General features: G+C 47.1%; 54 protein-coding genes and 1 pseudogene (2 of these 55 running past the window's edge). 17 read left to right on the forward strand and 38 right to left on the reverse strand.

What is annotated here, in order from left to right; genetic code table 11:
- The 8 genes from LEUMU_RS26170 to LEUMU_RS26175 form a co-directional block, all read right to left on the reverse strand.
- Positions 1 to 311, reverse strand: the 5' portion of a protein-coding gene (locus tag LEUMU_RS26170) for a carboxymuconolactone decarboxylase family protein (protein WP_022953000.1). Its footprint begins 277 nt before the window's first position; the window shows 311 of its 588 coding nt (coding positions 1–311); it begins with the start codon at positions 309 to 311; the stop codon falls past the left edge of the window.
- Between the two features lie 48 nt (positions 312 to 359).
- The gene (gene egtD, locus LEUMU_RS0114475; RefSeq protein WP_022953001.1) at positions 360 to 1,307 is read right to left on the reverse strand and encodes an L-histidine N(alpha)-methyltransferase; all 948 of its coding nucleotides are present in this window, start codon (positions 1,305 to 1,307) and stop codon (positions 360 to 362) included.
- A complete protein-coding gene (gene egtB / locus LEUMU_RS0114480) occupies positions 1,304 to 2,458 on the reverse strand; it encodes an ergothioneine biosynthesis protein EgtB (protein WP_022953002.1) in 1,155 nt (384 codons plus the stop codon). Before egtB ends, egtD begins: the two co-directional genes overlap by 4 nt.
- Positions 2,459 to 2,567: 109 nt before the next feature.
- Positions 2,568 to 3,191, reverse strand: a complete 624-nt coding sequence (locus LEUMU_RS0114485) for a MarC family protein (RefSeq protein ID WP_022953003.1) — start codon at positions 3,189 to 3,191, stop codon at positions 2,568 to 2,570.
- Between the two features lie 313 nt (positions 3,192 to 3,504).
- On the reverse strand, positions 3,505 to 4,563 hold the full coding sequence (locus LEUMU_RS0114490; RefSeq protein ID WP_022953004.1) for a quaternary amine ABC transporter ATP-binding protein: 1,059 nt from the start codon (positions 4,561 to 4,563) through the stop codon (positions 3,505 to 3,507).
- On the reverse strand, positions 4,556 to 5,443 hold the full coding sequence (locus LEUMU_RS0114495) for an ABC transporter permease (protein ID WP_026744793.1): 888 nt from the start codon (positions 5,441 to 5,443) through the stop codon (positions 4,556 to 4,558). Before LEUMU_RS0114495 ends, LEUMU_RS0114490 begins: the two co-directional genes overlap by 8 nt.
- 127 nt (positions 5,444 to 5,570) lie before the next feature.
- Positions 5,571 to 6,560, reverse strand: a complete 990-nt coding sequence (locus LEUMU_RS0114500; RefSeq protein WP_022953006.1) for an ABC transporter substrate-binding protein — start codon at positions 6,558 to 6,560, stop codon at positions 5,571 to 5,573.
- Positions 6,561 to 6,825: 265 nt separating this feature from the next.
- A complete protein-coding gene (locus LEUMU_RS26175; protein ID WP_084708109.1) occupies positions 6,826 to 8,778 on the reverse strand; it encodes a B12-binding domain-containing radical SAM protein in 1,953 nt (650 codons plus the stop codon).
- Positions 8,779 to 9,007: 229 nt separating this feature from the next.
- On the opposite strand from LEUMU_RS26175, the gene LEUMU_RS26180 reads away from it, so the two are divergent.
- Positions 9,008 to 10,267, forward strand: coding sequence for a sensor domain-containing phosphodiesterase (locus LEUMU_RS26180; RefSeq protein ID WP_022953008.1), 1,260 nt, complete (start codon positions 9,008 to 9,010; stop codon positions 10,265 to 10,267).
- Positions 10,268 to 10,304: 37 nt separating this feature from the next.
- Here the strand turns inward: LEUMU_RS26180 and pyrC are convergent, their stop codons facing one another.
- The 8 genes from pyrC to bufB form a co-directional block, all read right to left on the reverse strand.
- Positions 10,305 to 11,351: a dihydroorotase gene (gene pyrC, locus LEUMU_RS0114515; RefSeq protein WP_022953009.1), complete on the reverse strand. Its 1,047-nt coding sequence runs from the start codon at positions 11,349 to 11,351 to the stop codon at positions 10,305 to 10,307.
- 96 nt (positions 11,352 to 11,447) lie between these two features.
- Positions 11,448 to 12,587: an HlyD family secretion protein gene (locus LEUMU_RS0114520; protein ID WP_022953010.1), complete on the reverse strand. Its 1,140-nt coding sequence runs from the start codon at positions 12,585 to 12,587 to the stop codon at positions 11,448 to 11,450.
- Between the two features lie 105 nt (positions 12,588 to 12,692).
- A complete protein-coding gene (locus tag LEUMU_RS0114525; RefSeq protein ID WP_022953011.1) occupies positions 12,693 to 12,974 on the reverse strand; it encodes a BufA1 family periplasmic bufferin-type metallophore in 282 nt (93 codons plus the stop codon).
- 35 nt (positions 12,975 to 13,009) lie between these two features.
- Positions 13,010 to 16,117 (reverse strand): efflux RND transporter permease subunit, encoded by a 3,108-nt coding sequence (locus LEUMU_RS0114530; protein ID WP_022953012.1) that lies wholly within the window; start codon positions 16,115 to 16,117, stop codon positions 13,010 to 13,012.
- 10 nt (positions 16,118 to 16,127) lie between these two features.
- Complete coding sequence (locus LEUMU_RS26185) at positions 16,128 to 17,381, reverse strand: efflux RND transporter periplasmic adaptor subunit (RefSeq protein ID WP_022953013.1); 1,254 nt, start codon at positions 17,379 to 17,381, stop codon at positions 16,128 to 16,130.
- Between the two features lie 39 nt (positions 17,382 to 17,420).
- Positions 17,421 to 17,804 carry a hypothetical protein gene (locus LEUMU_RS0114540; protein ID WP_157474352.1) on the reverse strand — a complete coding sequence of 128 codons (384 nt, stop codon included), beginning with the start codon at positions 17,802 to 17,804 and terminating at the stop codon, positions 17,421 to 17,423.
- Between the two features lie 60 nt (positions 17,805 to 17,864).
- Entirely contained in the window at positions 17,865 to 18,641 is a 777-nt protein-coding gene (locus tag LEUMU_RS0114545) for an HvfC/BufC family peptide modification chaperone (protein WP_022953015.1), read from the reverse strand.
- Positions 18,641 to 19,468, reverse strand: a complete 828-nt coding sequence (bufB, locus tag LEUMU_RS0114550) for an MNIO family bufferin maturase (protein WP_022953016.1) — start codon at positions 19,466 to 19,468, stop codon at positions 18,641 to 18,643. Before bufB ends, LEUMU_RS0114545 begins: the two co-directional genes overlap by 1 nt.
- A 192-nt stretch (positions 19,469 to 19,660) precedes the next feature.
- Here bufB and ggt point away from each other — a divergent pair, with 192 nt between their 5' ends.
- Positions 19,661 to 21,403, forward strand: a complete 1,743-nt coding sequence (ggt, locus tag LEUMU_RS0114555; protein WP_022953017.1) for a gamma-glutamyltransferase — start codon at positions 19,661 to 19,663, stop codon at positions 21,401 to 21,403.
- Between the two features lie 60 nt (positions 21,404 to 21,463).
- Here the strand turns inward: ggt and LEUMU_RS0114560 are convergent, their stop codons facing one another.
- A complete protein-coding gene (locus tag LEUMU_RS0114560) occupies positions 21,464 to 21,826 on the reverse strand; it encodes a DUF952 domain-containing protein (protein WP_022953018.1) in 363 nt (120 codons plus the stop codon).
- A gap of 89 nt (positions 21,827 to 21,915) precedes the next feature.
- On the opposite strand from LEUMU_RS0114560, the gene LEUMU_RS0114565 reads away from it, so the two are divergent.
- The gene (locus tag LEUMU_RS0114565) at positions 21,916 to 22,551 is read left to right on the forward strand and encodes an SDR family oxidoreductase (protein ID WP_022953019.1); all 636 of its coding nucleotides are present in this window, start codon (positions 21,916 to 21,918) and stop codon (positions 22,549 to 22,551) included.
- 277 nt (positions 22,552 to 22,828) lie between these two features.
- Here the strand turns inward: LEUMU_RS0114565 and LEUMU_RS0114575 are convergent, their stop codons facing one another.
- The 5 genes from LEUMU_RS0114575 to LEUMU_RS0114595 all read right to left on the reverse strand — a co-directional run bounded on the left by LEUMU_RS0114575 (position 22,829) and on the right by LEUMU_RS0114595 (position 28,086).
- Positions 22,829 to 24,292, reverse strand: coding sequence for a type I restriction-modification system subunit M (locus LEUMU_RS0114575; RefSeq protein WP_022953021.1), 1,464 nt, complete (start codon positions 24,290 to 24,292; stop codon positions 22,829 to 22,831).
- Positions 24,289 to 24,882: a restriction endonuclease subunit S domain-containing protein gene (locus LEUMU_RS0114580; RefSeq protein ID WP_211223028.1), complete on the reverse strand. Its 594-nt coding sequence runs from the start codon at positions 24,880 to 24,882 to the stop codon at positions 24,289 to 24,291. Before LEUMU_RS0114580 ends, LEUMU_RS0114575 begins: the two co-directional genes overlap by 4 nt.
- A 25-nt stretch (positions 24,883 to 24,907) precedes the next feature.
- Entirely contained in the window at positions 24,908 to 25,096 is a 189-nt protein-coding gene (locus LEUMU_RS0114585; protein WP_022953023.1) for a hypothetical protein, read from the reverse strand.
- 745 nt (positions 25,097 to 25,841) lie between these two features.
- Complete coding sequence (locus LEUMU_RS0114590; RefSeq protein WP_022953026.1) at positions 25,842 to 27,518, reverse strand: SulP family inorganic anion transporter; 1,677 nt, start codon at positions 27,516 to 27,518, stop codon at positions 25,842 to 25,844.
- Positions 27,519 to 27,678: 160 nt separating this feature from the next.
- Positions 27,679 to 28,086 (reverse strand): immunity 22 family protein, encoded by a 408-nt coding sequence (locus LEUMU_RS0114595; protein WP_022953027.1) that lies wholly within the window; start codon positions 28,084 to 28,086, stop codon positions 27,679 to 27,681.
- Between the two features lie 119 nt (positions 28,087 to 28,205).
- Here LEUMU_RS0114595 and LEUMU_RS0114600 point away from each other — a divergent pair, with 119 nt between their 5' ends.
- Positions 28,206 to 30,854: an MGH1-like glycoside hydrolase domain-containing protein gene (locus tag LEUMU_RS0114600; protein WP_022953028.1), complete on the forward strand. Its 2,649-nt coding sequence runs from the start codon at positions 28,206 to 28,208 to the stop codon at positions 30,852 to 30,854.
- Positions 30,855 to 30,940: 86 nt separating this feature from the next.
- Here LEUMU_RS0114600 and LEUMU_RS0114605 read toward each other — a convergent pair whose 3' ends face one another.
- The 3 genes from LEUMU_RS0114605 to LEUMU_RS0114615 form a co-directional block, all read right to left on the reverse strand.
- Positions 30,941 to 31,306 (reverse strand): GFA family protein, encoded by a 366-nt coding sequence (locus LEUMU_RS0114605; RefSeq protein WP_022953029.1) that lies wholly within the window; start codon positions 31,304 to 31,306, stop codon positions 30,941 to 30,943.
- A gap of 51 nt (positions 31,307 to 31,357) precedes the next feature.
- Complete coding sequence (locus tag LEUMU_RS0114610; RefSeq protein ID WP_022953030.1) at positions 31,358 to 32,077, reverse strand: rhomboid family intramembrane serine protease; 720 nt, start codon at positions 32,075 to 32,077, stop codon at positions 31,358 to 31,360.
- Between the two features lie 143 nt (positions 32,078 to 32,220).
- Positions 32,221 to 32,454 carry an AbrB/MazE/SpoVT family DNA-binding domain-containing protein gene (locus LEUMU_RS0114615; protein ID WP_022953031.1) on the reverse strand — a complete coding sequence of 78 codons (234 nt, stop codon included), beginning with the start codon at positions 32,452 to 32,454 and terminating at the stop codon, positions 32,221 to 32,223.
- Positions 32,455 to 32,503: 49 nt separating this feature from the next.
- On the opposite strand from LEUMU_RS0114615, the gene LEUMU_RS0114620 reads away from it, so the two are divergent.
- Positions 32,504 to 32,683 (forward strand): hypothetical protein, encoded by a 180-nt coding sequence (locus LEUMU_RS0114620; protein ID WP_022953032.1) that lies wholly within the window; start codon positions 32,504 to 32,506, stop codon positions 32,681 to 32,683.
- A gap of 41 nt (positions 32,684 to 32,724) precedes the next feature.
- On the opposite strand, the gene LEUMU_RS0114625 is transcribed toward LEUMU_RS0114620, so the two are convergent.
- The 5 genes from LEUMU_RS0114625 to LEUMU_RS26195 form a co-directional block, all read right to left on the reverse strand.
- The gene (locus tag LEUMU_RS0114625) at positions 32,725 to 33,363 is read right to left on the reverse strand and encodes a glutathione S-transferase family protein (RefSeq protein WP_022953033.1); all 639 of its coding nucleotides are present in this window, start codon (positions 33,361 to 33,363) and stop codon (positions 32,725 to 32,727) included.
- A gap of 76 nt (positions 33,364 to 33,439) precedes the next feature.
- Entirely contained in the window at positions 33,440 to 34,219 is a 780-nt protein-coding gene (map, locus tag LEUMU_RS0114630) for a type I methionyl aminopeptidase (RefSeq protein ID WP_022953034.1), read from the reverse strand.
- On the reverse strand, positions 34,212 to 34,430 hold the full coding sequence (locus LEUMU_RS0114635; RefSeq protein ID WP_342664669.1) for a ParD-like family protein: 219 nt from the start codon (positions 34,428 to 34,430) through the stop codon (positions 34,212 to 34,214). Before LEUMU_RS0114635 ends, map begins: the two co-directional genes overlap by 8 nt.
- Positions 34,431 to 34,476: 46 nt before the next feature.
- Entirely contained in the window at positions 34,477 to 34,896 is a 420-nt protein-coding gene (locus tag LEUMU_RS0114640) for a GFA family protein (protein WP_022953036.1), read from the reverse strand.
- A 56-nt stretch (positions 34,897 to 34,952) separates the two neighbouring features.
- On the reverse strand, positions 34,953 to 35,282 hold the full coding sequence (locus tag LEUMU_RS26195; protein WP_051156046.1) for a hypothetical protein: 330 nt from the start codon (positions 35,280 to 35,282) through the stop codon (positions 34,953 to 34,955).
- A gap of 140 nt (positions 35,283 to 35,422) precedes the next feature.
- Between LEUMU_RS26195 and LEUMU_RS29200 the strand changes: the two are divergent.
- Positions 35,423 to 35,578 (forward strand): annotated as a pseudogene (locus tag LEUMU_RS29200) (IS256 family transposase); the annotation flags it as partial.
- Here LEUMU_RS29200 and LEUMU_RS29035 read toward each other — a convergent pair.
- The 4 genes from LEUMU_RS29035 to avs2 form a co-directional block, all read right to left on the reverse strand.
- Positions 35,573 to 35,911 carry a hypothetical protein gene (locus tag LEUMU_RS29035; RefSeq protein WP_211223029.1) on the reverse strand — a complete coding sequence of 113 codons (339 nt, stop codon included), beginning with the start codon at positions 35,909 to 35,911 and terminating at the stop codon, positions 35,573 to 35,575. The pseudogene LEUMU_RS29200 and the gene LEUMU_RS29035 overlap by 6 nt on opposite strands.
- A 225-nt stretch (positions 35,912 to 36,136) precedes the next feature.
- The gene (gene tnpC / locus LEUMU_RS26200) at positions 36,137 to 37,603 is read right to left on the reverse strand and encodes an IS66 family transposase (protein WP_022953039.1); all 1,467 of its coding nucleotides are present in this window, start codon (positions 37,601 to 37,603) and stop codon (positions 36,137 to 36,139) included.
- A 46-nt stretch (positions 37,604 to 37,649) separates the two neighbouring features.
- On the reverse strand, positions 37,650 to 37,985 hold the full coding sequence (locus LEUMU_RS29040; RefSeq protein WP_211223030.1) for a hypothetical protein: 336 nt from the start codon (positions 37,983 to 37,985) through the stop codon (positions 37,650 to 37,652).
- 69 nt (positions 37,986 to 38,054) lie between these two features.
- Positions 38,055 to 41,609 (reverse strand): AVAST type 2 anti-phage system protein Avs2, encoded by a 3,555-nt coding sequence (gene avs2 / locus LEUMU_RS26205; protein ID WP_211223031.1) that lies wholly within the window; start codon positions 41,607 to 41,609, stop codon positions 38,055 to 38,057.
- 702 nt (positions 41,610 to 42,311) lie between these two features.
- Here avs2 and LEUMU_RS0114670 point away from each other — a divergent pair.
- The gene (locus LEUMU_RS0114670; RefSeq protein ID WP_022953040.1) at positions 42,312 to 43,559 is read left to right on the forward strand and encodes a threonine/serine exporter family protein; all 1,248 of its coding nucleotides are present in this window, start codon (positions 42,312 to 42,314) and stop codon (positions 43,557 to 43,559) included.
- 92 nt (positions 43,560 to 43,651) lie between these two features.
- Positions 43,652 to 44,323 (forward strand): Tll0287-like domain-containing protein, encoded by a 672-nt coding sequence (locus LEUMU_RS0114675; RefSeq protein WP_022953041.1) that lies wholly within the window; start codon positions 43,652 to 43,654, stop codon positions 44,321 to 44,323.
- A 64-nt stretch (positions 44,324 to 44,387) separates the two neighbouring features.
- Here LEUMU_RS0114675 and leuA read toward each other — a convergent pair whose 3' ends face one another.
- Positions 44,388 to 46,049 (reverse strand): 2-isopropylmalate synthase, encoded by a 1,662-nt coding sequence (leuA, locus tag LEUMU_RS0114680; RefSeq protein WP_022953042.1) that lies wholly within the window; start codon positions 46,047 to 46,049, stop codon positions 44,388 to 44,390.
- A 159-nt stretch (positions 46,050 to 46,208) separates the two neighbouring features.
- Here leuA and LEUMU_RS0114685 point away from each other — a divergent pair, with 159 nt between their 5' ends.
- Positions 46,209 to 46,700, forward strand: coding sequence for an Lrp/AsnC family transcriptional regulator (locus LEUMU_RS0114685; RefSeq protein WP_022953043.1), 492 nt, complete (start codon positions 46,209 to 46,211; stop codon positions 46,698 to 46,700).
- A gap of 78 nt (positions 46,701 to 46,778) precedes the next feature.
- Here LEUMU_RS0114685 and LEUMU_RS28125 read toward each other — a convergent pair whose 3' ends face one another.
- A complete protein-coding gene (locus LEUMU_RS28125; RefSeq protein WP_022953044.1) occupies positions 46,779 to 47,147 on the reverse strand; it encodes a DUF5665 domain-containing protein in 369 nt (122 codons plus the stop codon).
- Positions 47,148 to 47,340: 193 nt separating this feature from the next.
- Between LEUMU_RS28125 and LEUMU_RS0114695 the strand changes: the two genes are divergently transcribed.
- The 4 genes from LEUMU_RS0114695 to LEUMU_RS0114710 all read left to right on the forward strand — a co-directional run bounded on the left by LEUMU_RS0114695 (position 47,341) and on the right by LEUMU_RS0114710 (position 52,053).
- Entirely contained in the window at positions 47,341 to 48,435 is a 1,095-nt protein-coding gene (locus tag LEUMU_RS0114695) for an ABC transporter ATP-binding protein (protein WP_022953045.1), read from the forward strand.
- An 85-nt stretch (positions 48,436 to 48,520) separates the two neighbouring features.
- Positions 48,521 to 49,612: an ABC transporter substrate-binding protein gene (locus LEUMU_RS0114700; protein ID WP_022953046.1), complete on the forward strand. Its 1,092-nt coding sequence runs from the start codon at positions 48,521 to 48,523 to the stop codon at positions 49,610 to 49,612.
- Positions 49,613 to 49,707: 95 nt separating this feature from the next.
- The gene (locus LEUMU_RS0114705; protein WP_022953047.1) at positions 49,708 to 50,973 is read left to right on the forward strand and encodes an ABC transporter permease; all 1,266 of its coding nucleotides are present in this window, start codon (positions 49,708 to 49,710) and stop codon (positions 50,971 to 50,973) included.
- A 9-nt stretch (positions 50,974 to 50,982) separates the two neighbouring features.
- The gene (locus LEUMU_RS0114710; protein WP_022953048.1) at positions 50,983 to 52,053 is read left to right on the forward strand and encodes an ABC transporter permease; all 1,071 of its coding nucleotides are present in this window, start codon (positions 50,983 to 50,985) and stop codon (positions 52,051 to 52,053) included.
- Here LEUMU_RS0114710 and LEUMU_RS26215 read toward each other — a convergent pair.
- Together LEUMU_RS26215 and LEUMU_RS0114720 are read right to left on the reverse strand one after the other, a co-directional pair.
- Positions 52,050 to 52,754 (reverse strand): DsbA family protein, encoded by a 705-nt coding sequence (locus LEUMU_RS26215; protein ID WP_022953049.1) that lies wholly within the window; start codon positions 52,752 to 52,754, stop codon positions 52,050 to 52,052. The genes LEUMU_RS0114710 and LEUMU_RS26215 overlap by 4 nt on opposite strands.
- Before the next feature lie 76 nt (positions 52,755 to 52,830).
- Positions 52,831 to 53,667, reverse strand: a complete 837-nt coding sequence (locus LEUMU_RS0114720; RefSeq protein WP_022953050.1) for a 2OG-Fe(II) oxygenase family protein — start codon at positions 53,665 to 53,667, stop codon at positions 52,831 to 52,833.
- Positions 53,668 to 53,753: 86 nt separating this feature from the next.
- Here LEUMU_RS0114720 and LEUMU_RS0114725 point away from each other — a divergent pair, with 86 nt between their 5' ends.
- The 4 genes in view from LEUMU_RS0114725 to cbiE are tightly spaced (at most 26 nt apart) and all read left to right on the forward strand, a layout consistent with a single transcriptional unit that may run on beyond the window.
- A complete protein-coding gene (locus LEUMU_RS0114725) occupies positions 53,754 to 54,662 on the forward strand; it encodes a ribokinase (RefSeq protein ID WP_022953051.1) in 909 nt (302 codons plus the stop codon).
- A complete protein-coding gene (locus tag LEUMU_RS0114730) occupies positions 54,655 to 55,602 on the forward strand; it encodes a nucleoside hydrolase (RefSeq protein ID WP_022953052.1) in 948 nt (315 codons plus the stop codon). Before LEUMU_RS0114725 ends, LEUMU_RS0114730 begins: the two co-directional genes overlap by 8 nt.
- A gap of 6 nt (positions 55,603 to 55,608) precedes the next feature.
- A complete protein-coding gene (locus LEUMU_RS0114735; RefSeq protein WP_022953053.1) occupies positions 55,609 to 56,250 on the forward strand; it encodes a precorrin-8X methylmutase in 642 nt (213 codons plus the stop codon).
- A 26-nt stretch (positions 56,251 to 56,276) separates the two neighbouring features.
- On the forward strand, positions 56,277 to 57,671 hold the 5' portion of the coding sequence (gene cbiE, locus LEUMU_RS29045; RefSeq protein WP_211223032.1) for a precorrin-6y C5,15-methyltransferase (decarboxylating) subunit CbiE. Its footprint extends 132 nt past the window's final position; the window shows 1,395 of its 1,527 coding nt (coding positions 1–1,395); the start codon lies at positions 56,277 to 56,279; its stop codon lies beyond the right edge, outside the window.

The following is a 57,671-nucleotide window of genomic DNA, read 5'->3' on the forward strand; positions in this document are numbered from 1 at the left end:
AGTTTAACTCGCTCAATTTCTCTGCGACTTAAACCGCAAGCCAAGCCACGCTCCACATGAGAGCCCCACTCGTACCAAGCTTTCATATGAACGGCGACTCGCAAGATAACCAACTCGCCTTTGCGCTTACCCAGCTCACCACCTTGTACCGAGTAGTTTCTAAAATTCCACCAAGCTTTTAATAGCTCAGGATGATGAGCCATTAGGCGATGCACATTAATAGGCCGCCCATTCATATCCTCTTTAACAAAGGAAAGTGACTCATCCCATTGATCAGGGGCTAGCGGGCTCACTGCAAGTTGGTCGGTCATGCGGGGATCCTTAGTTGATTATGATTACCCACAAATAATGGATAAACCTTAGTTTCGATGCAATACAAAATCCGCGAAGTAGCCCTGCCTGTCTGTTAGCAGCCGGCTAATTGTGAAGTCGGTTTTTTCTAAGATCAACTCCAACACCTGTCGACTGTATTTACGCGACACCTCAACATGGATTTTTTCACCCGCAGCGAAGTCATACGTTTTGTTAGTCGCAGCAATATGCACCTGCTGCGCGGTCTGACTAACAATAAAACTTTTGGCAATACCTTCCGCTTCAGTGTACTCAGCCAGATGATCGAACTGCTCAATCACAAAGTTTGCCCCCAGCTCATTATTCATTCGGTGCAGAAGATTCATATTGAATGCTTTTGTCACACCCTGCGCATCATCATAAGCAGGCAACACAATATCGGCAGACTTAATTAAATCGGCACCCAATAACATTTTATCGCCAGCGGCTAGGTTGGCTCCTAAGTCATAGATAAAATTTGCTGCCTCTGCATCGGTCATATTGCCAATATTTGACCCCAAAAACAGCATCACCTTTGGCGCACGGCTCTGCTTCAGGTTCTGCAGTATTTCAAAATAATCACCCTGCTGAGCTTTCAGCGATAAGGTCGGTAGTTCCGCTAACAAGTTACTTGCCAGCAACTCCAACACATACCCTGAAATATCGATCGGCAGATAATCAAACTGATAACCTTGCTCCAGCAATGCTTTTAACAAGTGTTTTGTTTTACTACCATCACCTGCGCCCAACTCAATCAGCTCGAAGTGCTGTTTGGGGCTAACACCCAAAGCATCAATCAATTCCTGAGTTTGCTCAGTGAAAATTTCATGCTCCGCACGCGTCAGGTAGTACTCTGGTAGTTCCATGATCTGCATAAATAGCTCGTCGCCTTTCTGATCATAGAAATATTTAGAAGGTAGCGTTTTATTTTGCTGACTCAGCCCAGCATCGACATCGATCGCGAATTGTTTATTCATTTTGCTAACCTGATTCCAGAGAATTGCCATTGCAGCGGCGGATGAAAGAAGTTGCGATAGGTCAATCGACTATGCCCTGCTGCCGTAACCGTCGCGCCACCTCGCAAGACAATTTGATTCACCATGAATTTCCCGTTGTACTCACCAACTGCGCCGTCACTAATTTCAAACCCGGGATATGGTTGATAAGCAGAGCTAGTCCACTCCCAACGCTTCCCCCATTCCAATGAAGGCGCGGCAACTTCCCATTCAAACTCAGTAGGTAAGCGCGCGCCCTTCCAACAAGCATAGGCATTCGCTTCATAATAAGAGACGTGACACAACATGGCGTCTGGGTCGAGCTTTTGCAATCCGGCTAAGGTGTAGTAAAACCACTCTCCATCAATCTGCTGCCAGTACAGTGGGCTAGCGACTTCATTATTGCTAACCCACGACCAGCCCTCATCCAACCAATAGCCGAAGTTCTGATAACCACCCGCTTCGATAAACTTTAGGTACTCGCCATTGGTCACCAGTGCTTTAGCGATTTCAAAGCGATGCAAATAGACTTTGTGTGGCGAACGCTCGTTATCAAAACAAAAGCCATCACCTCGATAACCAATCGGATAAACATCCTCTTCAACCGTTAGCCAACCCGCTTGTGGATTGTGATCTGCCACCAGACTACTTTCAGGATGATAGACAGGATGTAAAGGATTCAGCGAAAACACGTACTTCAGGTCCATCAGTAATAATTCCTGATGCTGCTGCTCGTGGTTTAGGCCCAGCGTAAGCAGATCTGCAACGTCGGGCGCTAAGGGCTCGGCTAATAATGTTGCCATGTGTTTATCAACATGCTGACGATATTGATAAACTTCATCCACCGTGGGGCGCGTCATAATTCCACGCTGCCCACGAATGGCTCGCGCACCGGCTGCTTGATAATAGCTATTGAATAGAAAGTTAAAGTCTTTATGAAAGACTTCATAGCCGGGCAAGTATTTTTGCAGGATCATGGTTTCAAAGAACCACGTCACATGAGCCAAGTGCCATTTCGGCGGACTGGCAAACTCGACAGCCTGAGGAATGTAATCTTCCGTACAAAGTGGCTCGCACAATTGCTCGGTGCGCCTGCGTGTGCGGAGATACTGTTCTGCTAAAGAGTCGGTCATAAAGTGCCTGCTTAAAATGCGCGTTTTAGGTATTTTAGTAATACGACGCATTTTATCAGGCAGATGCTGAGATGATATTTACCCTGCCATTTGCTTGGTTAAAGCTAACTCACCCAGCCACCGGTATTACCAAAGAGAAGTATTCCTTAGCACCACCCAGCACACTATTGACCGCAACCGAAGCCAGTATTAAACCCATGACACGGCTAATAATACTCGCCCCACTATTTCCAATTAATCGATGTATCCAGCTTGCACCAATTAATAACAACAAGACGATGGCAAGCACCGCAAACATTGATAACGCGGTGAGCCCTTGCTCCATAATATTGTATTCACCATTTTCAGTGAGCAACACCGCCGCCAACATCGCCCCAGGGCTCGCAATGGAAGGCACTGCTAATGGGAAAATCGCCGTATCGGTGGCACTGACCATTTTCAGCTCCTGATCCGGCTTGCTATCCCCAAAAATCATGCTCAAAGCAAACAGGAACAACACAATCCCGCCTGCAATCTGGAAGGCCGATAACGGTACTTTAATTGCATCCAGAATGACTTCGCCCGCGACCAAGAAAAATAGCAGAATGGCCCCGGAAATGAGCACTGCTTTAATTGCGATCTGTCTTTTCACATGCTCTTCGTAAGCACGGGTTACAGCGAGAAAAACAGGCACCGTTCCGATGGGATCAATCACTGCAAAAAAGAAGATAAAGGTAGCAAGGAAGTCGCTCATAACCGTTTTAAAGCTCCATAAAATTGAACAATCAAAATGTGTGGAGCGTCTTGCACCGGTAGGTTAATGCACTCCAAGCATAGGTATGGACAAGCGCTGGCGGTAAACTATCCTCAACTCACACTAAAAAAGACAAATACTAGGCACTTATCCAAATACTACTACAATACGCAAGACTAATGCGCCAAATCAAATCGCTTAATATGAAAAGCCACCCACCAAAACAAACCTGCATCGCGCAAATACAAAAACGCCCATCGTGAGCAACTCACAACGGGCGTTTTTGATTCGAACAATAACTTAGAAAAGCGCGTTAAGCCGCAGCGGTATTCTCAGCATCATGTTCAACCGGTGTTACCATCGACGCGATAACATCATGGATGTCCAGCATACCAACAGCCTTCCCGGTGGCATCAACCACCAAAGCCATCTGCTCATCGGCATCGGTCATCATTTTAGCTGCTTCTTCCAGCAATGCACTGCGACGGACTTTCACCGCGTTATCGCTAAGCTCAGCAGTCACAGGCTTCATGACTGTACGCACTTTGATAACACGACCACGATTCACTTCTTTAACGAAGCTGGCAATATATTCATCCGCAGGCTGCAGTACAATATCTTGTCCTGTTCCCTGCTGAATCACCGCGCCATCACGCAAGATAGCGATCTGATCACCTAAGCGCAAAGCCTCATCCAAGTCATGTGTGATAAACACAATCGTCTTTTCCAGCTCATCCTGAATATCCAACAGTACTGTCTGCATATCCATACGAATAAGTGGATCGAGTGCAGAAAATGCCTCATCCATCAACAAGATATCCGCATCGTTAGCCAGCGCACGCGCCAAACCAACACGCTGCTGCATACCACCAGACAACTGATTCGGATAGTTATCCTCAAAGCCAGCCAAACCAACACGGTCTAACCAACGCTGAGCGCGACGCTTGCTCTCACCCTCTGGAACACCCTGAATCTCCAAACCGAAGACCGTGTTTTCCATGACAGTGCGGTGTGGTAGTAGAGCAAACTTCTGAAACACCATCGCTGTTTTATGACGACGGAATTCACGCAGTGCGCTCTTCTTCATTTGGCAAACATCAACGCCATCGTAAAGTACTTCACCAACCGTCGGATCAATCAAGCGATTGATGTGACGAATCAACGTCGACTTACCAGAGCCGGATAAGCCCATCACCACCTGAATCTGACCTGCTGGCATATGGATATTAATATCCTGCAAACCTAGTACGTGGTCATACTGATCATTCAAATCTGTTTTCGACAGGCCGTTTTTGACCATGTCGACATACTTTTCGCCGTGAGGGCCGAAGATTTTGTACAGATTTTTGATTTCAATGCTTTGACTAGCCATGAACTACCTCTGAATGTTTTTGCAGACGCTTACCGTAAGCCTGGCTGGCACGGTCAAAGATAATCGCAATACCAACAATCGCTAAGCCATTGAAAATACCCAAAGTGAAATACTGGTTAGCAATCGCTTTAAGTACTGGCTGACCCAGTCCCTGTACACCAATCATTGAAGCCACAACCACCATCGACAAAGCCATCATAATGGTCTGGTTAATACCGGCCATAATAGTCGGTAGCGCCAAAGGCATTTGGATTTTCATCAGTCGCTGCCAAGAAGAGGCACCGAAGGCATCACCGGCTTCCAGAATATCCTTATCAACCAAACGAATACCTAAATTGGTCAAACGAATAATGGGCGGAATGGCATAAATGATAACGGAGATCAGACCCGGCACTTTACCGATTCCCAGTAGCATAACCACCGGAATCAAATAAACGAAGGCAGGCATCGTTTGCATAACATCAAGTACGGGGGTGACGATTCGCTGAACCAGCTGCGAGCGTGACATCAGTATCCCGATCGGTATACCGACTACGATAGCGAGCATGGTCGCCACAAAGGTCATCGACACCGTCTTCATGGTGTCTTCCCACATGTCAAAGAAACCGATCAGTAATAGTGTGATGATGGTACCTATCACAATTTTCCAGCTACGGCTCCCTAGCCAAACCAAACCTGCGATTAGCACCATAATGATGGGCCATGGCGTGTCTAGCATAAAATCTTCGGCCAGAATCATAAACTGCTTAACTGGCTCGAAAATCATCTCGATTGTCTCGCCGTATTCGCGAGTAAATCCCTTAAAACCCGCATCAATTCCCTTCTTCAACGCCCGAAGGCTGTCGATGGGCATGTGCGGAAACTCGTTATACCAACTCAATATGTATTCCTCGTTTTAGACGACAAAGAAAGCCCGCAATGTATCTGTGCATTATTTTCAGAGACTTTCCTTATCCAGAATTAAAAAAGGCGACAAAAATTCTGCCGCCTTGCCTGCTTATTTTGCTTTATTTCTTAATCTTTTCAGCAACGTCTTTAGATACCCACTTAGTCCAGATATCTTCACGAGTCTTAATAAACTCTTCTGCCGCTTCTTCACCAGTTGCCTGGTTATCTGTCATCCATGCCAACAGCTGACCAAGGTCATTGTTACGAATAGAACGACGTGAGAAGTAGCTCAGTGCAATCGCAGAGCTATCCATGAAGTCTTTAGTTACAACGGTAGATACGCGTGATGCTCTCCAGTCATTGATCTTTGGATCTTCACAATCTGCAACACCCGTACATTTTTCCCAGTGCTCTTGATCGTGTGGCGCATCAATCTTCAGCTTAACCATGTCGTACTTACCCAGTAATGAGGTAGGTGCCCAGTAGTAAGTCATGAAGCCTTGCTTACGCTCGTAAGATTTAGCGATTGCGCCGTCAAGACCGGCTGATGAACCTGGATCAACCAGCTCAAAGCCTTTCTTTTCCATATCGTACGCTTTAAACAGATTCTGCATGATCAACTGGCAATTCCAACCAGCAGGGCAACCAATGATCGCGCCTTTATCATCATCTTCAGGATGTGGGAACAGCTCAGGACGCTTCAGTGCATCTTCAACAGACTTAATGTCTGGATTAGCATCTGCCATGTACTTAGGAATCCAGATACCTTCTTCACCACCATCCGACAGAATATCAACTGTGCGGTATAAACGACCTTCTTCGATCGCTTCTCTCAGTGGCTCTTCCAATGAATTGGTCCAAAGCTCAGTTGCGACATCTGGCTTACCCTTCTCATTCATCGAAGTGAAGGTAGGCATGGTGTCACCAGCAACCATCTCTACGTCACAATCGTAACCCTTCTCCAGAATTAGCTTGTCCACTGCAGATAATACTTCTGCGGACTGCCAGTTCATTGAGGCAATAGTGATGTCTCCACATTCGTGTGCGCTTGCTGAACCTGCAAAACCCAAACCAGCTAGTATCAATGTTGATGCTAGGAGTTTTTTCATCGTGATCTCTCCAATATTTTCATTACTTGTAATAGAGCGGCATACCCCATTTAACGCCCTGCTTTTGAGGGCTACCAAATTTTCTGCCGCCGTTAATATAACACAGTCAATCATTACTTCTGGCCAAACAGCCTTTTAATCTGAGTAATAACGTCTCATTTTTGAAAATATAACCGCCCTCAGAGACTAAACAAAACTTAATATTAGCAATTATTCGCCTAAGATAGACGTCTATTTGTTTACTATCAATACAATTCTATAAAAACTAGATGCTATCGCAATTAACTGCCTGAATCGGGATAACCTTGCTTTGTCTTGGTGTTTTTTCCAACGCTTTCTCGATCATATTCGCTTTAACCGATGGCTTTGCTAAACGCTTATCAAACCAAAAACCAACCGGCTGCTCAAAGCCCAAACCGTGCATATAGTTGTACAACGCCTTTTTCAGCCCTTTACCCAGCAATTCGTGATCAGCCACCACCGGATCGCTAAACTCAATATCGTTACTGGCAAATCCTGCAAAGGCTGGCGGGTGCAATGTCACCCCATATTGCTCTGGCTTCTGCCCAACCGGACTGTGAATCGTTGCTGAGAAACGATGCCAATAGGCAGAGTGAATGCATTTGTGCATCATGAGCTGGCGTACATATTCTAACGAGTCGACAGTTTCCGCTTCAGTCTGCGAGGGGAAGCCATACATAAGATAGGCATGCACCAAAATGCCCGCATCGGAAAATGCTTTGGTCACTCGCGCCACTTGCTCGACCGTTACGCCTTTTTTCATCAGCTTCAGCAATCGATCGGAAGCCACTTCCAAACCACCGCTGACCGCTACACAACCAGAGTCCGCTAATAACTGGCAACGCTCTGGCGTGAACGTCTTTTCAAAACGAATATTTCCCCACCAGGTAATAACGATGCCTTTCTCAATCAGCTTACGCGCCATGGCAAACATGACTTTAGGCGGTGCCGCTTCATCCACAAAGTGAAAGCCCGTTTGACCCGTTTCGGCGATTAGCGTTTCAATGCGCTCAACAATAATGTCAGCTCCGGCCTCATCGTAGCGCCCGATATAATCCAAGCCGATATCGCAGAAGCTGCACTGCGTCCAATAACAGCCGTGCGCCATGGTGAGCTTATTCCAGCGCCCATCGCTCCAGATACGATGCATGGGGTTTAGCATTTCACATAAAGATAAGTAGGAATCCAGCGGTAAGCCTTCATACACCGGCGTACCAATCGCGCGATGCGGAATATCCGGTAGCGCGGACTGCTGCTGATAACACACCGCGCCATCATCCAAATAATAAGTACGGTGTAAATCCTGACGCTCGCAATTACCCAAAAGGTGTTTGTACAAACGCAATAACGGCTGCTCGCCATCATCCAGCAGGATAAAATCCACAAACTCAAAAATACGCGGATCACTCAAGCTACGCAGTTCAGTATTAATATAACCGCCACCGAGCACGATGTGCGTGTTAGGCGAATGCTCCCGACAGGCCCGCGCAATTTGTAACGCACCCAGCATATTGCCGGGGAATGGCACGGTGATACCCAAGACATCGGGCTGCGTTTCTTGTAAATGCGCAACGACTAAGTGCTGAAGTGTGGCTTCGACCAAACTCACATCCGCATTGAGAATGCCATACAGATCGTCAAATGAAGGATTGGATGCAGCAAGGCTTTCACCGTAACGGGAGATTTCAAAGTTAACATCAACACCTTGATGAATCACCTGCACTAAGTCATCGATAAACAAAGTGGCCAAATGCTTGGCTTTATCCTGCGTGCCCAGCTCACCAAAAGCCCACTGCAAAATATCACCAGTGGCTTCGTCCAAACCGTGCAATCCTTCAAACGCAGGACCCTCCGGTAAAAATCGTCGCGACACAATCCGCAGCGCCAAACTCGGGTCTTTGCCTTGCAGGAAACGAATCGCAGGCGTTACACATTGGCGATATTGCTCAAACTCCGCCATAAACTGATAAATCACATCCGGCAGTTCGTCATCCTCAAATTCGGCGTAGTTATCTTCAACCACTCCCAGAATCTGCTCCAGCCCCTCGGGCGTTAGCAAGGTGAGTAACAGCTCAATGGCCAGATCGCGCTGCGCCACGACAAAACCCTGTTCACGCAAAAAGCCAGTCAGATACGCTGTCGCAGGGTACGGCGTATTAAGCTGGGTCATCGGAGGAATGCAAAATAATGTTTTCATCGTCGTATTTTATATGATTTTAAGCAGAAACGGCATCAGCATGAATATGGCCTTTCATTAGCCCAGTCATGCACTATCGTCCTTACTTGTCTTGTGTTAAATTGACTTAAACAATAATAAAAAAAGAGAGTAAAATCGGCCTGCCTGATTAATTTTACTATGACGTCATGCATGCCTAATACATACAATAAATAACCCGCAGCTCTCTGGGTTTACAAGTGCTCACACAATGGACAAAGACGTATCAGCTAAAACCGAATCGGAGAAAGTCCGGCTCGAGAATAAAGTGATTAAAACAGACCTACAATATCTTGTAGGACTGGTTCGCGCACACCTGAATTTAGACATCGCTTTTATTGCTAAATATGAGAAAGGGCAACGGGTGTTTTTGCACATTGATAGCAAGACCGAAGACAGCCCAATAAAGCCGGATGACTCCGACCCCTTTGAACAAACCTATTGCTACAAAATCACCCAAGGCGAACTGCCTGAAATCATTAATGATACCAGCGCAAACCCCATTACCCGTGGCATGGCGGTCACCAAAGCTTTGGACATTAAAAGCTATATTGGTGTACCGATCAGAACCGCTGATGGTAAATTATTTGGTACATTTTGTTGTATAGGCCATCAGGTTGAACCGGCTTTAAGCGAGCGCGACCTTGCCTTTATTAAAGTGTTTGCTGAGTTTGCAGGCAAGCAGATTGACCAAACCCGCCAACAGAGTAAAGATAGCCGAATCGTTGAAGATAAAATATTAGCGATGATCGAGTCACTCGACTTTGAAATTGCGTTCCAGCCGATTTATAACATGAACTTACAGCGCGTGGTGGGTTACGAAGCACTTTCCCGCTTTCCCGGCATACCTTACAACTCCCCTGATTACTGGTTTAAAGAAGCCTCCGATGTCGGGCTTGGTGAAGTGCTTGAAGCGCTAACCACCAAAAAAGCGCTGAGCCAAATGGACCTACTCCCTGAAAATACCTACCTCTCACTAAATGCCAGCCCGGAATATATTATCAATGGCTCGGTTGGTCGTTTATTAGAGCAGGTTTCAGGCAAGCAGATTGTGCTGGAAATCACCGAGCATGCCCGCATCAGTAATTATGATGCACTCAGAGCAGCCCTACTCCCCTTGCGAGCCAAAGGCATTCGCTTAGCGATTGATGATGCCGGTGCAGGCTATGCCAGTTTCCAGCATATTTTAGAGTTAGGCGCAGATATTATTAAGCTAGATATTAGCCTGATTCGCAATATAGACAAGGATTCGGCGAGACGTGCACTCACCTCCGCAATGATTTCATTTGCTAAAAATACGGACTGTGAAATTATTGCAGAAGGCGTTGAAACCGCTGAAGAGCTTGAGACGCTCTGTGTGATTGGCGTTAGCAAAGCACAGGGATATTTTATTGGCCGGCCAATGTCGACCGCTCAAATTGCCGAATCCAGCGCATTTACCATGCCTCCTGAGATAAGCAAAAACGCTTAAGCTCAGGTGGCAGTCACAAAATAGGCTTTATTTCTTTTTATACCACGCGCCACAGCAGTGGAAACTTAGGATTAAAGATTGTCATCGAACCGCCTGCAACCGACAACTTCTCTGAAATATCCACTGGCTGCGTCTGCTTTTCCAAAGTCATCATCGCCTCGTTCACAGATTTGCCGTAAAACACTGGTCCATTCAGTGATGCAAAGCGCTCCAAGTTTTCCAGCTTGCCTTCATTTTCAAATACATGTGCCAATACCGACATCGTCACCGACACATTGAAAATACCAGCACAGCCGCAAGCACTCTCTTTTGCACCATCCAAATGCGGCGCAGAATCTGTGCCTAAAAAGAAACGCGCATCACCTGAGGTTGCCGCTTCGACCAAAGCCAAACGATGCGTTTCGCGCTTAGCCACTGGCAAGCAGTAATAATGCGGCTGAATACCACCGACCAGCATGGCGTTACGATTAATCGTTAAATGATGCGGAGTAATAGTTGCTGCCACATTCGACTCACAGGATTTTACAAACTCGACGCCATCGGCCGTTGTAATGTGTTCAAGCACGATTTTCAGCTCAGGGAACTGCTTGCGCACACCCGATAAAATCCGCTCGATAAATACCGCTTCGCGATCAAAGATATCAATCGCCGCATCCACGACTTCACCGTGCACCAACAATGGCATGCCAATATCCTGCATGGCTTCCAGTACCGGATAAATCGCTTCGATATTTTTAACGCCAGCAGCGGAATTCGTGGTTGCACCCGCCGGATATAACTTAGCCGCTGTGATATCGCCATTGGCAAACCCCGCACGCACATCGGCAGGATCTGTTTGCTCCGTCAGATACAACGTCATCAAAGGCTCAAAGGCCGAACCCGCTGGCAGCGCATCCATAATACGCGCGCGATACGCAATCGCATCCTGCGTTGTAATAACTGGCGGCACCAGATTTGGCATAATAATGGCGCGCCCAAAATGGTTGGCGGTATAGCCTGCAACGGCTTTGAGCATCTCGCCATCGCGTAAATGCAGATGCCAATCATCCGGTTGGTGTAATGTGATTTGAGTCGCGTCGGCCATGCTAATTCCCTGATTGACTATGTGAATGCGCGTAAGCATAGCATTATGCAGACGCTTAGTAATCAGTCGGCATGTGTCACGCTCGCGAATCAATGCTCACCAAGTGATGCGTCCATTTTGGCCGACTGGCAAACTATTTTCCTGCTCAAACTTAAACCGGACTTCCTGAGTTCTGGCTTGCCCCGTAACTATCGCCACAACCGAGCGCAGCGTGACTGGCAGCTGCTTATCCGCCACCTCAAAATAAATCTGCTTAGCCTGCTTTAAACTCGTCAACTCGTTGACCGCTAACGAGGCCGTCACTTCAGCATCGCTAATCGCAATTAACTGAAACGCTTTTTCACCCGGCGCAATACGCTGCCCCAGTTGCACCATGCGTTGCACAATCTGCCCATCAAACGGGGCGCTTATCGTACAGCGGGACACCATTAAGGCTTCTGTTTTCAATCGGGCTTTGGCGGCGGATAACTTTGCCTCAATGGCTGTAATATCGGTTTTGGCCGCTTCCACATTACTCATTGCCGCGCGGGTTTTAGCTTGCTGCGCTTTGACCATTGCCTGAGCAGCGGTCGCCGTTGCCTGAGCGGTACCAATATCTGACTGCACTCCCACCAAAGCAGACTCCACCGCACTGCACTCCGCTTGCGCCGCTCGGTATTCGGTTTGAGCTTTATCCAACTCTTGTTGCGAAATTAGCCGTTGCTGGCGTAGGTTCCGGCTACGTTGCAATTCGATATTTGCCAGCTGGCATTTAGCCGCATCCGCATTAACTCGGGATTTCGCTGCATTGTATTTTGATTTTGCCAAGGCAATTCGCGAGCGCTCTGCATCGGCTTGTGCCTGAGTGAGCTCCTCATTCGCTTTGCTGGCTTGGATATCGCTCAAGCGAATTTGAATGATTGATTGCGCTGATAGCAATTGCGCGCTCACCGTTTCAATATCGGCTTGTGCCTGCTCTAAGCGCGCATCATATTCCCGACAATCCAGATGCGCTAATTCATCACCCTGCTTTACGGTATCGCCAACATCCACATTAATGCGGTTGATATTCGCTGAGACTTCCGCACTCACCAGCGCATCTTTCAAACTTAAAATGCTAGCTGGAACACTATCGGTCGTTTGCAGTTTTGTCACACTTGTGGCGACCACCTCTTCCGCCAAAGCCAGGTTCACCGGCAAATTCGACACACATAACAAGCTAACACTCAATACAGATAACGCAGACAAACGATTCATGACGGACTCTCAGTTTTATTATAATCAGGCCTCACCTGTGAGGTTCAGGTGAGGCTTTCAAACAGTCGCACGGCATTAATACCCCCTCGCCGTGCAACGAATGGCTTACATTTTCATATCTTCGCCATCGACAACGGTGCCGCCAGCAATTTTGTCGCACGTGCCTTTAGGCAAGGTGATCCACTCTTCCGGGCCGTAATCTTCCTTCGCCATTCCGGCACAGGCGTGCTCGCTCGTGCCGCACTCATTCATGCCCGCTTTGACAATACCGGAGCAACGCTCAGTTTCTGGCTTCGCATCATCAGCGGTTGCACTGCCTGCACCCACTACGCCCAACGCCAATACGCCACTAATGGCAGCACTCATTAACAATTTATTTTGAGACATTATTTATTCCTCATTTCAGATTTAAAGTAACAGCATTAAAACGACCGGCGTTTCCAGATCAAATAGATCGCCGGAATTACCAGCAGAGATAGCAATGGCGCTGTAACCATGCCACCAATCATGGGAGCTGCGATGCGCTGCATCACCTCCGAGCCTGTTCCGGTACCCAACATAATTGGCACCAAACCAGCAATAATAACCGCCACCGTCATGGCTTTTGGCCGTACCCGCATCACCGCGCCTTCCATAATCGCAGCGCGCAAATCCGATTCTTGATTGATTCCGCCCTTATGCTCTTTCAAGGCGTTATCTAAGTAGACCAACATAATCACGCCGAATTCCGCAGCGACACCCGCTAACGCAATAAAGCCGACCATTACCGCCACCGACACATTGAATTCCAGAATCCACAAATACCAAACACCACCCGCCAAGGCGAAAGGCAATGACAACATCACCACCAGCGCCGAAATCATATTGCTAAAGGTCAGATACAGCAGGATAAAGATAATCACCAATGCCATTGGCACCAGCAGCTTCAACTTTTTCTCTACGCGCAGCATGTATTCGTATTGCCCTGCCCATGTAATGGAGTAACCCGGTGGCAACTTGATGCGCTCAGCCACTCGGGCCTGTGCAGACTCAAGATAGCCGCCCAGGTCTACGCCGCGAATATCCACAAACGTCCAACCATTGAGGCGTGCATTCTCTGTTTTAATCATCGGTGGGCCTTCGGTGAATTGCAGGCTTGCCACCCGAGACAAGGGAATGTGCTCGCCAGTTGGCGTTACGATTGGCAGCTCCAGCAATTTATCGATGCTGTCTCGGCTATCGCGCGGATAACGCAAATTCACCGGATAACGCTCTAGGCCTTCCACGGTATTGGTAACATTCGCGCCACCTACAGCCGAACCAACCACCGTTTGAATATCGGCGATGTTTAAACCAAAGCGAGCGGCCGCTTGGCGATCAGGAGTCACCTCGATATAACGCCCACCAGAAACACGCTCTGAGAAAACCGACGCAGTACCGTCTAAATCACCCAGCGCCGACTCAATTTCTTTACCAATCTCCTCAATGACCTTGAGATCTTGCCCCGCTACCTTGATACCAACCGGCGTTTTAATCCCAGTCGCCAACATATCAATACGGGTTTTGATCGGCTGCACCCAAGCATTGGTTAAGCCCGGAAATTTCACTGTGGCATTGAGCTCAGCGATTAGCTTTTTCAGCGTCATCCCCTCGCGCCATTCGGATTTATCTTTAAGTAAAATGGTGGTTTCGATCATGGTTAACGGTGCAGGATCGGTTGCCGTTTCTGCCCGACCAATTTTGCCAAATACACGCTCCACTTCAGGTAGAGTTTTAATCAGGCGATCCGTTTGCATCAGCATTTCCTGTGCTTTACCAATCGACACGCCCGGTAAGGTGGTCGGCATATACAGGAGGTCACCTTCCTCCAGCTCTGGCATAAACTCAGAGCCTAACTTTTGGTAAGGGAAAATCACCGACACCATCACCAGCAAGGCAATAACAATCGTCGCCTTCGGCCAGTTGAGACAAGCTTTAAGCGCGGGTTTATACAGCGCTATTAGCAATCGGGATAAGGGGTTTTTCTGTTCGTTTGGAATATGTCCTCGAATGAAATATCCCATCAACACGGGAATCAAGGTGACCGATAAACCGGCTGCGGCGGCCATCGCATAAGTTTTGGTATAAGCCAGCGGCGAAAACATTCGTCCCTCTTGAGCCTCAAGCATAAACACTGGCACAAAGCTCAAGGTGATAATCAGCAACGAGAAAAACAACGCTGGCCCTACTTCTGCCGCCGCTCGCTCAATCACTTCCCAACGGTCTTCAACCTGACCATTTTCCTGCCAACGCTCCAAGTGTTTATGAGCGTTTTCAATCATCACAATCGCGGCATCGACCATCGCGCCAATGGCTATCGCAATACCACCCAGTGACATGATATTGGCGTTAATTCCTTGCTGCTGCATGATGCTAAACGCAATCAATACGCCCAGAGGCAAACTGATAATCGCCACCAACGCCGAGCGCAGGTGAAACAGAAACACCAAACACACCAGCGCCACTGCAATAAATTCCTCACCCAGCTTAAAGGTTAGGTTATCAACAGCGCTTAAAATCAGCTCCGAGCGATCATAAGTCGTCACAATCTCGAAGCCTTCTGGCAGTCCGCCCTTCAGGGTTTCGAGCTTGGCTTTGACGTTATTGATCACCTCTAACGCATTTTCACCATAGCGCATGACCACAATGCCGCCGACTACTTCACCTTCGCCATCCAAGTCCACAATGCCGCGACGCATTTGCGGACCGAGCTGGATATCGGCCACATCGCGTAGCAGAATTGGCGTACCGCTACCGGCATTGACGCCGACCGGTATCAGCTCAATATCTTGCAGATTATTCAAATAGCCTTTGGCGCGAATCATGTATTCGGCCTCGCCCAACTCCATCACCGAGCCACTGGTTTCCTGATTACCACGCTGAATTGCGCGCTTTAATTGATCTAATGTGAGGTTATAAGCACGCAAGCGCTGCGGGTCGGCAATCACCTGATATTGCTTAACCATGCCGCCAACCGTTGCCACTTCCGAGACACCGGGAACCGTTTGCAATTCAAACTTCAGGAACCAATCCTGCAAGCTACGCAGCTGTGATAAATCCTGCGAACCCGTGCGATCGACCAGTGCATATTCATACACCCAACCCACGCCGGTAGCATCCGGCCCCAGCCTTGGTTGAACATCGGCTGGTAATTGGCTGGCTGCTTGGCTCAAATACTCCAACACCCGCGCACGCGCCCAGTAAATATCCGTGCCATCCTCAAAAATCACATAAACAAAGGAGTCACCAAAAAAGGAAAAACCGCGCACGGCCGTGGCTTTAGGCACCGATAGCATGGTGGTGGTAATCGGGTACGTAACCTGATCTTCCACCACTTGCGGCGCTTGTCCGGCATAGCTGGTTTTGATAATCACTTGCACATCAGAAAGATCAGGAATGGCATCCAGCGGCGTCATCTTCACCGAGATAATGCCCCACACCATAAGCAGGCCCGCCAGCATCAATACCAAAAAGCGCTGCTGAATGGATAAGGCAATCAGTTTTCTTAACATTATCCGACCCTTACTGGCTCATGCGCTGAAAGCTAGCTTGCAGATTGCTTTCTGAATCAATCAAAAATTGCCCTGACAGCACAACTTCATCCCCAACCTCTAAACCTTCAGTGATTTCCACCTGAGTCGCGGTTTTAATTCCCACTTTCACTACCACCGGTTTGTAGTGGTTTTCCTCAGTCACTTTCACCACCCGATAGCCTTCTGAGCTTGGAATAAGCGCCTCACGAGGAATGGTCACCGCGCCCGCTACGGGGCGATTATTGATTTTCACGCTGGCAAACATATTGGGTTTTAGCAGGCCATCTTCATTTTTAAACTTTAGCCGTACCTGCAAGGTGCGCGTTTTGGCATTTAACTCAGGATAAATATAATCCACCCGTCCCGTCCATTTTTCACCCGGCAGCGCATCCACTTGCATAGTGGCCTGAGCGCCCTTGCGGACCCAATTCAACTGATCTGGAAATACATCCACGATCACCCACACATTGCTTAAATCCGCAATCGCATACAGCAAGGTCGCTGGTGTGACATACATGCCATCGCGCACGCCAATCTCTGTGACCACGCCATCAATCGGCGCAATAATGGGCACATGTGGCGTAATGGTTGCACGCTGCTCCAGATCTTTAATCACCGACTCCGAGACTTCCATCACGCGTAAGCGTGTCAGCACATCAACCTGTTTTTGGCGCTCGCTGGTGCTGCGCAAGGCCGTCAGGTAATCCTCTTGTGCGGTGTAAATTTCCGGAGAATAGTAACTGGCTAAGCGCTGACCTTGTTTGGCTTTATCCCCCAACACTCGCACCACGGGGTCTTTAATCCAACCACTGGCGCGTGCGTGAATATGAAAGAGTTTGCTCTCGTCATAGCGCACATAGCCAACCGTATCAATCGCGCGCGATAAGGTTCGTTTGGTAACTTTGCCTGTTCTCACGCCCATGCTTTGAGCGGTACTGGAAGAGACGCTGACAATCGGCATGCCATCACCACCGCCTTCACCCACCACTTTAAGTACCAGATCCATGCCACAAATCGGGCACGAGCCTTCCTCGCCCTGCTGAACTTGAGGGTGCATCGGGCAGATGTAAGTTGGGTCTGCGTGTTTGTTTGCGTGTTGCTCGGGCGAGTCCTTACGGGCCTCAACTAAGGGCTCAGAGCCAGGAATAATGCGCTCCAATCCGTCGGCGTGGGCCGTGCTAAAAAGACCGATAATAGCCAAGATCGCCACACCCGCAACGGGCGTAGTCCAATACTGTTTCATGCGTCATACTCAGGTAAATGAAAAGAACTTCAGATAAAACTAAGCTGGCATAACCCTGGGAGGTCGGTGATTTAGCGGGAGAAATAGCGTGAGAACGCTAGGAATGGCCATGGCCAACGGCATCGAGAAACCAATAAAATTGGCGGCATAAGGATGGATTTCATCCGGCACTTTAGCCGTATTAAAATGACCGCATTGGCAGTCATCCATATCGCAAAGCTTATAACTTGGAGACGCTGATTTGGCCGCTTCGACCATATCATCTGCGGGCATTTCCATCATGTGTGGCTGATGGCAAGGCGGCAAGGTTTGCGCAACCTTTTCAACCGATTCAGGCCCAGACATTCTCACCCACATCGACGCGGACGACACTGAGTTCAGCGTCATCAACAACAAGGTGAATAGAATAATGAGTGCTTTCAACGGAATATTTTGCTCGATTAATTAGCAAAAACTGTTACATAAAATAGTAGCTCGGGCAAGCTAAATAAAGGAACTCACCCATCCCTGCTGCACAGCGCTCGCCAATAAAGTCGCGACCTCTGCCTGAAACTCAGAGCTTAAGCCCTCCAAAGTAACGCCCTGCTGAACGGCTTGCAAAAACTGCCACTGCGCCAGCGATAAACGACTCTGCTGCAGCCTTCGCCCTTGTCGCCAAATGATGAGATACGTTTCATTTTCCAGCTGAATATTCGCTAACTGCGCTGAAACTTGTTGGATATCACTTGATTGATGCGCCAGCCAAACCTCATCCGCTGCGACATCACAGTGCAATAATTGTGCCGATTGCGGTAAGAAAAAGCACAAGGCCGCTTGTTGCTGTTCATCCAAATGGGCCAACTGAGCAAAGTCACTAACTGCCTGATTCGCTTTATGCCATGCCACATGCCGCGCCCATTCCAAACACGCAACATCCACAATCCAGCCAAGGGTTTTGAGCGCTTCATGTTGCTTTAAAAAGTCGACAAAGGTCGCGCCAAACTCTGGCAAATAAGGCGTACCCGGTGGCTGCTGGTCGATATACACATCACACAATAAATCAAACCGTTGCTCGCCAATCAGCTGCCGACACACCGGATACAAAGCCGCTAAATGCTGACTTAAAATGCCATGCGCACTATTGCGATAAATGCCCACGCGCTGTGCGGCGCTTAACTCGCCCTGCGCTTGCACATAGCCACTAGCAGCTTCCACATCAGCCTTGGCATTGGTGCTAAATAGGGCTTGAGCAAATGCCTGTTGCAACTGGGTAAGATCCATTATGCCAGCTTGCCAATGCGATCTAGAATGATCGTGGCTTTATCCGCCTCGGCTAATAACACAGCCAGTGAAGGAATATTATTATCCCACTCGATTAAGGTCGGGACTGGGCCAAGCGTTTGCAGGGCAGTTTCATACAATGCCCACACAGGTTCGGATACCGGATAGCCATGCGTATCCAGCAAATGCGTACCGCGATCCTCAAAGCCGGCCAAATGTAATTGACGCACCCGCTCTGCCGGAATCGCACTCAAATAATCCTCAGCCTCAAAGGCATGATTACGCGCGCTCACATAGATATTATTGATGTCTAACAACATGCCGCAATCCGCCGCCTCAGCCACTTCGCTGAAAAACGCCCACTCCGGCATCACCGAATCTTTATATTGCAAATAGCTGGAGACGTTTTCGATAATCAATTCACGCCCTAAAAATTCCTGCGCCTGCTGAATACGGGCTGCAACATGCTCAATCGTGGCTTGGGTATAGGGCAAAGGAATCAAGTCATGTGTGTGCATACCATGCACCGCCGACCAACACAGGTGATCAGAAATCCATGCCGGATTCACCTGATCAGCTAAGGCTTTCAGACGTTTTAAATAATCCTGATTTAAAGGATCAACCGAGCCAAGTGAGAGCCCAACACCGTGCATCACCAGTGGATAATGCTCCACAATCTCCAGCAAATAATCCTGCTGCACACTACCCTCAACCAGATAATTATCGCTCAACACCTCCAGCCAAGGAATCGCAGGACGCTCCGCTAAAATCTGCTCGATGTGTGAAAACCGCAGCCCGATACCGCAGCCCGAAATTATCTGATTCATTGTATTAAACACCCTGAAGGAGTTGGCAGTATCTCAACTCTCAGCGTGCCTGTCACATACCCCTGCATAAACATTACACTTCCAAATCAACCCATTGATGAATTGATTTATCACGGCCTTGTCTGCAAAATGGCCTGAGTAAGCTTTCATTTCCCTAATCAGTTTAGACAGTAAAAATAACAGGAGGTTATTATGAAAAGAGCCATGACAATACTGGCTTCAGCCATCACTTGTGCGCTGATCAGTAGTACCGTTATTGCTAAAGAATCCCGCTATCCGGAATTTGGCCACGGTCGTATTGAGCAGAATCTGGTAAAAGCCAGCGAGTACATGGTGTCATCCGCCAACCCTTATGCCAGCGAAGCCGGTATGCGCATACTAGCCAAAGGCGGCAGTGCGATTGATGCGGCGATTGCGGTGCAATTAGTGCTGAACCTGGTTGAGCCTGAGTCCAGCGGAATCGGTGGTGGAGCCTTCTCACTGTATTGGGATAATGCTGAGAAAAAACTCTCCAGCTACGATGGTCGCGAAAAAGCGCCAATGGGCGTTGATGGCAAATTATTCCAGCAAGATGGCAAGAACATGAACTGGTGGGAAGCACTCGCTGGTGGTCGTTCGGTCGGTGTTCCCGGCGTATTAGCCATGTTGGAAAAAGCGCACCAAGCACACGGTAAACTGCCATGGGCTGAGCTGTTTGAAGATGCGATTCGCTTATCGGAAGAAGGCTTTGAAGTCTCGCCTAAGCTGGCGGCATCGGTTGCTGAGAAAACGAATCCGGCATTAGGCCGTTACGAAGCCACCTGGAACTACTTCTTCCCTGATGGCAAGCCACTAGAAGCTGGCACCATGAAGAAGAACCCAGAGTTTGCAATGACCTTGCGTCGTATTGCCCTACTTGGTTCTAAAGGGTTCTATAAAGGTCAGATTGCCATGGATATCGTGGGCGCTGTGCAATTTACAGCCGCTGATAACCCTGGAAAAATGATGCTGAGCGATTTGGCCAACTACGAGGCGATTGAACGCCCACCAGTTTGCGCTGAATACAAAACTTACAAAGTGTGTGGCATGGGACCACCAACCTCTGGTGGAATGACGGTTATCCAGATGCTTAAGCTGCTGGAAGATAAAAACCTCAGCCAATACGAGCCACTCTCTGTTGAAGCCGCTCACCTGTTTGCACAAGCTGGCCGCTTAGCCTATGCCGATCGTGGTACTTATATGGCCGATGCCGATTTTGTAAATGTGCCGGTTGAAGGCCTGATCAATCCGGAATACCTGAAAGAGCGCGCCAAGCTGATCGGCGATAAAGATATGGGCGATGCCACCGCGGGTACCCCACCGAATGCCAATATCAACTGGATTGCGTCCAAGTCACCTGAGCAGCCAAGCACCACGCACTTCAGCATTGTCGATAAAGAAGGCAACGGCTTCTCAATGACCTCTAGTATTGAAATGGCGTTTGGCTCTACCGTGATGGTTCGTGGCTTCCTACTAAACAACCAGCTGACCGACTTCTCATTTAGCGATGAAAAAGATGGCGAGAAAATTGCTAACCGTGTCGAGCCGGGCAAACGTCCTCGCAGCTCAATGTCGCCATTCATGGTGTTTGATAAAGATGACAACCTGAAAATGCTGATCGGCTCACCGGGCGGCAGTCGCATCATCAACTACGTGGCGCAAACCATGTTGGGTGTGCTGGAGTGGAATCTGGATGTGCAAACAGCGATTAGCATGCCTCACTATGTGAACCGCAATGGCGCAACCGATCTTGAGCAAGATACCGATGCGGCTAAACTAAAGGAAGGCTTGGAAGCCCTAGGCCATACCGTTAGCGTGCGCGACCTTAACTCGGGTCTGCATGGTATTACCATTGGCGAAGATGGCATGGAAGGTGGAGCTGATCCACGCCGTGTTGGTCGGGCTTTAGGTAAGTAACACTCGCTTAAATTCAGGCTTTGATTGCTCGCTTCAATGGGAGTGATCAGAGCCTGTCACTTAAAGTAAAGCAAGCCTATCCGGCAGATTAAACTCTCCTTGCTCTGAGGTTTGAAACGTAAGCACCTCAACCACCGCATCAGCATTAATCGCCCCATAAATATGCGGATACAGTTCACCCAAATCCGATAGATCTTCATCCACAACCTCACTCTCTAGCTGGCTGCGATCAATGCACAGTATCAACGGCCCTTCGACATCCTTAAAATATTTATTGGCAACCCGAAGTAGTTGATGAGGGTAGGAGCAATGAATGAAACCTTCCGCCTCCAAGCTTGGCTCTGTGTGTATACCTTTCTGTTTTGACTGACTCCACTTTTCGGCGGTTGTAATGCAATAGATCAACGTGTTCTCTATGCCCATGGCTGTTTTCCTCATGATATTTACCCAACGGTTGAAACACTCTTTTCAGACCCCATCGTCTGTAGGGTACCAATAATTGGAGAGTTTAAATGAACAAGACACTTATTATCGGCGCTAGCGGACAAATCGGTAAAATGACCACCCAGCAAATGCTGGACAATGGCCACGCCGTCGTTGCACTCGTGCGTGATAAAAGCAAGCTAGCTGATATTTCCAGCGACAAGCTACAGATCGTTGAAGCCGACCTAGAAGAAGATTTTAGTCATGCATTTGAAGGCTGCGATCAGGTGATTTTCAGTGCTGGCTCCGGTGGTAAAACCGGTGCAGACAAAACCATGCTGATTGATCTATGGGCTGCCTGCAAAGCCGCAGATTACGCTAAAGCCGCCAATGTATCGCACTTTGTAATGGTAAGCTCAATTGGCGCGGATGAGCCATCTTCCGGCTCTGAAAAAATGAGACCCTATCTAGTTGCCAAGCACATGGCTGATGAGCATTTGATCCGCAGTGGTCTCAACTACACCATTCTCAGACCCGGCTCATTAAACGATAATGACGCCACCGATAAAGTACAAACCCAGCGCCCGAGCAACAGAGATGACATGGTAATTAGCCGTGAAGATGTCGCTCATGCGCTAAGTTATGTTGTGGGTAAGACTGAGCTGAATGGCAAGATATTTGAGCTGTTTAATGGGGATAAAGACTTCGCCGAGGTGTTGAATTAACTAGCCCTCTAACCGCTTAATGGCACATCCTATATTTAGTGCCCTATGCCACTCATAGGGCACTATAATTTTTGCTCCGCTAGTGTCGCTTCAACCTCTCACGGCAACTCTTCTTCATTAGACAGATAAAGCTGGCACTTCTGAACAAAACAAGCCTTTATCCATTCAATAGGCCACATACTCAACCAGCAACTCATTTTTATCTTTACTGAGAATAATACCTATCAGTAGATTACCATCTTCAATATTTTTCTCAGCTGCAAAGTACACCATCTGTTTACTCGTAACCCAATTTACGTAAAGAGCCCGCCATTTCCTTTTCTAATACCGCCAACTCATTCTGCAACTCCAAGCGCTCAGCCCACACAGCCCTTAAATCAATCTCCACTTTCTCTTCAAATGTATCGACATATCGCGGAATATTGAGGTTGTAATCGTTACTATGAACCTCCTCGAGACTGGCAAGATAGGAATATTTATCAATGCTTTCACGAGCATGGTAGGTATCGACAATTTTATGGATATTCCTAATAGTTAGGCGGTTTTGGTTTTTGCCTGATTCAAACTCGCGGGAAGCATCGATAAACAGGACTTTATCATCAGTTTTTTTCTTTTTAAAGATCAGAATCACAGCGGGAATACCCGTCCCAAAGAACAACTTTTCTGGTAAACCAATCACCGTATCCAGCAGGTTTTCATCGATCAGTTTTTGACGGATTTTACCCTCGCTAGAGGAGCGAAATAATACACCATGGGGTACTACAACGCCCATGCGACCGGTATCAGGCTTGAGGGTTTCAACCATGTGAGAGATAAATGCGTAATCAGCTTTACTTTTGGGTGGCACACCCCGCCAGAAGCGCCCAAAGCGATCCTCAACTGCGTTTTCATATCCCCATTGAGACATACTAAATGGGGGATTGGCAGTCACTACGTCAAAATGCAGCAAGCCGCCCGCTGAGTCTTGAAGCTTGGGATTGCGAATGGTGTCGCCCCATTCAATACGATGGTTGTCTTCACCATGCAAAAACATATTCATTTTTGCCAGCGACCACGTTGAGCCAACTTTTTCTTGACCGTAGAGTGTGTACTTTCTTGAGCCATTGAAGTTTTTCTGCACCTGTTTACCACACTTTATCAATAGTGACCCCAAGCCACAGGCAGGGTCGCAAATGGTATCTCCTTCTTGTGGTTCAAGGATAATCGACAACAAATCAGAGACCTCAGATGGAGTGTAGAACTCCTCCGCCGACTTACCAGTACTCTCTGCGAAGTGTTTAATCAGGTATTCATAAGCATTTCCAATCACATCTAGTGTGCCAACACAACTCGGTACAAGATTAAGTGCATCCCGACCAAAGTCTTCCAACAAGTGACTTAATATATCGTTCTTTTGCTTTTCAACACCCAGTCTATCCGTATTGAAACTGATTCCTTGAAACACGCCTTCCAGCTTGCTGTTAGCTTCTTCAATGGAGTGTAGTGCTTTATCAATTCGCTCGCCGTTTCCTTCTCTATGACGCGCCTCATACAAATCCCAAAATGAGCAACCATGGGGAATGTTATAAGACTCAGCGGTTAACCCCGTCGCCTTGTTCCGATGCATGTCTGAAATGTACTTCAGGAAAAGCATGGTGAGGATGAAATCTTTATAATCAAATGGCTCCAATATGCCGCGAAAAGTGTCACAAGCGTACCAAACGGCCTTGTTGATTTTATCTTGGTTTATTTCATTATTCATTCTGAACTCTCCATCTGAATCTGCATGCATAGTTGACCGTATAGCAAGTCGCCATTATCAACTATTCGTTTATATATCTCCTTTTGAGCCAGCCAATTTTTATGGATTACTTCAATCCTTTGTTGCTGCTCCCTTGAAGGCAGTAGCAATGGCATGTTTGAAACAGTTTTAGATGAAACTTTCGCTATATTCGAGCCTTCACTCCCTCTCTTAAAATAGTACTGCCCAAGTGGTGAATTAATAAACCATTGTAGATAATAAGGAGAAACCCACTCAGTGTTACAACGAATTACTGCCGTTTGATTAGTCGAAACAGCAGGCTCAGAGAGAGTATTTTCAAAAACTGCTGCTGAAAAAACAGGCCCCCTAAGACGGAGAAGAACATCACCAGATGCTAAAAAATGCCTTTGGGGTGACCCCTCGGGCTCAACTCTAACTAGCTCACTCAGATCCACATAGCCATCAAGCGTAATATTCTTAGTTTGAATCAAGTAACAAGATCCCTTATCACCTAAATCCTTGATTGCCGAATTAAATGCTAAGCCTAATCTTACTTCTGCTAAATCACCTAAAACATTAGACTTACTCACTATTTGCTCCATAAAGCCTCTCTCCTTAGTTCTGAGTAAAATCAACAGAAAGGGTTTGCTTCACATCAATCTCACCAATAACAAGATGATAATCCATATTTACCGCAAAACTTGAACAGTGAATAAAAATGACGATGAACAAATTTATTAGCAGGACCAAGATACGTTCTTTTTTAATCACGTACTTTTCGCGAGCAGGTTGTGTTTCTTTCATAGGTTTTCTCCAATACAGTGTTATTTCATTAGTAATATCATCAAATATAGTAGAACTCTACTACACGATTGGCACACTATAGACTAACTCTGCATTCAAAGTAAATAGTAGAGCTCTACTATTTCATCACGAAAACTACTTAACGCTGTTTTTAACATGTCTTTCATCAGAAGCTAGCGACGGGGTATCGCCTAAATTATACGGGCCAACCACCAAACGGTGTCCATGCTTCATCGGATCCAGATCAAGTAGCACACGTATCATGAATGAAAGCACTCTTATTCCCGAACAAGGTTTACTTACCGTCAGTAGAATGCTGATATGTCACAAGGCTCAGCCATACGACCAAATTGCAACCACTCTTAAACTATCTAAGGAATTCTTCTGCGCAGATGATCAGAGAGTGATTGCTGAAAAATTCTTTGGGTTTTATCGAGATAGCTTTTGCAAAAGCTGACCTATCCACAGTGGTCATGCACAACCAGATGAAAAGCGAGCCAACCTAAGCTGCCCCCAATGAATTTAATTTAGGTGCTGGAATACACCTTTAAGCTCGTGTATCCGCACTAGTTTACGGTGATTTATTGATTCAAGCCCATTCCCGACAGCAAACAGCACTAGGGGATAATATAAGACTGGCATTCGGCAATTAGAACAACTAATTCGAAAAAGAGGCCAGCATCCTAAGTAGCCAGCTCTAGATCACTTGCTTATTCGTGCCTCATCAATAATCAAGCTCATTACGCTAAGCCAATTTTATCTCTGTTTGGCGACCATCCTTCTCCACAAACTTCAGCGCCGCCTCCAACGCCTCAATCCGCAGTGAATAAGTATTCTCCTCTGCCACCAAGTCAATCACATGAAACTTCTCTAACTGCTGGCGAGTTTGTTGATTGGGGCATAACAAAATCACCTCACAGTTCACTTCCTGCGCATCCTTTATGGCATTTTCCAGCGCTAGCCCAACTGTCACATCAATCATTGGCACATCGGTCAAATCAAGCACCATAACTTCATAATCCGCAATGCGACGGTGCTGTCGAGAGATGGCTTTCGACACACTAAAAATCATTGGCCCAGACAGGTAGAAAAACAGCAGCTTTCCTTTTGCCCGGTCCAACAAAGTGCGCTCACTTTCAGTTAGCGGCACACTATTGCCATCGGCATCACTAATCGCCCGAACTTGGCGCACATGCTCACGACTCAGGCGCTCGATAATGATGATGTTCGAGATAAACACCCCAAGCCCAACCGCCACAATCAAGTCCACAAATACCGTCAACAGCATCACGCCATACATAATGGCCATCGCCGGAACGCTAACTTTATGCGCGCGCTGAATAAAGCTCCAATCGAGAATATTAAAGCCGACATACACCGCAATACCTGCCAGTACCGCCATCGGAATCGGCTCAGTCAAGCCACCCGCAACCAACACCACTAACGCCAGCACTAAAGCACGAACCATACCCGACACTGGTGAACGAGCGCCGACCTGAATATTAGTCACCGTCCCCATTGTCGCGCCAGCACCTGGCAACGCCCCAAACAAACCGGAGATCATATTCGCAAAGCCCTGACCACGCAGCTCCTTATCGGAGTCATGCTCTTTACGGGTTAATGAGTCGCCAATAACCGCTGTCAGCAAGGTATCAATACAGCCCAACGTTCCAAGCACCAGCGCATCAATCACCATCGTGGTGAAAATTTCTAAGTTAAATTGCGGGATAACCAACGATGGTAAACCGGCCGGAATTTCACCAATGCGGCGAATGCTTTCGCTACTGAAAAACATGACCGAAATCAGTGTAACAACCAGCAAAGCGACCAATTGCGCAGGGACAAATTTTCGGAGCTTCTTAGGAAAAAGAAATAAAATTGCCAAGGTGAGCGCGCCAAGCAGCAACTCATTCGGCTTCATATTGGCGATGGTATTTGGCAACTCTGACAAGGTGCCCATGACGCCACCGGAAGGTGCCGCGTGACCAAGAAGCGGTGATATCTGCAAGAGAATTAAGATGATGCCGATTCCCGACATAAAGCCAGAAATCACGCTATAGGGCATTAAGGTGATGTATTTACCGAGCTTTAGCGTGCCAAGCAGGACTTGGAAAGCACCCGCCATCATCACTACGGTAAACGAAATCGCCATGCCGGATTCGGGATATTTCGCGACCATGCTGGTGAGCACCGCCGTCATGATCACCGTCATCGGGCCGGTTGGTTCAGAGATCAGGGTTGTCGAGCCACCAAACAAGGCCGCAAAAAAGCCCACCAAAATAGCGCCCCAAAGCCCCGCCTCAGCGCCAGCCCCAGATGCCACACCAAATGCTAATGCCAGTGGCAACGAGATGACCGCCGTGGTCACGCCGCCAAACACATCACCCTTCAGATTAATATCTTCAAAACGGTTTCCAAACAAAACCCAGCCCTCGTAAAAATGTTTCGCAACTGTAACGAATGATACTTTGTTTTGTCTAATACCCTATGGCGTAATAGCTATTCGGAAAAGGCTGGCCAGGCTCTGGTTATGAATTTCTCGACAGTGCCATGATACAAAACACTTGGCGCTAAACACCTTGTTACATACTCTTATCAAACTTAAAGCAGCCTATGAATTTGAAAAGCTTGTTTTCCTTGATCCTTGTTACTTTAGGGTCATAGATAAAATCGTACATCAGGTAAAAAGTACCCACTGATTGAATATCACAAGCTAATGAAGCTTCTTTACAGAAAGATTTCCCATAGGACGCATACATAAGCTTTTGCTCGTTAGTAACACCATAATCTCTCGCATTCTCTGCCGCGTCATGATCGTAGTAACCAAAGCCAAAGTCTGAGCTAAACTGATTGAAGGGCTCCTCTTCATCCTCACTGTAATTTTCAGTAAAGTAATCTTCTGGTATTTCTTGGTTGGGAACTTTTGAAGCCCAGATCGAAACGATATCTGAATCTTCTTTGTCGAAGTGCGGACCATCAAATCTACTCATTTTTTCTCCTTTGTATCGCGCATTACTAATGGGCTAGCCATTTGAAACATACCAACTAGACAACCCAACAAAATCTCTCAATAATCAACCCATCTAAACAATGACAATAATCCCGCCCTATGTCCACAATAAAAAATGCAGAACAGCAGCGCTTAAACGAACACTACTCCCATGAAAAAAAGTGGTTGGAATGGGGCCCATATCTCAGCGAACGCCAATGGGGAACGGTGCGCGAAGACTACAGCCCCGACGGTGAAGCGTGGGATTATTTTCCGCACGAACACGCCCGCAGCCGCACCTATCGCTGGGGAGAAGATGGTATCGCGGGTATTTCAGATCGCCATTGCGCGGTTTGTTTTGCGGTAACTTTATGGAATGGCAATGACCCTTACCTCAAAGAACGCCTGTACGGTTTAACGGGGCCGCAAGGTAATCACGGCGAAGACTGCAAAGAGCTGTACTACTATCTGGACAGCACGCCAACGCACTCCTACATGAAGCACCTGTATAAATACCCGCAACAGGCTTATCCCTATCAAGACTTGCTGGAAACCAATCAACAGCGCAACCGACAAGAACTTGAGTACGAAATACTCGATACCGGCGTGTTTGATGACAACCGCTATTTTGATGTGTTTACCGAGTACGCCAAGGCCGATGAAGAAGACATTCTGGTCAAGATTACGGTGCACAACCGAGGGCCGGAAGCCGCTGACATTACCGTCCTCCCTACCCTGTGGCTACGCAATTTATGGAGTTTTGGGCAGACTGAGCGTGAGCACAACATCACCAAGAATTCTGAGAATAATGACTTCGGCTCAGTAAAGCTCACTCACCCAAAACTGGGCGATTACTACTTAGCATTCGACAAGCCAGAGCAATGGCTATTCACTGAAAACGAAACCAATAAAGACAAATTATACGGTCAGCCAAATGCAACGCCATACGTTAAAGACTTGTTTCATGACGCCGTGGTTGGAAACGACTTTAGCCTGACACAAGCAGTTTCAGAGGGCTCGAAATTTGCCCCTATGTTTCAGCAGAGCATCGACAGCCAAGGCCATATCGAAATCCGCTTACGCTTCTCTAAACAGCACTACACTGAAACGCCACTCACTAATGAATTTGATGCTGTCTTTGCGCTAAGACAGCAAGAAGCTGATGCCTTCTACGCACCATTTTGTCAGAAACAACAAGGTAAAGACGCCGCCAATATTCAACGCCAAGCCTTTGCCGGAATGCTGTGGTCTAAGCAGTATTACAATATCGATATGGAGACGTGGATAAAAGGCGACCCCGGACAAACGCCCCCACCCAAAGCCCGTAAAAAGGGGCGCAATAAAGACTGGATGACACTCAATAACGAAGACATCATCTCGATGCCAGACAAGTGGGAATACCCTTGGTATGCGGTGTGGGATCTGGCATTTCATACCCTACCGCTGGCGATGATCGACCCTGAGTTTGCCAAGAAGCAGCTGATCATGGTGTTACACGAATGGTATATGGCACCGAGTGGGCAGATTCCCGCGTATGAGTGGCACTTCTCCGATGTGAACCCACCAGTGCATGCCTGGGCGGCTTACAAAGTTTATGAGATCGATAAAAAGAAAACCGGCAAAGGCGACATCACCTTTTTAAAGCGCGTGTTTAACAAGCTATCGCTTAACTTTACGTGGTGGGTCAACCAAAAAGACCGTAGCAATAACAACGTGTTCGAAGGCGGCTTTTTAGGCTTAGATAATATTGGTGTGTTTGACCGCAGCAAAGAAATTCCGGGTGGCGGCCACTTAGAGCAAGCCGATGGCACGGCGTGGATGGCCATGTTCTCACTCAATATGTTGCAGATCGCGTTAGAGATTTCCACCGAAGACAATGCCTATGAAGACATGTGTACCAAGTACTTCGAGCACTTCGTGTATATATCAGAGTCACTCAACAAAATGGGCCATGACTGGGTTGGTAACTGGGATGAAAGCGAAGGCTTTTTCTATGACATTCTGGCCTTACCCAAAGATCAATACATTCCGATTAAGGTGAGATCCTTAGTGGGCTTGATGACGCTGAACTCAGTGTTAGTACTGGAGCGCGAGAAGTTAGACAAGGTAAAAAGCTTCTACGCCAAGTTGAAATGGTTCTTTAATTACCGCAGAAAGCACAATAAATACCGCGTGCTTGAAGAGTTAAAAGACGATGGCGACCTGCTGCTGTCACTGGTACCAAAGCAGCGACTAAAGAAACTGCTCAGCGCCTTGCTGGATGAGAATGAATTCCTCAGCGACTATGGCATTCGCTCCTTGTCGAAACGGCACAGCGAGCCTTACAACATACACATAGAAGGCCAGCATTTCTCTGTTCAATACGACCCCGCAGAATCCACCACCAACCTATTTGGTGGCAATTCCAACTGGCGCGGGCCGATCTGGATTCCCATGAACTTTCTGTTTGTGCAATCGCTGATGGAATACCACAAATACTATGGCGATGAGTTCACCATCGACTGCGCCATCAATGTAGAAAGGAACATCAACCTCAAGGAAGTGAGCGATGATATCAACCAGCGTTTAGTAGCGATGTTTAGGAAAGACGCCGCTGGCAACCGCCCGATTCATGCGCTTCACAAAGACACCTACAGCGACGAGCACTTTGAGGATTTAATCCTGTTTTATGAGTATTTTCATGGTGATAATGGGCGCGGTGTTGGCGCGACGCATCAAACCGGCTGGACCGGCTGCGTGGCGTACTTGCTGGATGGGAGACCAAGTTAAGCCCGAGTCCGTATTACTCATCACTAGCCATCGGCCCTACTTCAGGTCGTTAATTGCATCCTCTGGAGTGCGGGCATTTTTATCCGCTATGTATCGGACTTTTTAATGTATTCAAAAGTGCCTGCACCATCAAACTCTCTGACTTTAATGCCATGGGTTTGTTCGGGAGCTACCATTCTTGAATTTATCGCTACTCTGATACCATCGTCCCGTATTTGGGTATAATGCGTAACGCAATGACACACACTGCAAGAGTGATAGGTACGTGTTTTATCGCCCCATAAATACGTGTTTGTCATTTCGGCACCCACTACTTTTACTTGCTCTTTAAAATAGTAAGCCCAAATCGCTCCTATACGATAGCAGATAGAGCAATTACAGCTTGTGACTGTTTCTGGAACTAGCTTTGCTTCCAGAGAAACCTTACCACAGTGACATTTAGCTACGAACATTGCACATTCCTTTACTTTAACTTGGAGCTACTAGGAAATTTCTTCGTCAAATCAGCTTTGTTCAAGATGCTTTGGAAGCCGGTAGCGCCAGTAAAGCATCACTAAGAACCCGGTAAACGCACCACCTAAATGAGCGGAGTGCGCGACCATAAAGCGGCCAAACGGCGAAAAACCGCTTAGTTGAAGTACTAAGTCGATACTGATTAACCCGAGAACAAAGTACTTCGCCACTATTGGGAATGGGATGAATTTAAACGGCACTTTTGCATTTGGATAACGCATAGCAATTGCAACGATGACCCCATATAAAGCACCTGAAGCACCAACGACTTCTGTGCGGTACATCCGAGATAGCGTATAAACCGTTTTTTGATAAATTTCATTCCCTGAGAGGGCTTGTGAACTGCTTCCAAGGGCTTCAATCGCACTGACTAATGCAACGCCTGCGGAGTACTCGTAACTTTGTACCAAGGTGTAGATTAGCCCTGAACCAATACCCGCCAAAAAATAAAGCGTCACAAATCGTTTGCTGCCAAGCGCACGCTCTACAATGCAGCCAAAGAAAAATAGCCCCGCCATATTAATGATGAGATGCATCACGCCATGGTGCATAAACATGCCGGTGAGATATTGCCAAACCGCGAATTTTTCGTTGACCGGTAAATACAGACCAAGTATTTCGGTCAGCTTGTACGGTATCACACGGTCCAGTAAAAACAGTGCAACATTAACGACGAGTAAAATACGTACTGCGGGTGTCATTTTATTCATGGCAGTCAACTTGACCAGGCTGTTTATTTTCTAAATTGCGACTGGAGCTGCTGCTAGTTGCTCGATAACTGTATTCACCTGTGCAGATTGCACCGGGTCATCCTGCGTTAGGTAGCGCACTAAAACATTAGTATCTAGTCCTATCATGAACTGACCGCTTGTGCGATGGCTTCGTCCATTGCTTCCAGACTGACGGGGAAAGTTGGTTTTGGCAGCATGCCTTTTAGGGTTTTTACTGAGCGTGTTACCGGTAGGATGAACAAGCGGCCATCGTCGTCGATGATGAATTCTACGCGGTCACCAGCATCTAGGTTTAAGGCGTCGCGGGCTTGTTTGGGGATGGTGACCTGGCCTTTGGAGGTTAGGGTGGCTAGCATGGCGGACATTCCTTACTTATTAATTTAAGTTTAGAAGTAAGGAATTTACATGAATTCTCTAATTTCTCCAATAGAACTAACCTCAATGCTTGAGGTATCTGGTCACTCCATCACAGATCATTTTGTTGACGTCAACAAAATGATCAAGCTTGGTAAGTATGCCTCTTACCTGATCGCTCTCAACACACCTGCCTCAGCCGTTGGTGTACATAGAAAAAATCGTCATTAGGGGCTGTTGCTCAGATGCGTCGCGTACTTACTAGATGGGGATTAGTAGTTCGGATTTTCGATCCATTCTTTATAAACGAGCTGAACGCTTGGCCTTTGAACGACTTCATTAGCAATGCGCTTGATATTGGGAAAATCATCGAGGGACGGATGACCCCGAGCCGGTCGTAGCCAAGTAGTCAGCATGAAAAGATAAATATCCACAGCACTGAACTGGTCGCCAAGCACCCATTTATTACCCGCAATCTGATCATCAATCACTTGCAAGGTTTCCTGAAGACGCCGGTTTCCACGACGCTGCGCTCCAGGCTCACCCTCAGGAGTGTCAGCAAAGCGATCAGGGTAGTAAGTGAGCTGAAAGGCGTTCTGAATGGAGCTGGAAAAGTAGACCAGAGTCTGGAGATAAAGCGCCCGCGTCGGCGCATCAATCGCGGGAGCCAAACCCGCTTCTGCATGACGATCGCACAGGAACATAGTGATCGCGGCACACTCGTACATGGCCCCATCATCCCAAACCAGAACCGGTGCCCAGCCATTGGGATTGATGGCCAGCTGCTCCGGTGGACAAGGGGTGATCCTATCGACCGACGTTGAAATTAATTCGTAAGGCGCGCCAATCTCCTCCAGCATCACGCGGATGCACATAGACGCGCTCTTGGCTGCGTAGAAAAGTTTGTACATCTTCGTATTCTCCTAATGGGCTTAAGCGTAGATAAATTCTGACCGATTGGTTAAAAATTCATGCCTGTGATCGAACTCAGAAGACCGCTTTTTCATCATCCCGAAGCGTTAACACTTCAAAGCCAGTCTCTGTCACTAAAATGGTATGCTCCCATTGAGCAGAAAGCTTCTTATCTCTGGTCACGACAGTCCACCCATCTTTCTTCGTTTTTACTTTCTGCGAGCCTTGATTAATCATTGGCTCGATAGTGAATGTCATTCCCGCTTCAAGCACCAACCCTGTGTTGGCTTTCCCATAATGAAGTACCTGCGGGTCTTCATGCATTTCTTTACCAATGCCATGACCACAATACTCCCGAACGACACTATAGCCAGAGGACTCAGCATGTTTTTGGATTGCATGGCCAACATCACCCAGTGTTGCTTTTGGCTTTACTGCCTGAATGCCTTTCCACATAGCCTCGTAAGTCGTTTTAACTAAGCGCTTGGCTTCTGGGCTAGTTGTCGCAAAGGTATACATTTTACTTGAGTCGCTGATGTAACCATTTTTCTCTAAGGTGATATCAACATTTAGAATGTCTTTGCTTTTCAATTGATGGGTATTATTTGGCACACCATGACACACTACGTCATTGACGGATGAGTTCAGCGAATATTGATAGCCATACTGCCCCTTACTCGCTGGACGAGCATTTAAAACATCCACAATATAGCGCTCAACCTGAGTATCAATCTCTAAGGTCGTCATACCCTCACAGATAAAATCATCAAGCATTTTAAACACTTGAGCTAAAAGCTTGCCTGACTTCCGCATGAAATCAATTTCTGCATCCGTTTTTATCATTGCTTCATTCATGCACGAGCTCCGCAATCGTGAGCTTTTCTTTTATTAGCTGTTTTTTGATTATCTCATGGTAAGTCAGTGTCGGATTGAGCTCAGCCAGCATCCCGATCTTCATCCAAAACTCGGCTTGCGAGTTTATAGATCTGGACATTACATTACTCGACTTCCTGATTTCTTCATGCAAGTCGTCTGATATTTTCACTATTCCCATTATATAAACCATATACGAAACGTATACGCATCATATGCTCGTGAAATTTGGATGTCAATCAGCGCTTAGTGTGTCCCGGTAGCGCTTCATAGCTAGGCACATCATCTAAATTTTTAGACCAGTTTGCACAACTACCAACAAAGATTTTAGCGGTAGGCCTAATTGAAATTGAGCTATCCAGACTTCCTGCGGGAACCACCACACTGTCAATACTTTCAGTAACCGTGGGAAGTGCTGACCCGCATTGCTGACAAAAGCTTTTTACATGCATGGAGTTTGGTTGCTGGTAAGTTTTAACATCACGTTCACCTTGCAACCAAGTCAGCGCGCTGGCTTTAGCAAACAGGTTAGCTGCATGCGCTGAGCCAGTATCCTTTTGGCAACGGGTACAGTGACACAAAAAGAAAGACTGGAAATCGCCTGAAAGCTCATATTTCACACTGCCACAAAGGCATGAACCTTGATATTTATTGCTCATAAAAGCCTCCTTACTTTTGATTAGACCTCTATAACCGGAGTCGCTTTGTTAACGGCCTACACTTCGCTGTAACCTCTCGTGCCCACCCGAAGCAATTTCTTCGAATTTGTAATCGAGTTCAGTAAACAAATCTCAACGATCTTTTCCCCTTCTGGTTCGTGCTCCGAACCCGGCCCTGTCAGTTCATTGATATGAACAGTTTTCCCAATATCATGAATCACTACACCAGCTCGAACAAACTCAAAGTCCAATTCGATGCCAAGTCTACCAATTGCTTCGATTAAAAGATCTGCCGCTTCCCCTACGAGGGTTACATGAGTCTTTAAATGCTCTGGAGCTCCAAGCTCATCAATTAATTCAAATGCTTCTTTTCTTGAATTTGGCATTTAATATCCTTTGGCAGTTAACGGTTTACTCACATAAAACGGTAGTGTTCAGAATTCTGTGTTACCTCTCTAAACTAACAGCCTAAAAAGGATGAGATATGAAAGACAACATCAATTTCGACATGAATGCCGCACTCAAAGCCTTGCGTGACAGTTTGCTCAAATTGCTCTACCCTGGAATACTAAAGGTATCCGAACATTGGAGTCACCTAGTACAAAACTAGAGCCTCACGCTCTCGCAATTGGCGATTAACTTCGAGGGACGATTGGATGATCATTTAGAGTTAGAGCTATGATGATCCGCTGACACAAAATTTTGAACACCCTCCTTTCAGCTGGTTGTTATCAAAATAAAACGCTCCACTAAACTCCTGTCGGCCATAATGATGATTTGAGGTAAGTGAGCCACCAATAACACCTTTCTCACCCAACAATGTCCAAACTATTTCAAAGCCATTCTCACTTAACATTTTTAAAAATGGTTCTTTTTTAACAAGTAAATGTGCTTTTGAAGCATGTATAGCTTCAGCTGCAAAGCAAACGATGGTACCGTTTTGATCCTTGAAACTACCTTCTATTTCCCCATTCGCTAAGTCCATTTTTTCGAAGACTAAATTGCTTGGTTTCAAAAAGCTCAAAGTTTCTATTTTTGATTTATCGAACTCTTCTTCCCAAAAATAATTAACAGAAGTAATACTAACGTCAGCTATCTTAGATCTCGACTCTTGATCTGATACCGAGGTCCAATCTGCGCCACCATAATAATCTGATTTAAAAAACTGAAATGCTTCGGACCAATAAAACTCTCTATTAAATAACTGGTACCTATCACTACGTAACCCTTCACGGGGGGCTTACGCTGATATAGCGTGCTGACCTAAGGGTAGCCGTACGGTAATAGCCTCACCACACAGGCCTTGTTCACAGACTTTTCTCAATAGTCCATAAACGCCTAAGCCCAACCGCTTACAGGTTTCAGTCAGAGTCAGAATCACCGGACGGAACTGATCTCCTCTGGCAGACTGACTGAAGAAACTGGTTTTACGCCAGATCACATAAGGACGTATCGCACGTTCTGCTTCATTGTTGGTCATGGGAATCGCGCGATCCTGCAAAAACGTCCAGAGCATCGATTCATCCGCCAGCAGTCGTTTGCACTGATTGGCTGTTTTGCTGGCTTTTTTTAACGGGTCAGCGGGCGCGGTCTCACACCCCAGGCACAGTAGCGTATGGATCGCCTGTTTGAATCGTCGCATTCGTGTGTGGTAGCCAGCATCAGAATAGCCGCCCGATCGCCAACGATTACGACAGTGTACAATCAAGCGGGATAATCGCCAGAGTTGTTTCCCCAGCACCCCGGCCCGTCCCACACGTTCTGATATTTTCCGAAACTTACGGATAATATGCGCCCAGCAAAGCTGGCGCTTTTCGACCGGATAATCGTTGTAGCCGCCATGTTGGTCAGTGACCAGTATACCCTCAAAATTATCCAGTAAACCCTTCGCGGCACCTTTACCCAGAGAATGATGCGTTAGAAAGTAGACGACTTGCGAGGAACACAGCACCCAAAGCCAACGCTGCTCATTATTGCGGTAATGACTGGTTTCATCCGCATGAGCAACGGGTAAATTCCGTACCGCCTGACCCACTTGCTGATACAGCGGCAGCAACCATCCCGTGACCGAGCGGGTGGCCTGGCTCACGGCACCGGTACTGAAGGCGAGTTGCCAGTGATCTTTCAGTAAGCGTTGAATGTTTGACACCGATAAGGCATAAGCGCCATTCATCAGCGTAATCCAGCTGACCAGTCCCGGCCCCATTTGCCCACAGGGAACCGTGTCTGGCAAGCGAGCCACCTGACGCTTGCGGCAACCCGGACAGATTGCCTCATAAAGACAATGTTCAGTGACTTGACTGCGAACCTCAGGCAGGTCAAAGACCTGATGTCGCTGATAAGGCTCCTGAGCGACATCACACACCGCACCACAGGTGCATTGAGTGCCTGGGTAGTAATGAACTTGCTCATCCGTCGCAGACAGCTCTACCCGAACGCGTTGATGACCCTGATGACCCGGCTGGGCTCCTTGCTTGCGAGGACTCTTAGGCTTCTTCTCGCGCTTAGCCCGTTGTTCCGGTGAATCCTGGGACGGTGGTCTGGAGGAGTTTCTGGAAGAACTCCCGCTGCCTGCGATGTCTTCCAGCTCAGCGACACGCTGTTCCAGTTGGGTCACTAAATCCAATAACTGACGATTGAGACGCTGCGACGCCGCCAGATCCGCGGGCAGTTGGTGATTGAAAAGCGCCTCAGTTAGTTTGTTCATTGTTTAATCATAACGAATTGTGGCCTAAATGCAACCCCGTGAAGGGTTACATCACTACCTTCAGGCATCCATCTGCCCATGAAATGTTGGGTTGATGCCCAGTCTCTAAATTTTCAAATTCTTCTACTTTGACGATATAACTTCTGATATGGCTCCAAACCTCTTTTCTTGGGTGCCCCCAGTCATCATTGCCAATAATTTTTGGCTCTTTCCAAGATGGATAACTTTCTAATATCAACCATTCATCACCGTTGTTGTCTTTAACTTCAATCAAACCATATGGATTAGTTATTGTAGCAGGGCTTTTAACCCATTCTTCATAAGAGCAATCCCAATCAAATACTTCATCATTAAGCCACCACATGTCTTGATTGCTTACCACCTTGCTTCCTGTTTCTTTCAATAAGATCGTAGGATCTATATCTCTTACGTAAGGCTCCCATGGTCCTTGCTATGGGCTTTCCTTTCGTTTATCCCCATAGCCTTCAAAACGAATGAAATTATCGGCTAGTTTTGCCATGTATTCATAGTAAGCAATCCATTGATATTTTTTTCCAATACGTTCTTGAAATGACTCTCTGCGCCCACGGCCACTTCCTATTTTTCGGTCAAAATCACCATGTTTGTCTGGATCCCAACCTAAATCCACAACTCGCGTAAATATAAAGCGCTCAGCTATTCTAAGATCAAAGTGTTTATCCGTTTCCAGCAAGTTATTATTGTGATCAAGGTACGGCTCTATATCATTTTCAAATTTAATCAATAGATCGTCCGGCAAGGACTTCTTAAACAATTCTTTGTTCGTATTTATTTCATTCTGATCTTTTCTGCCTATTGCGCTACCAAGTCTAATTGTAGCATCAACAAATGTAATTTCTTTGGCTTTATCATCATAAATGATAGGGTCAGTAGCGTCATATAGCTCTTTCTGGATATCAGTTAATTTACTTTGAAAAGTTTCAAAAACTTGTTTACGGTCGACAGGGATTTCACCAAACTTGCAACCTGACCAATCAGAGTGATTATGATTTGTTCCTATTGTATATCGAGAGAAATCACCACCTCCCATAATAGAGTTCCAGAGTGCCCCATAAGAGTCTCTGTCATAGAGAGATTCTAATTCTTCTTTTGAAGGAACCCTGTCAGGCCAATTACTGCTGTATGGAGGCTTAGTCTTAGCAGGTTCAACACAGTCAAGCACCAGCCCAGAGTGCATAGCAAATTCGATGATCTCTCTCGCATAATCTCTAAGTAGGATATTTGGATACACATATTCATTACCAAATACCCTTTGGTAAACAGTTTCGGCTAAATATTTTAATTCCTGCACATTTATAGTTCGTAATGAACAGCCTAATGCGACTGCAAATATTCTTTCCCAAACATAAGGGTCGTTCACCCCATCAAACTTCTCAATTATTCTTATCACAACAGAGATTCTATTTTCGAGTAAACTCACCAAAGCCTTTGTAGAACAATCGCGAAGTTCTCTGTTACTCGAAGTTAAAAGCCAACATAAACTAGTTGCCACCAATTCAATTGACTCGTCTGATATGTAGCCTTTGTCTGTTCTAGCCCACGCCCAATCTACTAGGTGCCTAAATGCTGAGTCTTCACTATATTTATATTCGAGTTGTGTAGTCCAAAGTGCATCTCGATCGGCTAAGGTGTGTTGTATTAACCAACGATGCAAGAAATTAGCATTGAAGGGGTGGTCAACTAACCCTGAAATAGAGATTATTGCTTCTAGAAAAAGATCAAAGCTATTACTATCCCCACACACTTGCTTGTTGATAAAAGGTTTTATTTTTTCGAAAACAATGGCATTGATATCTCGCCAAACCAAACTTTCAATAAATGCTTCTAGTAAATTATGATTATCACTAAACTCAGGCAATAATTCATAAAGCTCTTTCCCAAATTTTTCTGGTAATTGAATGGATAGTGCCTCTACTATCCCCGAGTTTCTGTAAAAGTCATATTCATCTTTAAAATAACTTTTCAGGCGACCATCAGTTTTAAATTCATTTTCGATATTTTCAACATCGTCTAATAAGAACTTAACTGTTAAATGATCATCAAATCTTTCAAAAGCCACATACACCACTTCCTCGGTAGAGTTATCATCATTTCTCACTAAGCCTTTAGTCAGTAATCCTTCATCAATTAAGGCGCTAAGAAAAGTTTTATCATTAAAATAATCATTAACAACAGATTGAACCGCCGAATGTGCATCTTTAAGTGAAATATTACTACGACCGATACTCAATTTAACTTTTACTATTTCGTTGAGGGCGTCTCTTACAAGGGGGAAGCTGGGGTCAAAATCGTATTTTTTTGGTGATGCTAATGACTTATTTACTCCTTCCACCAAAAAATTCAGAATATTTGAAATACCATTAAACCCAATAGGCACCCTAGTTAAGCCATTTTTCTTAATCCCCTCACATAACAGCTTAAGAAACAGAGGATTTTTAAACTTTGGATTAAGGTTTGGTGACGAAGGTCTCTCTATCTTGTAATAGTCATAAAATAAACTGACTGCTTCCAACTCGACATTTTGAAATCCAATATGCTCATGAATTTTAAAATTATTGCGCTCCAAGTTCTCTTCCGAAATTGTTACACTTTTATATGTTGTTCTGACTGACAGGACTAGACCTAGCCATTCAAATTCCTTGATTTCATCCACAAAACTATTGATGTTATCATTCCAGAACTTGTTGCCACTTCCTTCATTAATAGCATCAATAAAAATTAAGACTCTTTTTCCTGTTTTTTGACCCAATAAATTCAATTTTTTTAGGAACTCACGAGAAGTAACTTTAAGCTGTAACCTCTTAAATATTTGTGACCAAGGTGATTCATCTGAAGTAAGTTGTTGCCCTAGTATAAATAGAGAAGGATAACCCGAGACAATTCGTGTTTTAATCACGTCAGCAAGTAAATGAGACTTACCTATTCCAGCTTTTCCTTCGAGAAGCAAGAAGGGATTGTTAGCTAACTTGACTGTTATTGAGTTAATAAATTCAAGTAAATTATTGCACGTATAATCAAGATCCCGAAGCTCTCTCAAAGTGGATGAATACTTATCGCTGTAGTGATTAGTTTCACCTTCTTTTTTGGCCTCCTCCCGTAAATCCCACAATACTGATTCCGATTCATTAATAGCTTCTTGGCATCTAGAAATATTATCAATAAACTTATTTATTGGAACATAACTTAATTTATAAATGTCGACTTCTTGATATAGATTTGCAACATCTTTTAAGGACTGAAATATTACAGACAATGGTGTATAAATTTCATCACATTGACGAATTTTGTTTCCTTTTATAAGAAAACTGTCGATATGCGAATAAAATATATCAGAGAACACTTGAGTTCTTCCAAGCCCCTCAAATACCTTTGCAATATCAAGTTCTACGTGCAACTCAGGTGTATATCGTCCACCCAAATCAGCTATTGCTTGTCTACTTTTCTCATTTAACCAATTATCACTCAAGTGAAACGTTAGCTTCTCATCTATAGATCGCAACAAAAGTTTCACTTGAATAAGTTCGTCACTGATATCGAATATTTTTTCTTTATAAGCTTCTTCGATATGGAGTCTTTTTAACGTTTTGCACTTGTTTATTTTAAGTGTGAGAGTCGCATAGAAACACTCAAGTTGCTTTTGAGTTGGAGGAAGTATACTTGGATAATCACTAAACTTATTCAATAACTCAGTTTTATCAGGCAACTCTTTAAACAAAATATATTCGTTCAATACATCAAATAATGGCTGAGAGTGATAAAATGGGGCCTTATCCGACTCAATTGGATATTCGACTTCAAACTCTGTAGCCGTTTCCTCAATCAGTTGATAGAGCCTGTCTACATATCTTTGCTTGGGAAAAAACATCTTACGAAACCACCCATACCCTTCCTGAGATATAAATTGGTCTAAAAGTTTTATTGCAACGTAGTAAGTTACTCCACCAATTGCCATTGAGACAGGTTCCATTTTTTATCTATCCTATATTTTCTTGTCTTAACGAAGTCTCGTGACCCCTATGAGATGCTACATTCCACTATAGGAGAACCAAACAGAAGTTGCTCCTATGCGTTGCTTGATATATTCATAGCCTTATCTATCTGTTTTTAAATTACGCGTTTCCGACCAGAGTTTTGTGTCGATGTATTTACCTTGATCAGCAAACTGCAAAATTATCGAATCTAGATTTATCTTTGCAACGCTTGATAAAGGCTCACTAAACGATATAACTGAGTCAAAAGGTTCAAGTTCTGAAAACTTGGCTTGAACTATTTATTGCTCTGTGGAGTGCAATTACTTCTCCTAAAATTTTAATTTAAGCTTGAGCATTCCATTTCCTATGAAGCATAAAAGTATGCTGTATGGAATCCAAAAACCTGACTTCCGCACAAGTTAAATAACATTGCCATATTTCACCCACCCATATCTTTGATATTATTGATAATTAACCCTCTAATTCTGTAAATACCAGAACTATACGGAAACTTACCAAACTTGCTCAACTGGCGACCATTAATACAAAATATAGCACCTAGATTGTCCGCTCAACTAACACTCCTGACAACAAAAACATCCAATAAGATTTCACGTCTACCCCCAGAAAAACCAACAACCCTCACCCCATTTTGCGTACCATGCCTGCTTTACTCAAGCGACACTAAAACCAATAGTATGAACCACCAACGCGTCATTATTACCAACCCGGACGACGTCAAGCGTACCCGCCGGTTTATTATCCGACTCGGCAAAACCATGCACGAATACGGAACGCACTCCTACCGGTTGGAGCAGCTACTGACCGAGACCACCTACCTAATGGGTCTCAACGGTGCCTTTCTCATCACCCCAACCACCATGAACTTTGTGTTTTGGGAAGATGGCTCGGAAGATGAGATTACGCACATTGCCCGCGTGCGCCCTGGCGGGATCGATCTCAACCGGCTGGCGCTCTCTCACGATCTGGCCGAGCAAGTCATCGCCGCACAGGTGAGTTTGGATGAAGGCATTGAGCAGCTCTCACAAATCCGCAACTCGCCCAATCTGTACTCCACCGCGCAAGACTTTTTAGCGTGGGGTATCGCCTCCGCTGCCTTTGCCGCGTTATGTGGTACCGGTATGTTGGATGTGGTCGCATCCCTATTTGCGGGGTGGATTATCTTCTTTCTGGTGCTGTACTCCGGTCGTAGCGAGCGCATGGAGGAGATGATTGAACCCCTCTCCGCCTTGTTAATTGGCTTTCTGGCCAGTGCGGCCGTGGCGGTGGGTTTTCAGATCAATATCGGCATTGTGATTTTGGCCGGTATTATTACCTTTATCCCCGGTCTCTCGCTCACGCTGGGCTTGCGGGAGCTGGCGGCACGCGACTTGGTATCGGGTACGGCGCGTATTATGGATTCCACCATGACCTTGTTTAAGTTGTACTTCGGTGCGGCTTTCGGTCTGGCGCTGAGCACCTTATTCTGGGATATCGAGCCGCACACTGCCGAGCCATCCATGGCCCCTTGGGTGCATTATCTCGCCGCGCTTAGCTTGTCCATTAGCCTATTGGTTATCTTTAAAATCCGCGCCAGTGATGCGCTCTGGGGGATGATGTCAGGCATTATCGCCTACCTCGGCGCGGAGATTGGCAGCCATTATTTTGGTGCCGAGCTCGGTGGCTTGGTGGGTGCGATGATTGTTGGCCTCTACGCCAATGCCTATGCGCGCATTAAAAACACGCCCTCGCATATCGTACTGCTGCCGGGCATCGTCTTGCTGGTGCCGGGCAGTAAGGCGTTTATGGGTTTGAATAGTGTGATCTCAGGGCAGGAGATTTTATCCAATGCCTCGAATGGCGCGCAGATATTCCTGACCTTTATGGCGCTGATTGCTGGCTTGATGTTTGCGAATGTGCTGTTGCCGCCGAAAAATCGTCTGTAAATTTATCTGGCGATAATTGATAAAACACAATGATTCGCACTTGCCGTCATTCTAGGATGATCCCTTAAATTTCACACTTTAAGGGATTAATAATGAAACAGTGGCTATTGCTTGTAAGTTTAACAACACTCTTGGCGGCCTGCGGTACAGATGAGAAACAAGCTGCCGCACCCAAAGCGGATAAAGCGCCTGCTGCGCAACCCGCGCCAGCAGCTGAGCCCGTGGCTGAAGTCAAAGCACCAACGGCCGCCGAGTATGACAAAGCGGCATTGGTTGCCGATGCTAAGCTCGCAGTTCAAGCACTGGGTGGCAATCTAAAGAAAGAGCTACAGTTAGCGATGAAAGCCGGCGGCCCACTCAATGCCATTCCGGTCTGTAATGAAAAGGCACCCGAAATTGCCAATACCGTCTCTGCTGAAAAAGGCCTGCAAGTCTCACGCGTCAGTTTGAAAAATCGTAATCCAGTGATGGGTAAAGCCAATGACTGGCAGAGCGCGGTATTACAAGACTTCGATACGCGCAAAGCGGCTGGCGAAAGCCCCGACACACTGGCCTTCACGCAAATCGTTGAGCACGACGGCAAGTCGGAGTTTCGTTTTATGAAAGCCATTCCAACCGGCAGCCTGTGCTTAAGCTGTCATGGCGCTAATTTAAAGCCTGAAGTCACGGCTAAAATTGCTGAGCTATATCCTGAGGATAAAGCCGTCGGTTATAAAGAAGGCGATCTTCGCGGCGCGTTTGTTGTAGTAAAAAGCTTAAACTAACAACCAAAATCGCCGGATCAACTCAATGATCCGGCGATTCTTTTATCTCAAACGCTTATGCGCGTTAAGCCGATGGTGCAGCAGGCCCACTGGCCGCAAAGGCCGTTAACACCGCTTGCAATGCCGCCGTTGAAATATCTTCATTCACCGAAACAGCGGTATACGACTGGCCATTCACACTCAGCCCAATACAGGCTTGCGCTAAAGATTTCGTGCCGCGAGATAAGGAGTGCTCATCAAAATTCGTCACTTGAATATCCAAACCATAGACTTGCCCCAACGCATCACATAAAGCTTCAACTGCGCCGCCGCCCTGCCCTTTAATCACAGGTCCTGCATTGCCCAGCGTAAACTGCGCGCGAATCTGACCGGCTTCTGTTTGAAGCTCATAGCGATCTAAACGCCATTCGGCTGGCGATTGCACGAAGTGTTCTTCATACAAGGCTTTAATCTTCGGTGGGGAAATCTCTTCACCACTGGCTTCCACGGCTTGCTGCACTACGCGGCTCAGCTCAACGTGCATCCACTTTGGCAATTCGATGCCGTAGTCACGCTCCAATACCAAGGCCACGCCACCTTTACCGCTTTGGCTATTAATCCGAATCACGGCTTCGTATTCACGGCCAAGGTCAGCTGGGTCAATCGGCAAGTAGGCGACATTCCATTTTTCTTGTCCGTGTTCTTCGTGGTACTTAATCGATTTGCGAATCGCATCCTGATGGCTTCCGGAAAACGCGGTATACACCAACTCGCCGGCCCAAGGGTGACGCGGGTGCACGGTCAACTCGGTGCAGTGCTCCACCACATCAATAATTTCCTGCACATTAGAGAAGTCCAACTTAGGATCAATCCCCTGTGAGTACAGGTTCATACCCATGGTCACGATATCCATATTACCGGTTCGCTCGCCATTACCCAGCAAAGTGCCTTCGATACGATCTGCGCCAGCCATCACGCCCAGCTCTGCCGCTGCCACACCACAACCACGGTCGTTATGTGTATGTAATGAAATACGCACCTGATCGCGTTGCTTTAACTGGCGACAGAAATATTCGATTTGATCGGCGAAAATATTCGGCGTCGACATTTCAACCGTCGCAGGCAAGTTGATCACCACGCCACGCCCATCTTCAGGACGCCATTCAGCAATCACCGCATCGCACACTTCAACCGCGTAGTCCATTTCAGTGCCGGTAAAGCTCTCTGGTGAATACTGGAATGCCCACTCAGTCTGCGGATACATTTCTGCATAATCGCGAACATAGCGCGCACCGGCTACGGCAATCGCTTTAATACCCTCGCGATCCAATCCAAACACTTGCTCGCGCTGTACGGTGGAAGTGGAGTTATAAACATGCACAATCGCTTGCTTCGCGCCTTCCAACGATTCATAGGTGCGCTTGATTAAGGACTCACGCGCCTGAGTCAGTACCTGAATGATGACATCATCAGGAATCATATTTTCTTCAATCAATTTGCGCACGAAGTCAAAGTCAGGCTGCGAGGCGGATGGGAAACCGACTTCAATTTCCTTAAAGCCCATTTTGACCAGCTGCAGGAACATGCGGGTCTTCTTCTCTACATTCATCGGGTTGATCAGCGCCTGATTACCGTCACGCAGGTCAACGCTGCACCAGTCCGGCGCTTGCGTGATTTGCTGGTCCGGCCATTGACGGTCAGTCAATTTGATCGGAGTGAACGGGATATACTTATTGTGATCAAACACAGCGATACTTCCTTATGAATGAGATTATGTCGAGGAACATAGTATAGGCCTGTGTGTCAGCAATGAATCAGCGTATTTCTGACTTTTTTCAGTTTACGCGCAAGCAATCACTACAATAGTCGCTATACTTGAAAAATAATTGCGCAACTGGAACAAACCATGCAATCAAACATCAACCTCGATCGTTTTGATTTAAAAATATTGCACGAGCTACAGCAAGACGGCTCGTTATCCAATCAGGACTTGGCCGAGCGCGTGGGGCTAACCGCTGCACCTTGCTCCCGGCGGGTCAAACAGCTGGAAGAGTCGGGCGTGATTTCAGGTCGCGTAGTGCGGGTTGATGAGCGCAAGGTCAATCTCAGTATTATCGCCCTACTGTATATCAGTATGGATAAGCACATTCCTGAGCGCTTTGAGGTGTTTGAGCGGGAGATTCGGAATATTCCGGAGGTCATGGAGTGTTACATGATTACGGGTAACAATGCCGATTATCAGCTGAAAGTTGCCGTGGCCGATCTTGATAGCTATTACGAGATTTTGCTGGGAAAGATTACCCGCATCGAAGGCGTCAGCGGGGTGCATTCATCGTTTATCTTACGCAAGATTGTCGATACGACGGCGGTGCCATTGCACTATGTGAAGCGTAATTAAAGTGCTCAAGCAAACGCGCCACTTTGGCTAAAGACTGTCATCTTAGTTATTGAGCGTGCTACCGGAAAGCTGATCGGATTATTGGGGTGTTTTTTGAGCAGAGCCTTGGGCCGCTTTCAAATCTGCTTCAATGCGCTCCAGCGTGTTACCAATGCGCTCAAACTCGTCATTGTAGTTGGTTTGGTAGACATAACTTGAAACCATGTCCTCCACCTCTTGCGCATAAAAGCCAATCAGCGGTAGATTGGTAAACAGGCTGAGCACCCAGATGATTAAGGCAATCACAATAGAGGCACCGATCACCGCGCCTAAGCCACGAAAGATACCGGCCACAAAGTTCACCCAGATCACCCGCCAAGGGCTGGAAACGTACAAAACGAAGTTTTCCATGCTCTCCGCTGCACGCTGATGGTGCGTCGTAGAATCTGTTTTTTGTTCTTCACTCATAAGCTTGCCAAGGGCGGTTTGAAGCCCGAATTATAAACCATAATCAAAACTCACCCTCAGGAAAAAAATAATTAAGTCTCCTTATACTTAATGCTACTAATTATTAGTATTTGTTATTATAGGTACTTGAAGCAGCCCTACAAAGTGTGTAACTTAATAAACATCAAAACCTATCCCGAGGATCTGAATTTCGATGAGCAACATCAAAGGTGCGGCAGTTCGCTTCGAGAAAGTCCAAAAGAGTTATGATGGCGAAAATCTAGTCGTTAAAGATCTTAATCTGGATATCGCTCCTGGTGAATTTCTGACAATGCTGGGCCCCTCGGGCTCAGGAAAAACGACTTGCCTGATGATGCTGGCAGGTTTCGAACCCGCCACTAACGGCGAAATCTATCTCAACGACAAGGCAATCAACTCGGTCCCGCCTAACAAGCGCGGCATCGGAATGGTTTTTCAAAACTACGCCTTATTCCCTCATATGTCTGTTGCCGAAAATCTGGCATTCCCACTTAAAGTTCGTGGCAATAACAAATCAGATATTGAAACCAAAGTTAAGCGTGCGCTCGATATGGTTGAGCTCGGTGCTTTTGGTAATCGACGCCCTGCGCAGTTGTCCGGTGGACAGCAGCAACGTGTGGCCGTTGCCAGAGCCTTGGTATTTGAGCCCGAACTAATCCTGATGGATGAGCCGCTTGGCGCACTCGATAAGCAGCTGCGCGAGCAAATGCAATACGAGATCAAACACATTCACGAAAACCTTGGGGTGACGGTCGTCTACGTGACGCACGATCAGACTGAGGCACTAACCATGTCAGATCGCGTGGCCGTGTTTGAAGCCGGTATTATCCAACAATTGTCTCCACCCGATGAACTCTATGAAAGCCCGAAGAATTCATTCGTGGCGCAGTTCATTGGTGAGAACAACAAGCTAACCGGCAAAGTGAGCTCGATTGATGGCCACTTGTGTGTGGTGGAAATGGATGATGGCACGATGCTGAAATCCGAAGCCGTGAACATCGGTGGGGTCGGTAGTCGTACCACAGTATCGCTGCGCCCTGAGCGGGTTGAGGTAGCACCTGAGGAGCCGATGGATAATCAGCTGCAAGGGACAATCAGTGAAATTTTGTATCTGGGCGATCATCTACGCATTGTGATGAACGTTGCAGGTAATAAAGACTTTATCGCCAAGGTGAGAAACCGTGGTGAGTTAAGACCGTTGAAAGCAGGTCAAACGGTAACCGTAGGTTGGGCTTCCGGTGATTGCAAAGCGCTTGATCCGGTTGCATAAGAGACAACGTTAGCATTTGGCTTCGGCCAGGCTCGCGTGTTTATGTATCCTGCACATAGCAGGAACAAATCTTTAGGAGTAGAGAATGGAATTAAAAGCAATAATGACCAGCACTGTTTTAAGTGCAAGCTTGATCGCTGCAGCATCTGCACAAGCTGGTGATATTACTGTTGTATCCTGGGGTGGATCCTACACCAAGTCTCAGGTTGAGGCTTATCACAAGCCTTGGATCGAGAAGACCGGCAACGAAATTAAATCCGAAGACTACAACGGCGGTATCGCCGAAATTAAAGCTCAGGTTGAAGCGGGCAATGTTAGCTGGGATATCGTCGATGTTGAGCTGTCAGACGCCGTTCGCGGTTGTGACGAAGGCTTACTGGAAACGATTGATGCAACGGCCCTTCCAGACGGCGACGACGGCACTAAAGCTGAAGATGATTTCATCAAAGGAACCTTGCATGAGTGTGCAGTTGCCAACATCGTTTGGTCGACTATCTTCGCTTATGACAGCTCTAAGATCGAAAAAGATGGCCCAACAACTATGGCTGACTTCTTTGACCTGAAAAAATACCCAGGCAAGCGTGGCCTACGTAAAGGCGCTAAAGTAAACCTTGAGTTTGCTCTGATCGCTGATGGCGTTCCTGCTGCTGAAGTTTACGATGTACTGGCAACGCCTGAAGGTGTTGATCGTGCATTCGCTAAGCTAGATAGCATTAAAGGTGATGTGGTTTGGTGGGAAGCAGGCGCACAGCCTCCACAGCTTTTGGCTGATGGCGAGGTTGCTATGACAACTGCTTACAACGGTCGTATCTTCAACGCAGTTGCTGGTGAAGACAAGCCATTTGAAATCGTATGGGATGGTCAGATTTGGGATTTGGATCTTTGGGTAATTCCTAAAGGCGCGAAGAACAAAGATTTGGCAATGGACTTCCTGAAGTTCTCAACAAGCACAGTGCCACTAGCGGCACAGGCTTCTTGGATTTCATACGGCCCAGCGCGTAAGTCTTCTTCACCATTGGTTGGTAACTATGCAACTAAAGAGTCTATCGATATGGCTCCACAGATGCCGACTAACCCAGACAATATGAAGAACTCAGTACAAAGTAACTTCGAATTCTGGGCAGACAATGCTGACCAGTTGAACGAGCGCTTTAACGCTTGGCTTGCTAAAGGCTAAGTTGCAACACCGATAGTCATTGCGCGGAGCAGCCCGCTCCGCGCAATCTGTTAACTTCAGGGATCATTGGGTATTCCTTCAACCAGAGACTATTCATGTCAGACCCGACTTCACCAATTCTTGGCGCCGATGGCGTACCCCTCAAAACAAAACTGGCACGTACCACCAGAACCCTTCGCTGGAAGGCTTTCTTGCTGACCGTACCCTTGGTTTTGTTTATCCTTATTACCTTTGTTTTACCCATCGGACAAATGCTGTACCGATCGGTGAATAACACCACCGGCACCGACGTGCTTCCGCACTTTGCTGAAGCCATTCAGGAGTGGGATGGACAAGGTCTGCCGGATGATAAATACGTTGAGCTATTCGTTAAAGATCTGGTACTTGCCAGAGCCAGCCGCGAAGTGGGTAAAACGGTGGGTAACCTAGCCACGCGTGTTAACTACGAAATGCCCGGCTCGCGCAGTCTGATTACCTCGACTGCCCGCAAAGCCAAAAATATTAAAGAAGGCCCCTATATGGACGCCTTGATTAAAGTGAATAAGAAGTGGGATGACCCCGCGCTCTGGCTCACTTTACAACGTGTATCCAAAGATTTTACGGCGGCTTTTTATCTGGCAGCGCTCGACCGCAAGTATGATGATAAAGGTGAGATCGTCATGGCTGACGAGCTCTACCAGATCTACGTACCGATACTGATGAAAACACTCTGGCTCTCTGCCGTCATCACCATCATCTGCTTCTTACTTGCTTTCCCAGTTTCTTACTTGTTATCCACGCTGCCACTGCGCGCGTCTAACCTGTTAATGATACTGGTCCTGCTGCCCTTTTGGACTTCATTATTAGTCCGAACCACCGCTTGGATTGCCATGTTGCAGACGGAGGGAATAATTAATGACTTCCTCGTGTTCCTCGGCGTGATTGGTGACGATGGTCGAATCCAGATGATCTACAACCAAACCGGTACCATTATTTCAATGGTGCACATTCTCCTGCCATTTATGATTCTGCCCTTGTTCTCGGTGATGAAAACCATTCCACCGTATTACATGCGTGCCGCTAAATCGATGGGAGCATCCACCTCTTACGCTTTCCGTAAAGTGTACTTCCCGCAGACCGTTCCAGGCATTGCCGCAGGAACGCTATTGGTATTCATTCTGGCGATTGGTTACTACATTACCCCTGCGCTAGTGGGTGGAAACGACGGCTTGCTGATCTCGAATCTGATTGCTGATCACATCCGCAAAACACTGAACTGGAGCTTAGGTGCAGCACTCGGAAGTATTCTTCTGATCGTCGTAATGACGCTATATTGGATTTATAACAAACTTGTCGGTGTCGACAAGCTGAAGTTCGGTTAAGGGGGCAGAATGAAAAACAAAAAATCATTTATTACGCGTCCCGGCACCATCGCCTTATTGATTGCGACGGCGCTGGTATTAGTTGTTACAGGCGCGATTTCGGTCGCAGTGGTCTTCCTGATCGTGTTTGGTATTCCGCTGTATTACATGGCCGAGATGCCAAGCTATACCACCACGGCAGAGAAAATCGGCAAGTACTTGTTTTTAACCTTGTGCTCGATGATTTTCATTTTCCTGATCACACCGATCCTGATTATCATCCCGCTGTCATTCAACGCTGAGCCTTACTTCACGTTTACCGAAGGCATGCTCTCGCTTGATCCTGACGCCTACTCGCTGCGCTGGTATGCCGACATTTTCCAATTCGGTATGTTGAATCCACAAGGCACTGAGAACTGGTGGTCGGAGATGTGGAATCAGGCGACATGGGTTCGCGCTGCGCGTAACTCCTTCTTTATTGCGTTGGTCTCAACCGTACTGGCAACCTTTTTTGGAACGCTGGCGGCATTGGGCTTATCACGTAAAGAAATGCCTTATCGTGCGGCGATTACCAGCTTGCTGATCTCACCCATGATCGTGCCACTGGTTATCACTGCAACGGGTATGTTCTTCTTCTACTCGCAAAAGGACTTGTTCCCGTTCTACCCGAATGGCTTAGCGAAGACGTATCTGGGTATTATTCTGGCGCATGCGACCTTGGGTATTCCCTTTGTCATCATTACCGTGACAGCGACTTTGTCAGGCTTTGATCAATCGCTGATTCGTGCCTCACAAGGCATGGGCGCCAGTGGCCCAACCACCTTCTTTAAGGTGATTATGCCATTGATACTACCGGGTATGATTTCAGGTGCCTTGTTCGCCTTTATCACCTCGCTGGATGAGGTGGTGGCGGTTATCTTCCTCGCGGATGTGGATCAACGAACCATTCCACGTCAGATGTTCTCGGGTATTCGTGAGCAGATCTCGCCGACGATTCTGGCCGTTGCAACCATACTGGTCGTATTGTCTATCGGATTGCTCAGCGCTCTGGAACTTCTGAGAAGACGATCAGAGCGCCTAAGAGGATTGGCTCCAGGTTAATTCTTCTGGGCCTCAATCAAGGCTAGTCGAATCGCCTCTTTCAATTTATCAGGCGTTCCGATATCGGTTAGCGGCTCTCCGTTCAAAAAGAACGAGGGAGTCGCAGCCACTCTGGCACTCTTCGCACTCTGCAAATCAGTCGCTACCTTTTCCTTCACCGCTGATGACACCACGTCTTTAGCAAATTGCTCTTTATCCAATCCCAGATTTGCTACAAAGCCATCAAACACTGGCGTCACATCTTTTAAGCGTGACCACTGCTGTTGCTGGGCAAACATCAAATCATGCATCTCCCAGAACTTACCCTGCAACGCCGCTGCTTCAGCATAATAGGACGCTTCCAGCGCGTGCGGGTGTGTTTGAGTGAGTGGGAAGTGACGGTACACAAAGCGCACACTGTTTTTGATGGGTGGCCATGCTTTGGCAATCACATCACTTTGAGCACGACACGCCGGGCACTGTAAGTCGGAGTATTCAATCAGAGTCACTAAAGCATCCGGATTACCCTTCACATGATCGCCGGCAACCACTTCAGAAACCGTCGGTGGCGAGATAGCCATCATACGAATTACTGCAAATGCGATGATCGCGATTAGGAGGACACTACCACCCAAAATCATCTTTTTCTGATTGGCGGCCTTCTTATCGGCCAGCGCCTGTTTTTGTTCCCGAACTTCACGTTGATGTTGCTTCTTATTCATTGTTTATCGCCTGACTGGTTAGCTGTTAAATAATGGGCAGAATGTATACTCTGCCCAGTGTGAGCACAAGAAAGCCCTATTTCAAACCGATTGCCTTTAAGCGCTCGTCCAGATAGCTGCCTGCGGTATAATCATCGGACAATTTCACTTCCGGACGCGGATGCAAAAATAGCGGAATCGACAAACGTGCTTTACGACGATCGCCGCCTTCCGGATTAATCACACGATGAGTTGTTGATGGGAAATGTCCACCGGAACACATCTGCAACATGTCACCGACATTCACGGCGATATTCCCAGGATCGCAATCCACATCATGCCAGTTACCTTGTAAATCTTTGACCTGTAAACCGGGCTCAGTGCTGGCTACCAAGCAAGTAATCAGGTTGATGTCTTCATGCGCCGCTGCACGAATGGCACTGGGCTCTTCATCACCTTGAAGTGCTGGATAGTTCAGAATGCGCATCAAAGTGCCCGGACTTTCGCGCACCATTTCACTCAAGCCCATGGAGTAGCCTTCGCGAACGTCTTGAGGGCTTTGCTGCTCAACCCAATCCAGTAACTCAGAGGCTAGCTCGCGTAGTTGTGAGTACAAACTGTCCGTATTTTTTTTCAGATAATCCGGGCATTGTCCCCACGGATAATAGTGATAGAATTCCTTGAGATCCTTTTGAGCAACCCCCTTGGCATTTTCACTTAAAAATGGGAAAAAGCCATCTTGCGACGCAGGATCAAACTTGAACGAGAGCTTGGTATCGCTGGCAAAAAAGCGCTCCCAATCTGAATACACCTGTCGTAACAACGCCGCATCAATCGGGTGATTTTGTAAGATGGCAAACCCGGTGCTCCGTAAGGATTCGGTGAAATCTTTAGCCGCAGCGTCAGCTTGATAATCAACTTTTAAAACCTGCATAATATTCTGTGCCTCCGTGGGCTTTTGGCTTAATCAGCCATGATAGAATATTTTCTTAATAAATGCGTCACTAGGAGGGAGGTCTCATGAAAGTCTTTAATTTTGGCTCAATCAATATCGACCACATTTACCGCGTTAATCATTTTGCGAAGCCCGGCGAAACACTCGCCAGCGACAATTATCAAATGATGTTGGGCGGCAAAGGCGCAAACCAATCCATTGCACTGGCACGGGCAAAAGTACTGGTACAACACATTGGACGAATCAGCTTTCACGACGAATGGATTTGTCGCAAGCTGCAAAAAGACGGCGTTGGGGTGTACTGCCTGCAACACGTTGACGAACCCACCGGCCATGCCATTATTCAAGTTAGCGATGAGGGTGAAAACTCTATTTTACTATTTGGCGGCGCTAACAAAGGCTTCACCGAGTCTAATCTGGCGGAGTACTTAAGTAACTCAAGGCCTGGCGATTGGCTGCTAATGCAAAATGAATGCACTCACACAGCAGATGCACTCAGGCTGGCCAAGCAACACAAGATGATCACTGCGCTAAACCCCGCGCCCATGACCGATGAGATCAAAGCCTTACCGCTGGACTTGGTGGACTATCTGATTGTGAATGAAATCGAAGCGGAGCAATTAGCCGATACCGAGGGTTTAACTCGCGATCAGCCGGAAGCCTTGCTGAAACACTTGCACCAACATTATCCCAAGATGAAACTGGTGCTGACCCTTGGCTCACGCGGCGTGATGTACAAAGACGCGACTCAGATGGTGTTTGTACCGGCGCAGAAAGTCGAAGTGGTGGACACCACGGCAGCGGGTGATACCTTCATTGGCTACTTTATCCAACAAATTATCACCGGACACGATGTAAAGACCGCGCTGGAAGTGGCGACTCAAGCCTCAGCAATTACTGTGCAGAGCCTCGGTGCCTCTGCTAGTATCCCAACCCTACAACAACTCATAGACTTAGGGGCGATTCATGCCTGATAAAATAATAATTGATACAGATCCCGGCGTTGATGACGCGATGGCGATCTTTTTTGCACTTAACTCTCCAGAATTGGACGTGCTCGGACTGACCACTACCTTCGGCAATGTGTCGGTGGATATGGCAACCGATAACGCACTGCGCCTGCTGGAAATGATTGGAAAAGATATTCCGGTTGCGCGTGGCGCATCCACCCCTTGGGCGCAAAACCTGCTGCCCTACCCTGACTTTGTCCACGGTGCCGATGGCTTTGGTAATGTGAACTTACCCGCGCCTAAAGGCAGCCCGATCGAGCTGACTGCGGCGGAATTTATCGTGCAGCAAGTACTGGCAAATCCCAATGAGGTGACGCTGGTTGCAGTTGGTCCTTTAGTGAATCTGGCGCTAGCGCTTAAGCTAGATCCATCGATCGCTAAGCTAGTGAAGAAAGTCGTGATTATGGGCGGCACCATCAATGAGCCCGGCAATGTGTCGCCAGTGGCTGAAGCCAATATTTTCTGCGACCCACATGCCGCTGATATCGTGTTTAAGGCTGACTGGCCTGTGCATATGATTGGCCTTGATGTGACGCACAAAGTGTTGATGATGGATGCGCTGCAAGAGCGTGTTCGCGATGCGAATCCTGCTTTTGGTGAGTTCTTATATAAAGCCGGTCGCTTCTACTCTGACTTTTATAAAGCCAACCGTGGCGCTGAAGGTTGCTATGTGCACGACTCCTCTGCTGTTGCTTATGCCATCAACCCAGATTTATTTGAGGTGGTTAAAGGCCCGGTGCGAGTCGCTACCGATGGCTTGGCAAAAGGCCAAACCATTCTCAAGCACACGGACTACACTTATCCTGAAGATCATTGGGATAATATCACCGACAGCTATGTGTGCATGGGCGTGAATGAGGCCGGTGTATTAGCGCTGTACGAAAACGCAATGACCCGCGGCTGAGCCCTTATGCCTTTTGACTATATTATTTCCCCGCAAGCCATTGAGCAGGAAAGCTTTCGGCAGATCCGCGAGCTAACCGCGCTGGACGGATTGAGTTTGGAACAGCAGCAAGTGGTGATGCGCATTGTGCATAGCGTTGGCATTCCTGAAGTGGCTGAGCTGGTGCGCTTTAGCCCAAAAGCCTGCGAAAGTGGCTTGGCGGCGCTCTCTGCGAGTGCTGCCATTTTGTGCGATGTGGAAATGGTAAAACAAGGCGTGACTAAGCGGATGATTCAACAGGCACCCTTGTGCTTTTTGAATGATCCGCGCACGGCTGATCTGGCCAAAGCGACTGGCGAAACGCGCTCGATGGCGGCGCTCCAACTCTGGCAGGAAGACTTGGAAGGCAGCGTTGTGATTATTGGCAATGCGCCGACCGCCTTGTTTCGCTTGTTAGAAATGATTGAGCAAGGTGCGCCAAAGCCTGCTTTGATTATTGGAATGCCGGTGGGCTTTGTCGGCGCGGCGGAGTCTAAGCAAGCGCTGTGGGATGTGCATGAAAAGCTGGGCATTGAGTGCATTACGCTACTTGGTCGCCAAGGTGGCAGTGCTGTTTCGGCAGCGACTTGCAATGCCCTACTGCGCTGCTTGAATGGCGAAATCTATTAATGCCAACGGTAGGGAAGTCAGCTCCGATGATTCATATCATCGGCTTGGGTGTTACTGATTATGCAGCGCTTAGTGATGAAGCGGCAGCGGCTTTAGTTAGCTCTCAGTTAGTGATTGGCTCTGCGCGGCAATTGGCGGTTGTTGAGCATTATTTAAATGATGTAGATAATGGCTATTTCTCTAGCCATGGAAACACTAATCATAAGGAACACGCTGGTCCTCGCACTGGTGATAACGAAAACACCAAGCGGCAGATTCAGGAACTCCCACCATTGCGACAGCTAAGTGAGCTGCTAGAAAACTCCACTGCCAACAATATCACTCTGCTGGCTTCTGGCGATCCGCTTTATTATGGGATTGGGCGTTGGTTCTCTAAGCGTTACTCGGCGGAGCAACTTCGATTTTATCCGGGAATTTCCAGTATTCAAGCGGCTTGTCATGCGATTGGTTTATCGCTGCAAGATGCGCAAGTGATTAGCTTGCATGGGCGACCGTTGCAGACGCTTCGACGCTATTTGGCAAAGCATCGTTATTTAGTGATTTTGACGGATCAGTATAGTCATCCGGTAGCTTTGGCTGAGGAATGTGTGGCTGCAGGATTGAGCCAGTCGAAGCTTTGGGTGTGTGAGCAATTGGGTTATCCGGAGCAGCAGGTTCGGGAGTTTACGGCGCAGGCTTTAGTAGAGCAATTTGTTGAACAGAATGCAGCAGAGAGATTAGAGTTGGTTGATCAGCACGGCACTAGTTCCAGTTCCAGTTCCAGTTCCAGTTCCAGTTCCAGTTCCAGTTCCAGTTCCAGTTCCAGTTCCAGTTCCAGTTCCAGTTCCAGTCTCGTGTTTGACACGCTACATGTCACTATTATAGAGATTAATCGTGATTCTGTTTCTGTAACGGACTCCAGTGCAAAGCCCAATAAACACTACTTACCCAGCTTCCCCGGCATTCCCGATGAACACTTCATTACGGATAATGAAGCTGGCAAAGGCCTGATCACCAAGCGCGAAGTTCGACTAGCTATTTTATCTCTATTGCAACCTGCGCCAGATGATATCGGCTGGGACATTGGCGCGGGCTGCGGTGGCGTTACCGTAGAATGGGCATTATGGAATCCGCTCGGCAGCGTGCATGCTATCGAACACCATCCTAAACGCCTTGATTGCCTGCAACAAAATCGCGATCGCTTCGGTGTCGTCGACAACTTACACATCGTTGCCGGACGTGCACCACAAGCTTTAAGCGAACTCCCCGCTGCCAATAAAATCTTTATCGGCGGCAGCGATGGCGAGCTACCCAATATGCTGCAAACACTCTGGCAATCACTGCCGCTTAATGGCTTCATTGTCGCCAGCGCAGTGATGGAAACCAGCCGCATGCAATTGCTACAGTTCTCGCAATCCCCCGAATTTAGCGAATCAGGCCGT

It is taken from the genome of Leucothrix mucor DSM 2157, assembly GCF_000419525.1.
GTDB lineage: Bacteria > Pseudomonadota > Gammaproteobacteria > Thiotrichales > Thiotrichaceae > Leucothrix > Leucothrix mucor.

Coding starts and splice junctions, on each gene's coding strand:
- egtD (WP_022953001.1), bottom strand. CDS start 1,307: ATGAATAAACAATTCGCGATCGATGTCGATGCTGGGCTGAGTCAGCAA.
- egtB (WP_022953002.1), bottom strand. CDS start 2,458: ATGACCGACTCTTTAGCAGAACAGTATCTCCGCACACGCAGGCGCACC.
- LEUMU_RS0114485 (WP_022953003.1), bottom strand. CDS start 3,191: ATGAGCGACTTCCTTGCTACCTTTATCTTCTTTTTTGCAGTGATTGAT.
- LEUMU_RS0114490 (WP_022953004.1), bottom strand. CDS start 4,563: ATGGCTAGTCAAAGCATTGAAATCAAAAATCTGTACAAAATCTTCGGC.
- LEUMU_RS0114500 (WP_022953006.1), bottom strand. CDS start 6,560: ATGAAAAAACTCCTAGCATCAACATTGATACTAGCTGGTTTGGGTTTT.
- LEUMU_RS26175 (WP_084708109.1), bottom strand. CDS start 8,778: ATGAAAACATTATTTTGCATTCCTCCGATGACCCAGCTTAATACGCCG.
- LEUMU_RS26180 (WP_022953008.1), top strand. CDS start 9,008: ATGGACAAAGACGTATCAGCTAAAACCGAATCGGAGAAAGTCCGGCTC.
- pyrC (WP_022953009.1), bottom strand. CDS start 11,351: ATGGCCGACGCGACTCAAATCACATTACACCAACCGGATGATTGGCAT.
- LEUMU_RS0114520 (WP_022953010.1), bottom strand. CDS start 12,587: ATGAATCGTTTGTCTGCGTTATCTGTATTGAGTGTTAGCTTGTTATGT.
- LEUMU_RS0114525 (WP_022953011.1), bottom strand. CDS start 12,974: ATGTCTCAAAATAAATTGTTAATGAGTGCTGCCATTAGTGGCGTATTG.
- LEUMU_RS0114530 (WP_022953012.1), bottom strand. CDS start 16,117: ATGTTAAGAAAACTGATTGCCTTATCCATTCAGCAGCGCTTTTTGGTA.
- LEUMU_RS26185 (WP_022953013.1), bottom strand. CDS start 17,381: ATGAAACAGTATTGGACTACGCCCGTTGCGGGTGTGGCGATCTTGGCT.
- LEUMU_RS0114545 (WP_022953015.1), bottom strand. CDS start 18,641: ATGGATCTTACCCAGTTGCAACAGGCATTTGCTCAAGCCCTATTTAGC.
- bufB (WP_022953016.1), bottom strand. CDS start 19,468: ATGAATCAGATAATTTCGGGCTGCGGTATCGGGCTGCGGTTTTCACAC.
- ggt (WP_022953017.1), top strand. CDS start 19,661: ATGAAAAGAGCCATGACAATACTGGCTTCAGCCATCACTTGTGCGCTG.
- LEUMU_RS0114560 (WP_022953018.1), bottom strand. CDS start 21,826: ATGGGCATAGAGAACACGTTGATCTATTGCATTACAACCGCCGAAAAG.
- LEUMU_RS0114565 (WP_022953019.1), top strand. CDS start 21,916: ATGAACAAGACACTTATTATCGGCGCTAGCGGACAAATCGGTAAAATG.
- LEUMU_RS0114575 (WP_022953021.1), bottom strand. CDS start 24,292: ATGAATAATGAAATAAACCAAGATAAAATCAACAAGGCCGTTTGGTAC.
- LEUMU_RS0114585 (WP_022953023.1), bottom strand. CDS start 25,096: ATGAAAGAAACACAACCTGCTCGCGAAAAGTACGTGATTAAAAAAGAA.
- LEUMU_RS0114595 (WP_022953027.1), bottom strand. CDS start 28,086: ATGAGTAGATTTGATGGTCCGCACTTCGACAAAGAAGATTCAGATATC.
- LEUMU_RS0114600 (WP_022953028.1), top strand. CDS start 28,206: ATGTCCACAATAAAAAATGCAGAACAGCAGCGCTTAAACGAACACTAC.
- LEUMU_RS0114605 (WP_022953029.1), bottom strand. CDS start 31,306: ATGTTCGTAGCTAAATGTCACTGTGGTAAGGTTTCTCTGGAAGCAAAG.
- LEUMU_RS0114610 (WP_022953030.1), bottom strand. CDS start 32,077: ATGAATAAAATGACACCCGCAGTACGTATTTTACTCGTCGTTAATGTT.
- LEUMU_RS0114615 (WP_022953031.1), bottom strand. CDS start 32,454: ATGCTAGCCACCCTAACCTCCAAAGGCCAGGTCACCATCCCCAAACAA.
- LEUMU_RS0114620 (WP_022953032.1), top strand. CDS start 32,504: ATGAATTCTCTAATTTCTCCAATAGAACTAACCTCAATGCTTGAGGTA.
- LEUMU_RS0114625 (WP_022953033.1), bottom strand. CDS start 33,363: ATGTACAAACTTTTCTACGCAGCCAAGAGCGCGTCTATGTGCATCCGC.
- map (WP_022953034.1), bottom strand. CDS start 34,219: ATGAATGAAGCAATGATAAAAACGGATGCAGAAATTGATTTCATGCGG.
- LEUMU_RS0114635 (WP_342664669.1), bottom strand. CDS start 34,430: ATGGTTTATATAATGGGAATAGTGAAAATATCAGACGACTTGCATGAA.
- LEUMU_RS0114640 (WP_022953036.1), bottom strand. CDS start 34,896: ATGAGCAATAAATATCAAGGTTCATGCCTTTGTGGCAGTGTGAAATAT.
- LEUMU_RS26195 (WP_051156046.1), bottom strand. CDS start 35,282: ATGCCAAATTCAAGAAAAGAAGCATTTGAATTAATTGATGAGCTTGGA.
- tnpC (WP_022953039.1), bottom strand. CDS start 37,603: ATGAACAAACTAACTGAGGCGCTTTTCAATCACCAACTGCCCGCGGAT.
- avs2 (WP_211223031.1), bottom strand. CDS start 41,609: ATGGAACCTGTCTCAATGGCAATTGGTGGAGTAACTTACTACGTTGCA.
- LEUMU_RS0114670 (WP_022953040.1), top strand. CDS start 42,312: ATGAACCACCAACGCGTCATTATTACCAACCCGGACGACGTCAAGCGT.
- LEUMU_RS0114675 (WP_022953041.1), top strand. CDS start 43,652: ATGAAACAGTGGCTATTGCTTGTAAGTTTAACAACACTCTTGGCGGCC.
- LEUMU_RS0114685 (WP_022953043.1), top strand. CDS start 46,209: ATGCAATCAAACATCAACCTCGATCGTTTTGATTTAAAAATATTGCAC.
- LEUMU_RS28125 (WP_022953044.1), bottom strand. CDS start 47,147: ATGAGTGAAGAACAAAAAACAGATTCTACGACGCACCATCAGCGTGCA.
- LEUMU_RS0114695 (WP_022953045.1), top strand. CDS start 47,341: ATGAGCAACATCAAAGGTGCGGCAGTTCGCTTCGAGAAAGTCCAAAAG.
- LEUMU_RS0114700 (WP_022953046.1), top strand. CDS start 48,521: ATGGAATTAAAAGCAATAATGACCAGCACTGTTTTAAGTGCAAGCTTG.
- LEUMU_RS0114705 (WP_022953047.1), top strand. CDS start 49,708: ATGTCAGACCCGACTTCACCAATTCTTGGCGCCGATGGCGTACCCCTC.
- LEUMU_RS0114710 (WP_022953048.1), top strand. CDS start 50,983: ATGAAAAACAAAAAATCATTTATTACGCGTCCCGGCACCATCGCCTTA.
- LEUMU_RS26215 (WP_022953049.1), bottom strand. CDS start 52,754: ATGAATAAGAAGCAACATCAACGTGAAGTTCGGGAACAAAAACAGGCG.
- LEUMU_RS0114720 (WP_022953050.1), bottom strand. CDS start 53,667: ATGCAGGTTTTAAAAGTTGATTATCAAGCTGACGCTGCGGCTAAAGAT.
- LEUMU_RS0114725 (WP_022953051.1), top strand. CDS start 53,754: ATGAAAGTCTTTAATTTTGGCTCAATCAATATCGACCACATTTACCGC.
- LEUMU_RS0114730 (WP_022953052.1), top strand. CDS start 54,655: ATGCCTGATAAAATAATAATTGATACAGATCCCGGCGTTGATGACGCG.
- LEUMU_RS0114735 (WP_022953053.1), top strand. CDS start 55,609: ATGCCTTTTGACTATATTATTTCCCCGCAAGCCATTGAGCAGGAAAGC.